This is a genomic window from Pedobacter heparinus, from assembly GCF_032678725.1.
In the GTDB taxonomy this organism is placed as follows: domain Bacteria; phylum Bacteroidota; class Bacteroidia; order Sphingobacteriales; family Sphingobacteriaceae; genus Pedobacter; species Pedobacter heparinus_A.
Map to the genome: position 1 here is coordinate 1 of NZ_JAVTSC010000006.1, position 57,671 is coordinate 57,671.

The window sequence follows — 57,671 nt, forward strand, 5'->3', positions numbered from 1 at the left end:
AGCCGCTTTCCGGCTTAGTTCAAATCAATAGTCAATAATACGTTGAAATAGTTATCCCTATCCTTACTGGTTTGCAGGAAAGCTTTATCTCCATAAACCATAGTTAGCCTTTTTTTAATGTTGTCTAAACCAATATTATGACTAAGCACAGAACCATTTACATTAATTAAATTCCTGGTTTCTATAATTAAAATGTTTTGTGCCATATTGATGCTAACTAAAGCAGGCTGCGTTTCCTGAAATAGATCTCCATGCTTAAATACGTTCTCTACAAGCGTAATCAAAATTAAAGGTATGATCTGAGTCTCCGACAAATCCGGATCATATTCTAAAATTATATTGGGTTCGCGCTCTGATTTGATCTGGTGAAGTTTAATCAGATTCTCTACCTGTTCAATTTCCAGTATGAGATCGGTAAAAATCTGTTCCTCATCATCCTGAATGGAATACCGCATCATATCTGATAAGGTAATAATTGCCTCGGCAGCTTCCGGCGCAGTTTTACGGGCACTTGCATAAATAAAGCTGAGGGTATTGAACAGAAAATGTGGATTGATCTGTGCTTTTAAACGTGCATATTGCGATTTGATCAGTTCTGCCTGTACATTTTGATTTTCAATGATCATCAATAATTTTTCTTTCTCTGCCTCTTGCGTAATCTTACGTTCCCTCAGGTAATTCACCAGGTAATAGTAGCCAGACGAAAAAAGAATAAAGTAAATGGTTCTCCAGACAGAAGTTACAATCGAAGTTTTGTTCAAAGTAGCAGGCGATACCAGTATCAAACCAATATATTTATGGAAAAGGCCCGCAGCAACTATGGAAAAAGGTACAAAGACGATAACTTCAAGTACAATTAACAGCGGCAACAACCAAATTCCATGTTTGGTATTTGATTTCGCGGCAGGCATGATCACATAAGCATGAAAATAGAAAAGGCAAATATTAAAAGCATAAAATAAAACATAGTTGCCAACTGTTGCAAAATACCCCCTAAGTATTCCACTTATAATTACTTCGTAAAATATAAAGAAGAACCAGGCAATAAAATGAATGCGGTACTTGTTTAAAAAATTAAAATAGCCTGCCAAAACCGTCTTCATTTCATGTATTTATATATATCGGTATACTAATTTTTAATACCTTATAGTTAGCTATAATTCCATCAAAAATAGCAAATTATAAAAAAGAATAAGGTAAAGGTAAATCTATATCAAACAATAAAATGCGGATCATCCGTCAGCTCGATGTTTAATCAGATATCCCCCGGTTGGATCTAAGTGTTTTCCTTTCCAGAAAAGTTAAAAATTGTTTTTTATAAGTGGTTCCAAGTGGGACCTCCAATTTATTATTTAAAGTAATGCTTGCACCTTCAACTTTATTTATGAAATCCATAGAGATGATAAAAGAGCGCTGAACACGTATAAATGAACTGTTTCCCTCTAATTTGGCTTCCAGCTCTTTTATAGTTAAATAGGCAATGTGCATCCCGTTAACTGTATGGATTTTAACGTAATTGTTCAAGCCCTCAATTGCTACCAGATCTCTCATGTTAATCTTAACATACTTCTGAACCTGATCTGTCTTAATAAAAAAGAAATCCTCCTCCCTCATTTCTCTCCTAAGGTCCGTTTCTGATTTAAGCAGCCGATTGATCATCAGCGCAAATTTGCTCATAGAGATTGGTTTTAAAAGATATTCATTTGCCTGTACCCCAAAAGCATCAATAGCATATTTGGAATGCGCAGTAGTAAAAACAAGATACTTCGTTTTATACCTGATGGCCAGCGATAAATCGAGTCCTGTCATTCCAGGCATATCCACATCCATAAAAAGAATGTCAATGTTATCTTCCAGCGTAATGTCCATTAAAGCCTTAAGCGGATCAGTAAAATACTTTAACAATTGCAGGTTTGGCATGGTCTCAATATAATCCGCCAGCAAATCCACAGCATGTTTCTCATCATCAATTATAACGCAGTTTAGTTTGCTGTCCATGGAAATTACTTTTTAATTGTGTAATATACTTTTTTATCCCGATAATTTTATCCACTATATTCATTTTCGTTCACCACGAAAAACATACAATTCACCACGGTAAACCTGGTGTTGGTGTAATATAATTGCAGGTGAAATCTTTCTTTTATACTTTTAATTAATCATCAACCTATGATGAACAAAAGTCCTGGTGCACAAGTTGTATCAGGGTTTTTTAAAGTTGATCAAACAGATTTCTGCGTTCTCTATATATTTAGTTCTAAAGGGAGCTCATCCTCCCTTTAGGTGCTAAATAATCCATTAAAAGCAGTCCATTAATTTCCGTCTTCATCTTTCGTAGCGCCAGTAAATAATTACGCTATCTATTTTTTTTTCTCACATAGGGGTAGAGACCAAAATCGTTGTCATAATTCAAATCATCAAAAAATGATGATTAATTATTCAAACAAAAAATTATGAAAACGAACAAGTTTTATTTAATGACTGCAGTAGTCCTGGTTTCTATAGGCACTGCTAAAGCACAGGAACCTGAACTAATTTTTGGTTTAAAAGCAGGTCTCAACTATGCCACACTACCAACGAGTTTAAATACTGTAACTGACAAGAAAGAAAAAATGGGTTATAACCTCGGTGCCTTTGCAAGATTGGGTAAAACACTATATTTCCAACCCGAGTTCAACTATGTCACTTTTAAAAGTACCTACAACTACGTTGCAAACACTTATAAGCCAAAGTTTAACCAATTAAACCTTCCGCTTATGGTAGGATATAAACTGATCAATACTTCAGCCTTAAATTTCAGGATCTCCGCGGGACCAGACCTGAGTTACACACTTAACAAAGCAGCTGGACCGGCCCAGTTTGAGTATGAAAAATTCAACGCAGGCGGGGTAATCAATGCAGGGGTTGACCTGGGTAACATCACCATCGATGCACGCTACAGCAGGGGATTAACCAAGGTCAACAAAGATCTGGAACAAAAAACAGGGTTATTTAATCTTTCAGTCGGCTTCAAGGTATTTTAAAACACCAGAAGAACCGCGGCCATGCTGCTCCCAAATAAGACAGGCGATAAATGATTTACCGCCTGTCTTATATTTTAGCCATAGACTTTCCTAAATACCAGCAAAGCCAGGTAAAAACCGGTGCTGCAAGAATATCAGCAGTATAATGAACATGCTGGATCAGCAACAAACCTGCAATTACTACTGTCGCTATAAAAGCTATGATTTTATCATTTTTTTTCTCCAGGCACAGTGCGCCCAGGAACATCGTAGCGGTGTGCCCGGAGAAAAACAAGTCTTTAGTGATCACATTGGAACGGTAAAAGAAAATAGAACAGGGGTCCGCCAGGTCAATGATATCCGCAGGTGGATTGAGCGGGACCAATGTGATCGTTAAGATCCTGGCTGCACATAGAAATATAAAAGCCCATAATGCAGTAAGGCACATCAGTGTATTTTTAGACATCCTGTATAAAAACAACCCAATCATTGCATACAATATGATAAAAATGTATACAGAAACGTCAATTGCAGGCAATTGCGCCAGCACCCAGTCATTCAGCGTTTTTCCTTCCCGTGCTTCTATACGTAAAAAAAAATGGGGGATAAAAATCAAAATGGCAATAAGAATGAGCATCCCCAGAATAAATTTAATTCTGAAGGCTTGGTAATCCCAGGCGATCTGCCAGGTAAACTGTTTAAATTGCATTAAATCGGTTAGTTGTTTTGTCTGGTAAAATTATACAAATAAAGCAATTTAAATTAAAATTTTCCGGTAATTTAATTTTAGCCGGATAGACCATCCGGCTATATTCAGCTCCTATAGTCCCGCAAATTTATTTTCGCCAATTTGTTTAAATGCTGTGATAAAAAGCTATAAATTACAGCAACCAAATACTTCAGATCAGCATGAATGAATTTCAAATAAAAAAATCACCCGTTACTTATGATGTTATTGTTGTTGGATCGGGCGCGGGTGGGGGCATGGCCGGATACGTACTGGCAAATGCCGGGCAAAAGGTATTGATGCTTGAAGCGGGGGCTTATTTCGATCCCCGTACTGATGCCCAGCAACTCAAATGGCCCTGGGAATCGCCGCGTCGCGGAGCAGGAACCATACGTCCTTTTGGAGACTTTGATGCCGCTTATGGGGGCTGGGAGCTCGATGGAGAACCTTATACCCAGAAGGACAAAACTGAGTTTTCCTGGTTCCGTTCCAGAATGCTGGGCGGAAGAACCAACCATTGGGGCCGCATCTCTTTAAGAATGGGGCCAGATGATTTTAAGTGTAAAGATGGTTTAACAGACGACTGGCCGATCACCTATGAAGAAGTAAAACCCTTCTATGACAAAGTTGACCGTATGATCGGCATCTATGGTACAGTGGAAGGTATAGAAAGTGAACCGGACGGAATCTTTCTACCCCCTCCAAAGCCGAGGCTCAACGAGCTGTTTATCAAAAAAGCCGGGCAAAAAACAGGCGTAAAGGTTATCCCGGGCCGGGGCTCCGTATTAACAGCAGCACTGCCAGGAAACAAAGACCGGGCACCCTGCTTTTATTGCGGGCAGTGTGGCCGGAGCTGTAAAGTCTATGGAGACTTCTCGGCATCTTCCTGCCTGGTTATACCAGCAGTAAAAACAGGAAATTTAACAGTAATTACCAACGCAATGGTCAGAGAAGTACTCACCGATCAAAGTGGTTTGGCCATCGGGGTTTCCTATGTAGATACGAAAGATCTTCAGGAACACCAGGTGAACGCGAAAATTGTCATATTGGGTGCCAGTGCATGCGAATCTGCCCGCCTGTTGCTGAACTCAAAATCAGCTGCACATCCCAATGGCCTCGCCAACAGCAGCGGTGTGATCGGAAAGTACCTGCACGACTCTACAGGTGCCAGCTTAAGTGGTTTTTTACCACAGTTAATGGATCGTAAACGTTACAATGAAGATGGGGTAGGCAGCGTGCACATTTATTCCCCATGGTGGCTCGACAATAAGAAACTGGATTTCCCGAGAGGCTATCATATAGAATATGGCGGTGGCATGAGGATGCCGGGCTATGGTTTCGGGAGCGGTGTACCCGATTGGAATGGAATGGTCCCTGGTAAAAATGGCAAAATGAAAGAAGCCGGCGGTTATGGTGCAGGTTTAAAAGATGACTACCGGCGATTCTTCGGTACAGGTGTAGGTATGGCAGGCCGGGGTACAGCCATCGCAAAAGCAAGCAATTATTGTGAAATAGACCCAAAAGTAGTGGATAAATACGGCATTCCCGTATTGAGTTTCCACTATAAATGGGCAGATGAAGAAATTAAACAGGCCAGGCACATGCAGGAAACCTTCCAGGCCATGATGCATGCCATGGGGGCAATCATTACCTCAGATATTCCAGGACCCGATACCAATTACGGACTGGAAGCCCCCGGTAAAATCATCCATGAAGTAGGCACCGTAAGAATGGGTGATGACCCAGAAAAATCAGCGCTGAATAAATGGTGCCAGGCACATGAATGCAAAAACCTCTTTGTCGTAGATGCTGCACCATTTGTACAACAGGGCGACAAAAATGCCACCTGGACCATACTTGCGTTGTCCATGCGCACAGCAGAATACATTTTAGATCAGAAGAAAAAGCAAAACATCTAAACAGAAAAACATGAACAGACGTGAATCCTTAAAAATACTTGGTTTAACCACCTTAAGTACAGCCGTACTGCTGGATGCCTGCAAACCGGGGACAGATCGAACAACAACAGCCGAAACTGCCGCGGCAGAACCGGGCAGACAGGAGTTTGAACTGGAAAGAGACAAAAAACTACAGGCCGAAAAATTCTTCAGTGCACATGAGATGGGTACCATTACGGTGCTGGCGAACATTATCATTCCGAAAGATGAACACTCAGGAAGTGCATCCGATGCCAAGGTACCTGAGTTTATTGAATTTATGGTCAAAGACATTCCATCACACCAAATCCCCATGCGTGGTGGATTAAGATGGCTGGACATGCAATGCCTGAAACGTTTTCAAAAGCCATTTAAAGATACCTCAGCCGAACAGCAGCTCCAGATGGTAGATTTAATTGCCTATCCAAAAAAAGCAAAACCAGGAATGGAACAAGGCGTTGCCTTTTTTAACCTCATGCGCAGCCTTACTGCTTCCGGTTTCTTCACCAGTGAAATGGGCGTAAAAGACCTGGGCTATGCAGGCAATGTACCCAATAAGTGGCAAGGCGTTCCTGCTGATGTTTTAAAACAGTATGAAACAGAGATAGGAGGGATCTCCTAACCATACCATCATTTCCGCTTTTCTTTTTAATAAAAATTTAATACTTATTTAATACATTAAAAGAAAATATAATATTTTTTAATGTTTATTTTTGGATAAATTAAACATTATGAAAGATAAATGCTAGATTTATGGTACCTAACCAAATAATCAATTAAACCATGAAATTAATTGATGAAGATCTGTTACTGGCCATAAGCAAGGGCGATGAAGAAGCATTCAAATGTCTGTTCAGGATGCATCGTGACCAATTATTTGCCTATATTTTTAAGATTACAAAATCGAGAGAAACAGCGGAAGAAATCGTGATGGATGTATTCCTGAAAATATGGGAAAGCGCAGCGGTACTTACAGAAATAAAGAATTTTCAGGCATTTCTTTTTCATATCGCCAAAAATAAAGCGCTCGATTTCCTGCGCATGGCCGCAAAAGACCGTGTACTGGTCGAATTGCTCTCGGATCAGATCAATACACCAGCCAGCGATCAGCCAGACGACAGGCTCCTGTTAAATGAACTGAAATCAGACATTGACAAGGTCGTAGCCCGTCTTTCCCCTCAAAGAAAATCTGTCTTCCGCCTCAGCAGGGAGCAGCACATGACCTATGATCAGATCGCAAGTCACCTGCAGCTCTCAAAAAGCACCGTAAAAAACCACATGCTCGATTCACTCCATTTTATTCGTCATCATTTAACACGAATTTTGAGCTGATCATCCTCATTTTACTGTTTATTAAAAAATAAATAGACGGCCATTAGGCCTGTCGTCTTTTTTTTTCGTCTTACCTGTATAAAGCATAACCAAATAAAACCAATGTATGCATAAGCAGGAAAGAATATCCTTTTTATTAGACCGCTACATCCACAACACCTGTTCAGCAAAAGAACTCCATGAGCTGTTCCAGCTATTGGAAGATCAGGACAACAATGAATTGTTGCAGCAGGATCTCAGGGAACTCTGGCAAAATACCAGCCCCGGCCAACACCATACAGATGCACAATGGGATCAACTGTACGAATCCATGATGAAGAAAAGGCCAAAAGAATCAAAACTATCATCCAAAAAGCGCTTTACCATATTGACGGCAGCCGCTTCTTTGCTCTTACTGCTTTTTGCCGGAACATTTTTTTACTACCAGCAAAAAAGCAATCTGAATACAATAGCACAACATACAACTATAGACAATGAACTGACACCAGGTGGTAACAAAGCCATACTTACACTATCCAATGGAACCAAAGTTACACTGGATGAAGTACTTAACGGAAAAGTATCCGGTCAGGCCGGTGTTCAAATCACAAAAACGGCTTCCGGGCAACTTATTTACCGCATTCAAAACAGTTCAGTCAGCTCAAAACTAAGCTTTAACACCATAGAAACGCCACGTGGAGGGCAATACCAGCTCATCCTTTCCGATGGTACCAAGGTATGGCTCAATGCAAATTCATCCCTGAAGTATCCCATTTCCTTTAGTAAGACAGAAAGGTCGATCGAACTTAAGGGAGAAGCATATTTTGAAGTTACAAAAAATAAGAAAGCACCATTTAAAGTTATCAGCAACAACCAGGAACTCGAAGTACTGGGCACACATTTCAACATCAATGGCTATGAAGACGAACCCGATATCAAAACCACCCTGATCGAAGGTGCAGTAAAAGTATCAGACAGATCGAACCGGGCCCATGTCATGCTTAAACCAGGCGAACAATCTAGTTTTCATGCTAACAAATTTGAAGTAAACAGTGTAGATACCGAATCAGCAGTAGCCTGGAAAAACGGTTATTTCACATTCGATAAAAGTACATTGGAAAGTATCATGAGGCAAGTTTCCCGCTGGTATGATGTAGAGGTGAACTACCAGGACAAAACAGTAAAAGAACAGGTATTCAGCGGAAATATTTCCCGGTTTGAAAATGCCTCCCAGGTACTGTCCATATTAGAACTCACTGGTCTGGTCCACTTTAAAGTAGAAGGAAGGAGGATTACAGCCATGTTATAAATCTTACCATGAGGATACTAAAAACCCGGAAGTGCGGCTAACACCCCCGGATTAATTTGGTCTTATCCTAACAAATTGCAGAAACACAATCATTTAATCAAAACCAACATCAAATATATGATTTTTTATAACCTATCTCGTCTTAGGCAGCTTGTCTATGCATTGGGACAATCGTTGCCCTTCATGAATCCGGCTTTTTGCCAGATCAGCGAGGCCAGTAAAAGAAGAATAATTATGCGAGTTAAGCTTACCATTATCATCATAACTGTTTGCTTTATGCATGTAAGTGCCATAGGGCACGCGCAAAGGATCACCTTATCTAAACAGGGCACTTCTTTAAACCAGATATTTAAAGAAATCAGGAAGCAAACCGGCATGAATATCGTATGGCCACCAGAAAAGTTCGATGAAGAAGCCAGAATAAGCGTAACCGTTAAAAACATGCCGCTTGAAGAAGCCCTTACACAAATCCTGGCACCCGTAAATTTAACCTATGCCATTAAAGATAAAACCATTGTCATACAGGTAAGACAGCTATCCGGCCGCATCACAGCTGATACCTTAAAAACAGTTGCCGGGAAAGTGGTCGATCTGAAGGGCATTCCTTTACCGGGCATTGGGATCAAACACAAGGAAACCAATACTGCAACCACCACTAATGCTGATGGAATATACCAGATCAAGGTACCTGATAAAGGATTATTGATCTTTACCTACGTTGGTTTCAAAACCCAGGAAATACCTGTTGCAGGCAAAACCACCATCAATATCAAATTGCTCGAAGAGCAAAAAGAACTGTCTGAAGTAGTGGTTGTGGGTTACGGCACCCAGAAAAGGATCAACCTTACGGGAGCCGTAGACCAGGTTGGACAGGAAGTATTCCAAAACCGTCCGCTAACCAGCACCACTAAGGGTTTACAGGGTGTGATCCCCAATTTAAACATCAAGATGACCGACGGTAAACCTACACGGAGCTCTGCATATAATGTCCGTGGAACCACGTCAATAGGCGCCGGAGGCTCTGCACTCGTGCTGATAGATGGCGTACCCGGCAATCCTGACCTCATCAATCCCAACGATATTGAAAGTGTTACCGTACTTAAAGACGCAGCATCGGCAGCCATTTACGGAGCCAGGGGTAGTTTTGGTGTGGTACTGATCACCACCAAAGCACCTGCAAAAGAAAAAGCCACCATCAATTATACCTCAGGTTATTCACTTAACGATCAAACCATCAGACCAGATCTGGTTACCGAAGGCTATCCGTGGGCGCAGGTATTTAATGATGCCTTCAGTTCCTGGAACGATTACAGCGCAGATCCTCAAAAAGCTAACAGCGTGTTCCCGTGGTCACAGGAATACCTTAAAGAGCTCAAAAGACGGTATGAAGCCGGAATTGGCCCCTCAGCTGAAATTGATCCGGCCACCGGAAAATACGTGTATTATGGCAGTACCGATTGGCTCAATGAATTGTATGCCGACAATACGCCCTCCATGGAGCAACAAATCAGTGTTTCGGGAAGCAGTGATAAAACAGCTTTCTACATTTCAGGAAGGTACAACAACCAGGGCGGAATTTTCCGTTACAATCCCGATAAATTTAACCAATACAACCTAAGGGCCAAAGGAAGCATACAGGCAACCAGCTGGTTAAAAATTGAAAATGACATCACTTTTAACCAGCGGGATTATTTTTTTCCGATTCTGAACCATGCCAGTAATACACCTGTCTGGCGCCGCATCTCCGATGAAGCCTTTCCGGTGGCCATGCTCAGAAACCCAGATGGTACGCTCACAGACAATGCCTCTATCGTATTCGGTAGCTTTATCTCCGGCAACAACGTCATGAATGAAGCCAACAGGCAAACCAGGAACACTTCCCGTGTTTTTACCAATTTCCTGGATAACAAACTAAAGATCAATGGAGATTTCACCTTCGATAAAACTTCATTTAACCGCCAGTTCATTTACAGCCCCGTTCCCTACAGCACGGCACCTAACCAGTTCCTGGAGCGCGGGATCAATAAAATGAACAACCTTAACCAGGAAACCACCTACCTGGCACTTAACGCCTATGGCGAATACAGCAACAGTTTTGGCAAACACAACATTACCGCCTTACTGGGTTACAATTACGAACAGTCTAAACAAGATGATCAGTTCGTAGAAAGGGATAACCTGATCAATCCTGAATTTCCTGATTTTTCTCTTGTAGATGGTCAGAATTTCATCCTGACAGGAGGGGGTAACAAATGGATCACCCTTGGTGGTTTCTTCCGTTTCAATTACAATTACGCAGGCAAGTACCTGTTTGAAGTAAATGGCAGGTACGATGGCTCATCCAAATTCCCCACAGGTCAGCAATATGGCTTTTTCCCATCCTTCTCCGGTGGCTGGAGAGTATCTGAAGAATCCTTCTGGAAGCCGCTAAAAAATACCATTAACGAATTTAAACTGCGCGCTTCCTACGGCAGTCTGGGTAATGGGAATATAGACCCATATCAGTTCCTGCAAACCATGGGCGTTACCCGATCGGCACTGGTGCTGGGCGGTATCAGACCGAACTACACCCAGTTACCCAATGTGATACCTGACGGCTTAACCTGGGAGAAAGCCACAACAACCAATATCGGTGCAGACATTTCTCTGTTCAGAAACCGCCTGACTACCAATTTCGACTGGTACATCAGAAGGACCACAGATATGTTTACTGTAGGCCTTCCTTTACCCGCCACTTTTGGCGCGGGTGTTCCTAAAGGAAATTATGCCGATTTGAAAACCACAGGCTGGGAGCTTTCCATTGGCTGGAGAGATAAGATCAACACCGGCAAACCGATTGGCTACGATTTCCGGTTTACATTGTCCGATAGCGAGTCGACGATCGAACGTTTCAACAATCCGCTTAACCTCATAACCACTTATTATCCGGGAATGAAAGTAGGAGAGATCTGGGGCTTCGTTAACGATGGCTATTTCATCGATCAGAACGACATCAACACCCATGCCAACCAGAGCTTAATTAAAGTTTCTGCAGCCAATAAACCATTACCTGGTGACATCAAGTTTAAAGACCTGAATGGCGATAACATCATCAATCAGGGTACCAAAACATTAAACGATCCCGGAGATCAAAGAGTGATCGGGAACAACAGCATCCGTTACCAATATGGTTTCAATGCCAATTTCGACTGGAACAATTTCTCCTTTGGCGTATTTTTTCAGGGCGTAGGCAAACGTGATTATATGCCTACAGCAGACAACTCTTTGTTCTGGGGCCCATACAACAGGCCTTACAGCTGGCATCCTAAAGATGTGGTCGAAAACATGTGGTCACCCGAAAATCCAAATGCCTATTATCCAAGATTGCGTGGATATACCGCTTTAAATGCAGGTGGTGAGTTAACCTATGCGCAAACCCAATATCTGCAAAATGCTGCTTACATCAGGCTTAAAAACCTTTCTATCGGTTATAATCTGCCTTCCAGCCTGATCAAAAGGGTCCGTTTATCTGCATTGCGCATTTATTTAACTGGACAAAACCTTTGGGTTTGGTCGCCTATGTTCAAGCATACCAAAAACATGGATCCAGAAAACATAGAACAGGCCGATCCGGAGTTGAACAAGAATGCGGGGCAAGGTATGGCCTATCCCATGTTAAAAACCTATACTATTGGTCTTAATGTTACTTTATAGGCAGGCGTATGAATTATTTAAAACTCGATTTCAATTTATTCAATTATCAGACGATCATGAAAAGAATTATTTTTATTGCCGCAATAGTTCTGCTGGCAGGCTGTAAAAAGTCGTTCGAGCTTTATCCACCAGATAAGCTTGCCCCCGCAAATGCTTTCAAAACAGAAAAAGACCTCCAGTTATATGCCAATTCGTTTTACAATGCCCTGCCTACAGGTAACGACATTGTCCGGTCTGACGGAACCAGTGATTTCCTGGCAGGCTCAACCGTTCCAGCCTATATTGCCGGAAGTTACAATGCTGTACAGGCACCAGCTTCCACCTGGACCTTCAGTTCCTTAAGGAATATCAATTACTTCCTGGAGCATTTTGGTCAGGCCAGCATTCCTGATGAAGCTAAAAACCATTTCGAAGGCCTGGCCCGCTTTTTCAGGGCCTGGTTCTATTTTGATAAAGTGAAACAATTTGGCGATGTACCCTGGTACGATAAAACAATGGATGTTTCTGATCCTGAGATTTATAAACCAAGAGACCCAAGAGATTTTGTAATGAAAAAGATTCTGGCTGATCTTGATTTTGCCGCGGCCAATATCAGGCCAAGCAAAGATGCTTCCTCATCTCAGGTGAACAAATGGATTGCACTAGCCTTTAAATCTAGGGTGTGCCTTTACGAAGGCACTTTCAGGAAATACCATATAGAGTACAATTTACCCGACGCCAGTTTCTGGCTGGAACAAAGTGCCGACGCCGCTTCAAAAGTAATGGTTGGCAACCAATACCAGATCAACAAAGAGGCCAGCCTGAACATGAGCTACCGCAATCTGTTCATCAACGAGCAGCCCAAAACTAATGAAGTAATGCTGGCCGCAGTGAACAGCCTGACGTTAAGGGTACTGAACGATGCCAACTGGTATTGGACAAGCGCTACTTATGGCAGGAGATTAAGTTTTACCAAATCATTTATCAATACCTTTCTAAAGGCCGATGGCAGCCGCTTTACTGACCAGGCTGGCTACAACACCATTCCATTCTGGAACGAGGTAAAAGGCAGGGATCTAAGGTTACAGCAAACCATCCGGATGGGCGATTACAAAAGGGAAGGCGCTGCAGCACCTCCTGATTTCACCTATACCTACACCGGTTATATGCCTTATAAATTCACCTTGGATGCCAAAACTACCGATGGCAAAGCCGAAAACAGCAATTCACTACCCATTATGCGTTATGCAGAAGTATTGCTCAATTTTGCCGAGGCCAAAGCCGAACTCGGTACTTTCAACATTACCGACTGGAATGCTACCATTAAAGTATTGAGGGAAAGGGCAGGCATTACCAATATAGCGATGCCGCTTATAGCCGACAATTACCTGAAAACCAATTATTTTCCAAACCTATCAGATGCAAACCTTCTCGAAATACGCAGGGAACGCGGTATAGAACTTGCCATGGAAGGTTTCAGATATGATGACCTGATGCGCTGGAAACTCGGTTCCTTACTGTTAAAACCTTATGATGGTTTGTATGTACCAGCATTGAATACCTTGTACGATTTAAACGAAGATGGGGTAAGTGATGTCTCATTTGTAAAAACAGCTCCAGCGAATCCTGTAAAAGGTGTGGTATACTTTGTCGTGAACGGTACACAGCATTACCTGACTAATGATACCTTTGGTGTCATTATTGTTCAGAACAATTTAAAACGGGTATTTGAAGATTATATGTATTTACAACCTATACCGTATGATCAGATTGTTTTAAATCCAAAACTGATTCAGAATCCTATATGGGAAACTAAATAATATATACATTCATTCATCATGCAAATAAAAGGAGGTCTGATTCTAGTAACAGGATTGGGCCTCCTTTTATTTGAAGAGCAGGAAAGGCCATATTTAAGTTACAGCAAGTCCACAGAACAAACCATTAACTCAAACGAGAATCTACATCTCTATTTCTGGTTCAATTTTGCCTTTCTGCATTGTGCTGTTCCTGAGATTTTTCATTTCTCCGGGTAGGATGTACGTCGCCTAACAGGGCATCTGTGTTTTCTACGTGTTTTTTTTCTGGGGGATTGTTGGTTTCAGCTGTTGCCGAGTCACTTTTATAAGATTCAGGAGGAATATCCCTTTGGTGTCCTGGTTTTCCTGCAACAGCTGTTCCGGTAAGATTAGAGCCGATTTCCCTTGGAACCGAGTTTTCTTTTTGAGTTTCCATGAGCTTCTGATTTAAGTATATAAAAAGAACAGCAGGAGAAGTACTTTGTTTTTAAAAATACAGAATAGGTAGAGCGGGAGGGTGGTATTAAAAAGAAACGGGGATAGGCCCTAAGACTTACCCCCGTTAAATTAACGCTCTCAGGACAAATGTACGTATTAATTTGAATAATGCAAATTAATCTTGTTTTTTATACAAAAAGCCGGAGTAATCCGGCTTTTTGTACTGATGATATTCATAGGGATGTAAGTACTTGCAGGTTATTGAACAATCTTACCGTCTTTATCCACTTTGATAGAACCAGTTTCTGCTTCTTTTTTAACGTTGATCAGATAGTAGGTAGTCTTATCTGCATTAGTTACAAGAAAGGCTTCGGTTGCTGTCCATGCTTTAACCGGCTCTGATTGTAATGTTTTTTGAACTGCCTCAGGTAGATCTTTCAATTCAACAGGAGTTTTGGTGGTGCTGTCCTGAAAGGAAACAACTTGCACCTGGTTTTTCACTTCTGTTGCTTTTACTGTTGTTAATCCTGCTAATGCAAAAAAGGCTGCTGATAAAATGATCTTTTTCATAAAAATATTTTTCAATTAATAATTCTTGTTAATTATGTCTTGTATAGTTTTCAAAATAGTGCCACAAGTACAGATATAAACATAAAGTATTAATAAACAGCATATTAAATATAAAGCATGGATTTAATTTTTGTGGATTTTCTCTACACTTTGCTGAAGATGACCGCTATGGGTTCATATCCCTTTCTACTTTTCTGGCCGTGCTTTTTCCAGGTAAATAAATCTGGAAACCAACACCTATACCCAGGTTATGCGCATAAGCACTTGAACCAAATCCAACTACACCATTGTATTTCAAAAGCGCTTCCAAACCAATAGACGGGGTTACAAAATAGGTAAAGCCAGGACCGAAACTAAAACCCAGTCCATTGGTACTACCACCACCGGAAGGATTGTAACCTTGTATACCAACGGTAGCTTCGCCGAAAAATCTGGAGCTTTTAACTACTTCATTGGCACCGGTTTCCCCATAATATCTGCCCAAAGCACTCAGGCCGTAATTAAAATCAGTACCTGATCCCTTCTGTGTAGCAAGGCCTAAATTTACTTCTCCTCCCAGCGCAAGTCCATCCTGCACAAACCAGGCAGCTTTTGGACTCAAGTTAAAGGTAAATTCATTGGGCTTATCTAAACCAAAACTGATGTTTGACAGATTTGCCCCTATCATGACATTTCCTTTTTGTATCTGTGCATTTGCTCCAAATGCAACAGCAGTTCCGAAAATAATAGTAAAAAATAGCTTTTTCATAGGATTTGGATTTAAGTTTTTAGATAAATGATCAAAAATTATCAGTTTCTGATATTTAATTTAACAAAATCCCTTCGTTTTTTGTTTATAAGAATTTATTTCGAGACATTTACGAATGTAATTTGCCTTGTTTATCAACACCTTAAATAGATGATTACACTCATTTTATGGAAAAGCGGTAGTTAGAATGGAGATGTCAATAACTGATCAAACGAACGATAAACCTAACTACTTCATGGAAAAAGTATGGAATATGTTGGGAATAAATGCAACTGACGAAATTAAATGGGGGATTATTGGTTGTGGTGACGTTACCGAAATTAAAAGCGGACCCGCATTTAACAAAGTACTCCACTCATCTTTAGTTGCAGTTATGCGACGGGATGGATCCAAAGCAAAGGACTATGCGGACAGGCACGGGGTACCAAAATGGTATGACGATGCAACAGCGCTGATCAATGATCCGGAAATAAATGCCATTTATATAGCTACTCCACCCTTGCAGCATGAAGAATATACCTTAATGGCTTTGGCTGCCGGAAAACCCGTTTATGTCGAAAAGCCAATGACATTGAATGCGGATGCTGCTTTAAGGATGAAAGCAGCGGCTGAAAAATATGGTGTTAAACTGAGTGTTGCACATTACAGACGTGAACAGCCGATGTTTTTAAAGGTTAAATCTTTAATAGATGAAAAAGTGATCGGAGAAGTAAGCCTGGTTCAGCTCAAGATGTTCCAGCCGCACCAATCTGACCTGATTGCAGATTCAGCTACCAACTGGCGGCTCGACCCCGCAGTATCAGGTGGGGGTTTGTTCCATGACCTGGCCCCGCACCAGCTGGACCTGATGGTTTATTTTTTCGGTGATGTACTGAAATCTTCCGGTATATCTTTAAATCAGGCAGGCTTATATATTGCCGATGATATTGTGAGCGGACAGATCTTATTTAAAAATGGAGTTTTGTTTAACGGCACCTGGTGTTTTACCGCCGCAGAAAAGGTAGATGTCTGTGAAATCATTGGCAATAAAGGAAAAATAAGTTTCCCGATCTTTGGTCATAAAGTTACCTTAAGTAAGCATGGCGAAGAAGAGGATTTTATATTTGATCCCTTACCCCATGTGCAACAACCGATGATAGAACAAGTGGTAAAGTATTTTTTAGGGAGAACTGAAAATCCCTGTTCTGCAGATGAAGCCTTGTTATCAATGCAATTAATTGATAGCTTTACCAGTCATGAAAAAATCTCCTGACGGATCAAAAAAACCTGGTATTTTCAGTCTGCTAAAGCCTTGTAAGGGGCTGATCGTGTTATTACTTTTTTTTGCGCTGATCAGCAATGGTGTAAATCTGCTGCTGCCAAAAATTGTAGCTAATGGAATAGATGCCTATACCAACGGTACTTTTGATTTTAATGCCATACTGATCAGGTTTTCTGCAGCTATTCTGTTTGTTTTCATTTTTACATTTCTGCAGAGCATTATCCAGACTTATGCTTCGGAAAAGGTAGCCAGAGATCTCAGGACAAAGCTTGCCGATCAGATCTCCAGACAGAGCAATATGTATGTGGAGCAGGCCAATCCTTCCAAACTACTGACCAACCTGACTGCTGACGTCGACTCCATTAAGCTGTTTATCTCGCAGGCCATTGTTTCGATCACTTCATCGATATTTATCATTATAGGGGCAAGTATTTTACTGTTGAGTATCAACTGGAAACTGGCATTGGCCATTATTGCTATCATTCCTGTTATCGGGATAACCTTTTTTTTGGTGATCAAAAAAGTGAGTGTACTTTTTAAACAAAGCAGGGAGGTGATAGACTGGCTCAACAAAGTCATCAATGAAAGTATATTGGGTGCTGCTTTAATCCGTGTGATCAATTCGCAACAGCTGGAATATGTGAAGTTTCTATCCGCAAATACCAAGGCAAGAGACCTTGGCCTGTCCATATTAAATCTTTTTGCGGGCCTGATCCCTGTAATCATATTTGTTGCCAATTTAGCCGGTCTGATCATTTTATTACTGGGGGGACACTACGTGATCAGCGACAGCATGACCCTTGGTGATTTTGCTGCTTTTAACAGTTACCTGGCCCTTCTTATTTTTCCAATTATCGTGATCGGATTTATGAGCAATGTAATTGCTCAAGCTACTGCATCCTATGGCCGTATTGCCCATGTACTGAACCAGGTTAATGCCGCAGATACCGGTAAGCTCAGGGATGCACTGAATGGCGAGGTAGAAATGAAGGACATTCATGTACTTTATGGACAGAAGCCGGTGTTAAAGGATATTTCTTTTAAATTGTCTGCCGGATCGAAAACTGCAATAATTGGCCCTACGGCGGCAGGAAAAACACAATTGCTTTATTTATTGACGGGCCTGATTAAACCGGATAGCGGGAAAATTTTATTTGATGGAGTTCCGGTGGAGCAATACCAGGCCGAGTCTTTTCACAACCAGGTTGGTTTTGTATTTCAGGACAGTATTATTTTTAACATGAGTATTCGGGAGAACATTGCATTTAATGACAAAGTGAAGGATACAGATCTGGAAAAAGCAATTGAAACGGCTGAACTCAAAGATTTTATTGATACACTGCCGGAAAAATTAAATACTATCATTTCGGAAAGGGGGAGCAATCTTTCAGGCGGACAAAAACAAAGGATCATGCTGGCAAGGGCCCTTGCCTTAAATCCTAAAGTATTGTTACTGGATGATTTTACGGCAAGGGTAGATGTGCAGACAGAACAGCGTATTTTAGCAAATGTACAACGTAATTATCCGGGATTGACGCTGCTCTCTGTTACCCAGAAAATTTCGGCCCTGGAAAATTACGATCAGGTGATCCTGCTGATGCAGGGGGAGATCATTGCCCGTGGCAGCCACAAAACACTCCTGAAAGATAGTTCGGAATACATTCAGATTTATAACTCACAGCAAAGCACCAGCAATTATGAACTACAATCTTAACCGGATAAGTGGTAAGGAAGAAAAGAAATCAACATTTGCGGTACTAAAGAAGTTGTTTCAGCTGATTTCGGATGAGAGAAGAAACGTATTACTGGCCTTTATTGCGATAGTGATCAACTCCACACTGCTATTGTTAACGCCACTGATTATCGGGCACACCATAGATACGTATATAAGTACCAAACAATTTGATGGGGTACTTCGGTATTCGGCAATCTTATTTGCGATGTTCCTGTTAACCCTGGCCACGGGCTACCTGCAAACCAAACTGATGGGGGGAGTTGGGCAAAGAATGTTATATACACTTAGAAACGCCATATTTAGCAAACTGCAGGAACTGCCGGTATCTTTTTTCAGTCAGAACAAAGCCGGAGACCTGATATCAAGGGTAAATAACGATACAGATAAACTGAACCAGTTCTTTTCGCAATCTTTAATGCAATTCTTAAGCAGCATTTTTACCATGCTGGGCTCTGGTATTTTTCTGTTGCTCATCAATTTTAAATTGGGTGCTGCTACATTGGCCCCGGCGTTATTAATATTGATATTTACCACTATGGTATCGGCCTGGGTAAAAAGTAAAAATGCGCTGAACCTGAAAAGTGTAGGCAATCTGAGTGCGGGTATACAGGAAAGCCTGAATAATTTTAAAGTGATCATTGCCTTTAACCGCAGGGATTATTTCAGGAAGCGCTTTGAAGAGAACAACCAGCAGAATTACCAGACTGCCATTGGTGCAGGCATCGCCAACACCATTTTTGTGCCGGTCTTCGGATTGTTCTCCAGTATAGCACAGTTGGTGGTACTGGTATATGGCATCCACCTGATTGCTATAGGTGAATTTACGATCGGCTTGCTGATCAGCTATTTGTCTTATGCAGTTAATTTTTACAATCCCTTGCGGCAGCTTGCGGCATTATGGAGTACGTTCCAGGTAGCTATGGCTGGCTGGGACAGGATTTCCCAGATCTTATCGCTGGAAAGTGATCTTCAGGTAGTAACCGATACGACAGCACTGCATTCGGATGCGCTTTTGACTTTTAAAAATGTTCATTTTTCTTATGCAGGTGGTCAGGAAATATTGCACAATATCAGCTTTGAACTGCAAAAGGGTAAAACCTATGCATTTATCGGACCAACGGGTGGTGGGAAAACCACTACTGCATCGCTGATGGCGCGTTTGTATGACACGACCAAGGGAACTGTGCTGTTAAATGGAAGGGACATCCGCGCCTATAGTGCAGCTGAACGCAGCAGCAAGATTGGCTTTATTTTGCAGGAACCATTCCTGTTTACCGGTACGGTGAAAGACAACATCTTATACAGCAACAACGCGTATGCAGATTATAGTAATGCGCAACTGGAGGACGCAATTAGATCAGCTCACCTGGAAGGTTTACTGGCTTTATTCGATAAGGGACTGGAAACAGAAATTGTTGCCAATTCCGATAGCATCAGCCTTGGCCAGAAACAACTGATTGCATTTATGAGGGCTGTTTTACGAAATCCGGAATTGCTGATCCTGGATGAGGCCACTGCAAATATTGATACGGTTACTGAGCAGCTGCTGACTGAGATCTTAAAGAAACTCCCAAAAGAAACTACCCTGGTCATCATTGCCCATCGCTTAAATACCATTGAGAATGCAGATGAGCTCTATTTTGTAAATTCAGGTGAAGTGATCAAAGCCGGTACATTGGACCATGCCATGGATATGCTGCTGAAAGGAAAAAGGAGCAGCTAACAGCGGAGGTATTAGTGTCCGCTGCTTTCTTTCTTTTTTCTGAAGGTAAGGTAAAATGCGGTTACCATGATGATTACCGATAAACTGACTAAGCTGATTAAAGATGCCATATCATTGAATTTTTTTGGTTATACACTACAAATATAGGTTTACAAATCGATAAAACGTCAAAATATACCTGGTATCTGAGCAAAAAGAAGGGTTCGTAAAGACAAAATTCCTGCTGCTCAAAAATAAACAAATTGCTTAACAACTGAAAATGAAAGAGATATAGTGACAGGACAGTAAGAGTGTGGATTTGTTAATAAAATTAATAGGAATTAAAACCAGGGATTTCTTAAATTGTTATAGGTATTAGTTGCAAGACATCCTGATAAAAAAGTCCTGTGAGTGGGTGATCCGCGTAGGGCAGGCACAGCATACCATAACCAGGCAAAAGCCCACTGTTTAAGCAGGGGGCTTTTGTTTTAATTGTACCGTACCCTGATGAAACCATCAGGAGCCAGATTAAAAAAATTATATTGATGAAAACAAACATTTTTTTTACAATCATTTTAACTGCATGCATCACTTTCTCAGGCATTGCCCAGGTAAAAGTAACCGACGCTGAAACTGACCTGAAAAGTATCATGAAAAAATTTGAAGTAGTAGGACTATCGGTAGCCGTGGTTAAAAAAGGGGAGCTGATTTACAGTAATGCTTTTGGACTAAAAGACATAGGAAAGAATACATTGCTCAGCGGCGATGACATCTTCAGGATCGCATCAATCTCCAAATCTTTTTCTGCAACTGCGATTATGCAGCTGGTGGATACAGGGAAAATTGCTTTAAGTGATGACTTTAGTGACCTTGTTGGGTTTAAGGTAAGAAATCCGAAATTCCCGAATACCGTGATCACGCTTAAAATGGTGATGTCTCATACGTCCAGTATCAACGACAGTGAAGGTTATTTTAACCTCGATGTAATCAATCCGGAAAAAAATGTGAACTCGGCTAAGTGTTACAATGATTATGAGCCTGGAAAAGGATACCGGTATTGTAACCTGAATTACAACATGGTGGGTGCGGTGATAGAAAAGATTTCGGGGGAGCGTTTTGACCAATACGTTAAACATCATATTTTAGACAAGCTGGGCTTATATGGTGGATACTGTGTAGACTCGCTGGATGCCAGTCGTTTTGCCACATTGTATGAATATGATGCGGTGTCAAAGAAATTCAATACGGCAGCATCGGCTTATGTTCCAAGGAGCGAAGAGATCAGAAATTATGTAATGGGTTATAGTACACCTGTATTTTCCCCTACGGGCGGAATGAAAATTTCTGCAGTGGACCTGGCAAAATACATGCGCATGCACATGTATTTTGGGAAATACAAAGGTGGCAGGATCATGTCAAAGAAGAGGGCTAAGCTAATGCAGACCAAGGTATCTGATGAGGAAGGTTATGGCTTAGCCATACTGACCACCGAAGATATGATCGCTGGAAAAATAATGAAAGGCCATACAGGGTCTGCATATGGGCTTTATAGTGCCATGTTTTTCCAGCCCGATGAAAAATTTGGCATTGTAATCATTACAAATGGCTGTAATCCTACTTATACCCGTGGTTTTCCGGATCTGACAAGGGCTGCTGTAAATAGTTTATACCAGCATTTCATTAAATAATTGCTCATCATCATTTAATATTTGGAAAGGTAAATTCAAATTATTACGCAACAAATTACTATTATTCCTGTTGTTATTAGATAACAATAGCTATAATTTATGAGGGAGAGACACACCTACCAGACCGGAATTGTTGGAAACTGCGCTTATCTTGCACACATTAACAAAAATACGAATGTAGACTGGCTTTGCTGGCCAAGGTTTGACAGCAGCTTTGTATTTGGCGGATTACTGGACAAGGAAAAAGGAGGAGAATTTTCCATATTGCCAGTTGGTGAGTACCTGTCAAGGCAGTATTACCTGGAAAACACCAATGTCATTTGTACGGAAATCAGCAATCCAGAAGGAAAATACCGGGTCATAGACTTTGCCCCACGCTTTTATCAGTTTGAGCGGTATTATAAACCCCTGATGCTGATCAGGAAGATAGAACCCCTGGAAGGTAATCCGAGGATAAGGGTGACCTGCAAACCTGTGTATGAATACGGACGCAAAAAACAAAGGAGCAGCAGGGGCAGTAACCACATCGGGTTTACCGGAGATGAGGAAGACATGCAGCTGAGCACCAATATTTCATTAAGTTATATTGAGGATGAGAAATACTTTGCATTAAACGAACCCAAATACCTGATCTTAACTTATGGTCACGAGCTGGACGCGCCGATCATCAGCACTGCGGAGCGCTTTTTAAGGGAAACCGTGAAATACTGGCGCACCTGGATCAAACACTCAACGATTGCAGGCTTTTATCAATCCTATGTGATCCGCTCGGCCCTGACTTTAAAGATCCACCAGTATGAAGATACGGGGGCAATTGTGGCGGCCAGTACCACCAGTTTACCGGAATCAGATGGAAGCGGCAGAAACTGGGATTACAGGTATTGCTGGATGCGGGATACCTATTATGTCATTACTTCTTTAAATCATATTGGCCATTTTGAAGAAATGGAACGGTATTTCAATTACATCACTGACATCTCTTTCAGGGACGATGAAAGGTATCAGCCCTTGTTTGGCATTGCGGGGGAAAGGGTACTTACTGAGCGCAAGCTGGGACATTTGAAGGGTTACCTGGGCAACAAGCCGATCCGTATAGGTAATCAGGCCTATGAACACATCCAGAACGATATTTATGGACAGGTATTGGTATCTATGCTGCCTTTATATACAGACCACCGTTTTATCTATTCGGAAAGAAAAGACTCTGAAAAATGGCTGGATTACCTGCTGAAGAAGATAGAACGAACCATTGACGAGAAAGATGCAGGAATATGGGAGTTCAGAAATATTGCCAATACCCATTGTTATACCAACTTGTTTCAGTGGGCAGGTGCCAGTGCAGCCTTAAAAATGGCCAAAACGATAGGCAATAAATTGTATGAAGACCGGGCGCAGCTGTTGATTGACAAAGCCGCCAGACACATAGAGGATTGTTACGATCCGGTGCGTAAAGTATACAACCATGCTGTTGGCAGCGAACACCTGGATGCGAGTACGTTACAGCTGATCCTGATGAACTACTTAGATCCTTCCTCTCAAAGGGCAAAAGATCATTTAATAGCCTTGGAACAGGAATTGAAGGCTGAAAATGGATTGTTCTACAGGTACTTGCATAAGGATGATTTTGGCAAACCTAAAACAACCTTTCTGATCTGTGCTTTCTGGTACGTGGAAGCTCTGGCTTGTGTTGGAAGACTGGATGATGCGATCAGGGAATTTGAATCTATCATTAAATATGCCAATCACCTGTTGTTGTTTAGTGAAGATGTAGACGAGAACGACGGCGGCCAGTGGGGTAATTTTCCGCAGGCTTACAGTCATGTAGGCCTGATGAATGCCGCACATAGAATTGCGATAAAACTGGACAGACCTGTGTTTCTTTAACACAGGTCTTTTAAAAGTTCTCTTACTTCCTTATAATCTTTAAGGTAATACCGGGCAGCTGAGATGTTGCTGCCTACTTTTATGGTGTAAGCCTCCGGGGATAAGGCCTTAAATATATCCTCATCTGTGTGATCATCGCCAAGTGCAAGGATAAAATCCGGATTGTTTTCATACAGCCAGTTTTGTGCAGCTTTACCCTTATTTACTTCAATATTTTTAAATTCAATCACTTTATTGCCAGGCATCATCTGCAGTCCTTTATCGGCGATCAGCATCCGGAGATGATTGATGATCTCATTGGCCCTTAACTCACCAAGACCTTCTTCAGCCTTGCGGTAATGCCATACCAGGGAATAGCTTTTTTCTTCAATAAAAGAGCCGGGCGTACGATCCGTATAGGTCTCTAAAATACCGCTGATCTCCTGTTTCCATTTGTCTGTAAGTAGTGGCAGGGCTTTCCAGTCGGAGTCCTTATATTTCTGCCATGCACCATGTTCAGCAATCATATCCAGGTTTAAATGCCCGAACCATTGCTGCAGGGTCTGGTAACGGCGTCCGCTGATCAGAATTACTTTATTGGCCGGATCGAGGGTTAATCTCTTTAAGATGGCATACAATTCCTCATCCGGAGCGGCCTGGTCAATGTCACCTTTAAAACCCACCAGGGTACCGTCGTAATCCAAAAAGATATACCTGTCTTTTGCCTTTCTATAGGCTGTTGCTATTTGTGCCCTTATGGCTGCAACTGCATGTCTGGTATGTAAAGATTCCTGCATGATTTTTACTTCATTGAGTTTATCCATAAAATTTTTAACCCATAAGTGGATGTTAAATTTCTGCACAATGGCACGCATACTTTTCATTCGCGTACGCTGTTCTTCAGGAGACATGCCAATGGCTTTTACAATGGCCTCCATAACGTCCCCTATATTGTTTGGGTTCACAATGAGGGCATCATTCAGCTCTTTTGAGGCACCAGCCATTTCACTCAAAATCAACACACCATCTTCGCTGCTTCTGGAAGCCACATACTCTTTGCTGACCAGGTTCATGCCGTCCCGCATGGGCGTAACCAGACAAATATCGGCAGTACTGTAAATGGCGGATAGAAATTCGATAGAAAATGACCGGTAAAAATAATGGACCGGTACCCAGTTGATGGTTCTGAAACGGGCATTGATGTTACCGACCAGCTGGTCTATCTGATCTTTCAGTTCCTTATATTTAGGCACAGTATCTCTGGATGGCACGACGATCATGTAAAGTGCCAGCTGGCCAATATACTCGGGATGCAGTTGCAAGAGCAATTCAAAAGCCTGTAAGCGCTGCAGTATACCCTTGCTGTAATCCAGTCTGTCTATGGTAAGGATGGTCTTCACATTTTTCAGGCTGGCTTTAAATGATGCAGTGTATTTGGCTACTTTTTCCGTTCTGGTTAACTCATCAAATTTTCTGGCATCTATCCCCATGGGGAAAGCCTCTACTACGACCTGTCGGTTTTTATAGGATAATATGTTGTCAGACAGGTTACTCGAAGAAAGCCTGGATGCTGCGCTTAAAAAGTGCCTGGCATCATCAAAAGTATGAAAGCCCAGCAAATCTGAGCCAAGCATTCCCGCAATCAGCTGTTCCCTCCAGGGAATAAGCCTGAAGATTTCAAATGAGGGAAATGGGATGTGCTGAAAAAAACCGATGGTCACCGCTGCCTGTGCTGACCTGATGAGGCAGGGCAGGAGCAGCAACTGGTAATCATGTATCCAAATGGTATCCCCAACGCCAAGATGACTTAAAGTTGCAGTTTTAAATTTCTCATTTACAACTTTATAGGAATCCCAATAGTTTTGTTCAAAATTGGCGTAGGTGACCAGGTAATGAAATACCGGCCAGAGTACTTCATTAGAAAAACCTTCATAATAAAGACTGATTTCTTCGTTGGTTAAAAAAACCGGGATCAGATTTAAACCAGCTAGTTTTTCGCTGACTTCAGCCTGCCGGTTTTCCGGAATTTCTATACCCGGCCAGCCAATCCAGACGTTGTTGTTTTGCTTATATACAGATCCTAAACCCGTGGCTAATCCACCTTCGCTAGGGCTGAGCAGGTATTCACCATTTTCTTCTGTAATTTTAACCGGTAAGCGATTCGATACAATTATTGTTTTACTATTTGTTATCATTATTACTTAAAACAACGATCAAATGCGTAAATTGTTTGGATTTTGTTGGTTATTCAGTTAAAACAGCTGATTATTAAGGGGCTTTCTGAGATGGAGCGCTTATAATATTTTTTTTATATTGTAGTACATATTAACAAAAAATATCTCATTTTTGACGCAAGATTAAATTATGGCAATAAATAACTTAAGTAAAGACCTGGCTCCGATTACATCAAGTACGATGGCAGATATTGTTGAGGTCAGGCTAAGAGAATACCTGAAAAAAAAATCTTTTCGTCCGGGTGATGCCTTACCTAAAGAACTGGAACTGGCTGAAGCTTTAGATGTAAGCAGAAATGTTTTGCGCGAGGCATTAAGCCGGTTAAGGATGCTGGGCATGATAGAAACCAAGAAAAAACGGGGGATGATTCTGGCGAGGCCGGACATACTGGGTACATTTGAACGTGTGCTTGACCCGCTGATCATTGATACAGAAACACTTCAGGATATTTTTGAGCTGAGACTGGTACTGGAAATGGGCCTGGCTGACCTGATCTATATCAGAAAAACGGATAAGGACATTGCAGAACTGGAGAATATTGCAAAAAAAGAAATCAACCATGACAACTCATTCCGGATAAAAAATGAAATTGCTTTTCATGGTAAGTTGTATGAAATGTCGGGTAACGATACGCTTAAAAGGTTCCAGATCATGCTGCTCCCGATATTCGATTATGTAGTTACGCTGGAAAAGAAACCGACAAGAGGTAAAGTAAACCACCTGGACCTGGTGCAAATCTTAAAGACCGGCACAAAGGAAGATTTTAAGAAAGGCATGGAAGCACATTTAAAGCCTCACTTTGATCGTTTAAAATAAATTATAATCTTTTAGTGGCATTTAAAAAAGCCTGTAGCTATCAACTACAGGCTTTTTTATTGCATTTTCTTTTTTAATGCGTCTGATATGATATAAAAATATTTGGATATATAGAAAATACTTCACACATTTGATATGTACTACATAACTACTATTTAGTAACCAAATATAATCCTAATTAAACCTGTTATGAAGAAAAAAACATTTATTTTTCTGTCCATGTTATGTTGCTTTTTTGTTGCAACAAAGGTTCTGGGGCAAAATTCTGGCCCGTTGATTTCGGGTAAGGTAAGTTCTGGTGCTGATCGGGAAACCCTGCCTGGTGTAAGTGTCAAGCTAAAAGGTACCAGCATCGGTACGTCTACCGATGCAAACGGAAAATATGCTATAAAACTATCTTCAAATGACGGAATATTGATATTTTCTTACATCGGTCATAAGACCAGGGAAATATCAGTTAATGGCAACACGAAGATCGATGTGGTGCTTGAACCAGATGTGAATACAATGGATGAAGTGCTGATTGTTGGATATACGCAGCAATCCAGGAGTAAAACTACGGCCGCCATTTCCAAACTTTCAGCAGATGAACTTAAAAACACTGCAAATCCCAATCCAGTGCAGGCCTTGCAGGGTAAGATTGCGGGTGTCTCTGTGCCGGTTACTACCGGACAGCCTGGTGTTGGTGCAACAAATATCATCATCAGGGGTGGAACAAAGCCAAATGCATATGGATCAGGTCTGGGCAATAATAATGGAAGTTCGACTGGAGCATCAGATGCCAATAGCCCATTGGTGATAGTGGATGGCGTATTCAGATCTATGAACGACGTGAATCCTGATAATATCGAGTCTATGCAGGTCATGAAAGATGCGGCTTCTACCGCTATCTATGGGGCCAGGGGCGCAAACGGTGTAATTGTGATCAAAACAAAAGGAGGGATGGCAAACAGCAAGATGAGCATTACGCTTAATCACCGTACTACATGGGAAACCCAGGCACGTGATTACGATTATCTGGGGGCGGAAGAATATTTACGCCTGGCGCGTACCACGGTTAAAAATACAGCCGATGCACTGGATAAAAATAATCTGCTGAATAACGGAGGGTTTTCTGCAGGTACAAGGGTATATACCGCTAAAGGGCAATATGGAAAAAACATCAATCTTACTGCCCTTTATGACAATATAGTATCGATAGAAGGTCAGGCTTATGTTGATGGCCTGCTTAGCAAGGGCTGGAAAGTGATGGACGACCCGATCAACCCGGGCACAAGACTATTATATGCCGATAACCACTACCAGGATATGCTGTGGAACACCGGGTTGAGTAACAATGAAAACCTGGGGATCAGCGGAGGAAGTGAAAAATCTGATTATAACTTATCGATGGGGTATACCAACCAGGCTGGTGTGTTTGTAGGTACAAAATACAAGCGTTATGATGCCCTGGGAAATTTCGGTTTCAAAGCAGCAGATAATTTTCGGCTGGACGTGATGCTCAACTACCAGAATGTAATGCCCAATTATGTAGATGCTTATCAAAATGACCTGGTACGGGCAGTGCGGATTACCCCGCTGATCCGTACGTTTAAAGATGATGGGAACCCCATGCCGGGAGAGCTGTATACGGTTCGTAACCGCTTCCATACTTTAAAATACGATGACATGCGAACGTCAACGGAAAGATTGGTGTCAAGGGTTGCCGGTGATCTGACCATTATCAAAGGACTACATTTTAAACCTTCGTTTTCTTATCTGAAGGATGATTACCAGGAATTGTTTATGAGAAAAGGAACACCGGCTGATGAGATCCAACCGTCCACCCAACGTCAAAAAACGGATTACACCAGAAACTCCAGACAGTTGATGATTGATCAGGTGTTACAATATGATTTCAGCCTGAAAAATGAACATAACTTCATGGCGCTGGCTGGGGTTAACTATACCAGAAATACCAATCATATTGCCAGTCTTGGTTCTCAAAGAGGCTCTAATGATTATATTTATACGATAGACGAGCCATCTACAACGATAATTAATGGGGTAGTGGTTACCAATGTGACCAATTTTGCTACCTCGTTAGCCGAGACTAGATCTGCCAGTGCATTCGGGCAGTTTAACTATGACTATAAAGCCAAATATTTACTTACCGGTTCTTTAAGATATGATGGCTTCTCCAATTTTACCCCTGACAACAAATATGCATTTTTCCCTTCTGCATCAATAGGGTGGAACATCCATAAAGAGGACTTCTGGAAAGTAAAAGTGATCAATGCACTTAAGCTGAGAGCCAGCTGGGGTGCTGCAGGGCTTAGCGACCTGAATCTTACCGATACCTATGGTGGTTATGCCTCAGTAATCTCAAATGTAACCGCCAATTACGGTCAGAGTTCAGGTATTTTACGCGCTAATCTCGCTAATCCAAATCTAAAATGGGAATCTACAGAAACTACGGATCTGGCTTTTGATGCTTCGTTCTTTAACAGTCGCATTAACCTGACTGTGGATTACTACAACAAGCTGACTAAGGACAGGCTGGATTCTAAACCATTGCCTGCTGAATCTCCTTTTGCTTCAATTACCTTCAACAATGGTGAATTGCGCAACAGGGGGGTAGAAATAGAGTTGGGCGCTTCCATTATTAAAATAAGGGATTTTAACTGGAATGCCAATTTCTCCTTCTCTTATAACCAGAGTATGATCACCAAACTTCCGGCCAACGGACGTTTAAAAAACAGACAGGGTGGAGACCTGGTATTTGATCCTGCGTCGAACGCGCTGGTAGAAAGAGGTGGATTCGCGGAGGGTGAACGTCCTTTTCCAATCTATGCTTATCAGGTTAAAGGAGTTTTTGCTACCGATGCCGAGGCAGCCGCCTGGAATGCCAAAATAAAAGACAATCTAGCCTCCCCACAGGGGATAGCTGTAGGGAAACGCGGGGGTGATTTCATTTTTGATGATGTGAATGGGGACGGGGTTATTGATACCAAAGACCAGGTATTTATGGGTTACAGAAATCCCAACAAAATGGGAGGCATGCAAAACACCTTTAATTACAAGAACCTCACTTTAAGGTTTACCATGGATTATGCATTGGGCCATCTGATCAGCAATGGTGCACTGGCACGCTCACTGGGACAGGGAAGGGCCTTTAATGAAGGAGCACCTTCCATTGCGCTTGGTCCGGACATCTGGCAAAATCAGGGAGATACAGACAAAAAATATGCCCGCTTTTCTTTTGCTGATTTCGATTTCGGACAACGCAATTACCTGCGCAATGGAACAATTGGAAATAACAATGGCTACAATTCTGATGTATCTACGATGTTTTCAAAAGGTGATTTCCTTGCTTTTCGGGAAATTTCAATTGCCTACGACATTCCTAAAAAAGTACTTCAGAAAATCCATGCTTCCGGGCTGAATATTTTTGCTACAGTTTATAACGTTGGTTATTTAACCGCCTATGAAGGATTGAACCCTGAAGTATATACTGGTTTTGATCCGGGTGGTTATCCGAGACCAAGGCAATTTTTACTGGGCGCAACATTAAAGTTCTGATCCAGGTAACAAATCAGTTTTCTTAAAAAAATCAATTATGAAAAAGACAGCAATAACCATCATATCCGCCATTTTTTTATCTGCCTTAAGTCCGGGCTGTAAAAAATTGCTGGAGGTAACACCTCAATCCAGCATTACTGATGCCGTTTTCTTTAAAAACGAGAATGATTTTGAGCCCTACGTTACGGGAATATACACTGCCATGCGTACGCTTTCCAATGATATTGTGTATGGTACAGAAAGAAGTGAAGAACTTGTGGCCGCATTAAATTCCAGATTTGGCGTTTCCTGGACACAAATCATTACACCTACATCCGGAGCGATCAATTACAACAACTGGTATAAAGGCATAGGGAATTGTAACCTGCTGCTTGCAAAGATTGAGAGCTTTCCGTTTTCCTCCAATCCCGATCTTAAAAAGCGTATTTTAGCAGAAACTTATTGTTTAAGGGCTTATTTCTACTTCCATTTAACCCGGATTATAGGTGATGCACCTATTATGCTCGATGCCATAGTAGATGAAAATGTGCCTTTATTGTCCAGATCAAAAGCCACCGATGTAATGAAGCAAATCCAGGGGGATCTTGATCTGGCCATTCAGAATTTCAGTAGTATTGCTACTTTCTCCAAAAGCGCCTACCCTTCAAAATACCGTTTCGCTTATGGATCAGCAATGGCGCTAAAAGCTGATGCTTACCTGTGGAGTGCAAAAGTACTAAACGGTGGAGATGCTGATTTTAACAGTGCAATTACAGCCATAACAGAAATAGAAGCTTCGGGATTGATCCTGAACCAGGATTATAAAAATGTCACTGGACTCCGGGCATCAGCCAATACGGAAATAGCACTTGCCGCCTATTTTCAAAGAGATGAGATCTCCAATAATTATGGCCTGAATGCATTACCTTATTTAACCGGTGTACAGGGTGCATTAAATCTGAACCAGATTCCTTATGCGCAAACCACGGTAAACGGGCAGGGTGCTTACCAGATCAGTCCGAAATCAAGAGCATTATTTACCAATATCAATGACAAACGCATCCCTTATACCTGGATCACGGAAATGCAGCCTTCCGGTCCAAAGATTTCCTGGATCACCAAATATCCGGGCAATGTATATCCGGACAGCCGTGTTTCAGATAATGACATCATTATTTACAGGTTATCGGATATTTTCCTGATGAAAGCAGAAGCCTATGCAGCACTGAACAACATTCCAAAAGCCTTGGAATACCTGAATAAAGTAAGATTCAGGGCAGGTACAGGTGATTATACCACTTCTACATTAAAAGCCGATGTGGAACGCGAAATTTTGGATGAACGGGGCAGAGAACTGTTTTTTGAAAACAAACGCTGGTATGATCTGGTCAGGTTCCATAAAGGCGGAACCATCAATGTCTATACCTATGTACCAAATCTTGTTGGCAAAACCACACCATTGTTCTGGCCATTAAATACTACTGTATTTGCAAATAACCCGAACATTAAACAAACTGAAGGTTATCCGTTAAATTAACATACACCTATAAATGACCCCGTTAAATGCAACAGAAATATATGGCAACTGGGCAACACTATTGTTGCCCCTTAATGCCGACGACAGCATCAATTATAATCAGCTGGAAGCAGAAATTGACACCCTCATTTCTTTTAAAGTAGATGGCATTTACTCCAATGGAACTGCCGGTGAATTTTACAATCAGACGGAAGAAGAATTTGACTGGGTAAATCGTATCCTGGCATCAAAATGCAATGCTGCTGGTATGCCATTCCAGATTGGCTGTTCGCACATGAGTCCGGAAATATCCAGACAAAGACTACAAAGGGCCAAATTATTGGAACCATCGGCCATCCAGGTGATCCTGCCAGATTGGTTTGTGCCAACTATGCCGGAGATCATTGATTTTTTACAGGTAATGGCCAAAATTGCTGATCCGATAGGACTGATTTTGTACAATCCGCCACATGCCAAAAAGAAGTTGTTGCCTAAAGATTTCAGGGAGATACTGGAAGCCGGGATTCCTTTAGCAGGCTGCAAAGTTGCCGGAGGTGACGAACAATGGTACCAGGAAATGAAAAATCTGCCCGTATCTTTTTCCGTATTTATTCCGGGTCATCACTTGGCGACAGGCATTTCAAGAGGTGCACATGGGGCCTATTCCAACGTGGCCTGTCTAAATCCTCAGTTTGCACAGCAATGGTACAATAGCATCATCAGCGGAGACCAATCGGCATTTGAGCTCGAAACCCGAATTCAACGGTTTATGAACGAGTGCATTGTGCCTTATATCACCGATCAGGGGTATGCCAATCAGGCGGTAGATAAATTTATGGCTGCCGTTGGCAACTGGACACCTATCAGCACCCGGCTGCGCTGGCCTTACCGCTGGATACCACAGGATCAGGTATTGACTGTCCGGAAAAAATGCGAAGAAATCCTACCCGAAATTTATAATATGTATTAGTTCCAAACTTAAACCAAAACTATGTCCTTTTTTACCAGACTAAACCACAGATTATTCGCGCTTAAAACCTGTTCGCTGGCCATTGTTGCTTGTATTATCATGATATGGATGAACTACGGCTGCAAAACACCAAAGCATGCCGGTTCAAAAATATTGTTTGACAGCAGCAGCGTTTTTGCTCCTGGCGGAGCCTATGCCTCTATGCGTATACCAGCCCTGATAATGAGCAAAAAGGGTACACTGCTTGCATTTTGCGAAGGTAGGGTAGGAACGGCAAGTGACTGGGCCGATATGGACCTGCTGATGCGCAGAAGTACGGATGGCGGAAAAACTTGGGAACCGAACGTCATTATTGCTGCCAGAAAAAATGGCGAGCCTACCAGTAATGCCACCCCGATAGTAGACCAAGACGGAACCGTCCATTTGTTATACCAGCGCGACTACGCCCGGGCTTACTATACTTCTTCAAAAGATGACGGAAAAACCTGGAGCCAGGCGACAGATATCACTTATGCCTTTGATGCTTTTAAACCCGAATACGACTGGAAAGTACTCGCCCCAGGACCAGGACATAGTATCCAGTTAAAAAATGGCCGTTTGTTGGTGCCGGTATGGCTCAGTAACCCAGCTAAAATGCTGCCAAGAAGGAGTCATGCACCATCCTGCATTGCAACCATTTATAGCGATGATCTGGGCAAGACCTGGAAAAGAGGTGAAATCATAGCTGATAACAATCCCGATTTTAAAAACCCCAGTGAAACCATGGCCATCGAGCTAAAAGATGGGAGGGTAATGGTGAACATCAGGAACGTAACAGAAAAACACCGCAGAGGTATCAGCTATAGTAAAGACGGAATTAGCGGCTGGAGCAAACCGGTTTTTGACGAAGCATTATTTGAACCGGTATGTATGGCGACCATTGCACGCCTGCCCAAAAACATGGGCGGTGGTATCCTGTTCATCAATCCGGATAGCCGGAACATCATTAAGTACCCCCGTAAAAATCTGACCCTGAAGATCAGCAATGATGAAGGCCAAAGCTGGCCTGTAACAAAAATTATTGATCCTGGCACTTCAGGATATTCGGATGTGGCCATTGGTACAGACGGAACCATATATTGTCTATATGAAACCAATGCAGACCCAGGCAGGAACTTCAATTACAGCCTTGTTCTTAAACGCTTTAATCTAAACTGGGTTAAGGAAAAATCGTATTAAATAATGTTCAATTATTTGGAAAATCCGATTTAATATTCCATATTTGATCTTGTAAATATGTTCTACATAACAACTAATTAGAACTATTTACAACCAAACCAAAATAAACTGTATAACCATATAATCAATGCTGTTTGATTTAGTAATAGACTAGACCTACACCAGTAGGTGATGGTGTGTTAGTAAACGACGAGCGAAATTAATGAGCTGGGATGAAAAAAACCAAACCAAATTTCCTTATCCTATACGTCATATTGACCGTATTTGGAATGTCCTGTTCAAAGGAGTTTGAAGAGCATTACAATCCTTCTAAACGAATAGACAAAAACATCGTTGAGATGCTGAGCGAGGATCCGGATTTTACAGAATTCGTTAAGATGATTGATAAGCTCGGCTTACGGAAAACGCTGGGTGAGGGTGCTATATATACTTGTCTGGCGCCAAAAAATGAACATGTTGAGGAATATTTCAGAAGTAAAGGGTACGCATCGATTGACATTGTGCCTGAAGTTGAACTTCGGGAGTTCGTGAATGGCCATTTTATTAACGGCATGTACTATAAGTATGACATAGAAAAAAGGTATAAAGATGCAGTCGGGGGATTAAATCCTACAAGAGCTACCTATTACACCACCCGTGCAGAAGCGGCGATACCGGCCAAATCTATACGGATTTTTACGCCATCGTTTTTTAGTGTACAGCAAGATGATTATAAAACACTGTTTGGGACAACCGGAAATGGGTTTATGGTTGAAACAGCAAGGATTTCTGATATGAAATTTGATATAGACGCGAACAATGGGGTAATACACGTACTTGAATCTACTTTGCCGATCCAGCCTCGGATAGACAAGGCTATTGCTGCCGATCCGCAGGTTTCAATCTTTAACTCCTGGCTGAACGCTCATGTCAAGTATGTCCTGGGGCCGAAAGATGAATTCGGCTGGGTGGATACCACGCTGATCAAATCGTATGAGCTGAGCAGGAACCTGGCAAATGAAGCTACACGCTCTACCTTATTCGTACCAACAGACCAGGCCGTAATGGAATATTTCGAACCTTATTTGCCTGACCTGTATAACACCATCGATTCTATTCCTAAAGTTATTAAAACGGAGATCATTGCAGGTGCAGCACTAGTTGCGGATATCTGGTTTAAGAGCGACGTTGCCCGGAACAATCCGGAACTTCGTACAACCACTTATCCACAGGTTATCACTGCTCTAGCACCGAAAATTATAGGTTCCGTGCCTTCCAGCAATGGGGTAATTTTCAAGCTAAACAAGTTTATTGAACCCCCAAAGCTGCACAGCGTGGAGGGCGGGGTATACATGAGGAAGCGCTATTATGGACAGTGGAGCTGGATGTTTGAAAAAACCGACATGGAGGAGGGTTTGACACATGGACTGGCCTATCAGCACAGTGACAAAACCATCTTGTTGCAGCCGGATGCGGTATGGGGTTTTCCGCTGGCGGAAGATATGGACGCAGACACCCGCTTGATCAAAATTCGTGAATGCCGGGCAGGTATTCTGAATATAAATGTGATGAAGGACGGCGGGCTTAGAAGAAGGTATTATCCAACCGAGTTTGGATTTATTTATTATGAAAACGGCAAATTTACGGATTATACCGGAAAGTCTGTGTCATTACTGACACCGAAGCCGACATGGGAGCGTAGTAATGGGGCCATATTTGAAATCGATGGATTTTTGACACCGATGGATAAGCTCGACCTGACGAAAACGGTGTATGCAATGGTGGAAAAAGATGCGCAACTTTCCCTGTTCAAAGATGCCATCATCAAAGCCGGATTAAATGGAGAATTGAATTTAACCGGGTTCTTTACTTACACCGTACTTGCGCCTACAAATACTGCGCTGCAAACCGGGGGGATATCTGTTCCAGCGATGAACGCAGACCAGGCCCGGGCATTTGTCAACAAATACATCATTCCTAACAGGTATGTGTTTACGGATGGTGTATTTCAGGGGGATGTGCCGGATAAGGCAGGGAATTTTTTGACCGTTACAGGTTTATGGGGAAGTTTCTCGGTAAGCAATGCTGCAGGAAAGTCAGTGAAACCCGTAACCGCCAATCTACAGGGATCCAATGGTGTTATCCATAAAATTAACCAGGTTTTTTAAAGTTGTACTGATTTACAAATGAATAAAATGTTACGAAAGATTTTCATTCTTACCGGTTTGCTGTACAGTCTGTGTATTGGAGTTTATGCGCAGCAGACGGATGTCATTAGCGGGATTGTTTACGACGAATCCAAAAAATCTCCTTTTCCAGGTGTAACGGTTATGCTTGTGAACCGGAATAATCTGGTTCTCACCGGAATTACCACCAATGGCGATGGTAAGTTCCGCTTGAAGAAGACAGCCGAAGCCGATAAAATTGTCTTCTCCTATGTAGGCTATAAGACACAGGAATTTTCTATAGGAGGAAAAACAAGTTTTGAGGTTATACTTATGGGGGGTTATGGTGAAATGGACGAGGTAAAAATTGTAAGCCAGCGTAGCGAGAAGGCTGATCTGGGCTTTATGACGATTGATAAGAAAGAATCAAGCAGCGCGATAGCCTCTGTAAACCTAGCTGAATTAAGAAATTTGCCTGTCACTTCTGTTGAGCAGCTCATACAGGGCGCCGCGCCCGGACTTCAGGTTGTGGCGGCCAGTGGAGATCCCGGTGCTGCTGCTTCCATACGGATCAGGGGTATTTCCAGTATTTCCGGCATCAATGATCCTTTGTGGGTGATAGACGGCAGAGAGGTAATAGGGAATGATTACAAGGTAGAGAGTATTACCGATTTTGGTTTTAGTCCGATTGGTGATATTGATCCAACTGATATTGAATCTATCGATGTATTGAAAGATGCTTCTGCTACTGCCCTTTATGGTTCCAAGGGCGCAAATGGGGTGATTGTGATCCGTACCAAGCGCGGTAAAAAAGGCAAGCCGGAGTTTTCATTTACCTCTAAACTTACAATGACCGAGGTACCAAAGACGATTCCTATGATGTCTGGCGACGAGCAGCGTATTTTCTCTATAGAAAGTTACCGGTCTGGAGTGGACGACGGTAGCTTCCTGCAACAACTGCGCGGCGATCTGACCAGACGAGATGCGTGGCAGTACAATAACAATACTGACTGGATTGATGTCATCACCAGAAATGGGTATTACCAGCAATACAACACTTCGCTAAGTGGCGGTGGTGAGCGGGTGAGTTATTACTGGGGTGTGGGCTATACTACTCAATATGGCACAACTAAAGGGACCGGCTATGACAGGTTTAACAACAGGTTTAATCTCGACTATAAGGTTTCGGACAGGCTCAAGGTATCGGCAGAACTTTCTTACATCAACTCAATGACTGACAAACGGGGACAACAACATCCGATTAATGAACAGGGGGCGATCGATTTTACAACCAATGAAATATCGCCAATGTTGTATGCCCGTGAAATAGGGGCATTCTATCCGGTGTATTCAGAAAATGGATTGGATTATTTTGTGCAACGCACGGATCCTGTAACTTATACCTCGCGCTACAATCCTCTGGCCGTAATCGACTATTCAACTTATTTAACAAAGTCGAACCGATTTATGGCTTCGACAGTAGTAGACTACAAAATATTAAAGAACCTTGACTTTCGCACTCAGATTGGGGTTGATTTTCGGGAATCCGGGGATGAGTACTTTCTTCCTGGTTATGCCACGGCATCAATTCCGGGAGAGGCATTGTTTAATGCCGGACTTCAGGCCGAAGGCCATCAGCTGATGATCAACAATAACAGCAGGTTGATCTGGTCGGCGATAAATAAGACCAACCACCGGCTAACGGTAGTTGGGGTGATGAACCTGACTTCCGACAGTGACAATTCGACAACGATAGCCTACAGCAATGGGGCTTCGCCGAAGCTACGTTCTTCCGATGCATCTGCGGTCATATCAAGGGCTTCCGGAGGTTTTGGTGACCGAAGAAATATCGGAGCTTTCATCCAGGGGCATTATGCGCTTAAAGACCGTTATTTCCTTACGGCGACCGGAAAAATGGAAGGAGATTCCAGGTATGGTAAAGACAATTTATATACAGTTTTCCCCGCTATAGGGGCATCCTGGGAAATGACTAAAGAAGGTTTCCTTAAAAATACCAAATGGATCAGTTCATTGAAGCCGCGTTTTGCTTTTGGAATAACAGGTAACCTGCCGAATGTAACGAATTTATATGACGTAGCCTATTCGACCGGTACTGGCTATTTGGGAGAGACCTATACTTATCCTTCTAAGTTTGCGTACGATAATATCAAGCCGGAGAACACTACAGAATACAATTACGGATTGGACATTGAATTGTTTGACGCCCGTATCCGCGGACAAATTGATTATTATACCAGAACAACAACCGATCTTTTGTTAAAAGAAACGCTATCATCCACATTAGGGTATGAAACACAGTTTGTTAACTTCGGAACTTTACGCAACAGCGGATTTGAATTTGGTCTCAACGCGGTTATCCTGAAAGGCGGTGCAAAAGCATTGCGATGGAGTTCGTTTTTTAACATTGCAACCAATAAAAACAGGCTGCTCACTTTGCCTGACAACCTGGATGAAGGAGCATTTACAACTACCAAAGAAGGTTTTACCTCTAAATTGAAAGCAGGAGATGTGGTCGGCGGATTTTATGGGTATAGGGCAAAAGGTGTTTATCCCACTGATGCCGATGCCATATTGAGAGAGAAAGGGGGAGATATTATTTATGAAGCCGATGGATTGACACCCAAATATATGCGATATGGTTCAAATACCGGTCATCAGTTTAGAGGTGGGGACATGGTTTATGAAGACATCAATGGCGACGGCATCATCAATGAACTGGATAAAGTTCAGATTGGTGATGGCAACCCTGTTGCTTTTGGCGGCTGGAACAACAGTTTCACTTTAAAAAACTGGATGCTTCAGGTCAACTTTCAATATCAATACGGCAATGATGTCATTAATCTGAGCAGGAAGAACCTGGAAAAAATGCATGATTCACGAAATCAAGCCCAGTCCGTAACCGCCCGCTGGAGAAAGCAGGGAGACATTACAGACATGCCACGGGCAGAGCGGCTAGCTACCTGGAACCAGGAGGCCTCCACCAGATGGGTAGAAGATGCTTCTTATCTGCGTTTGAAAACAGTATCCCTTACCTACAATTTTAGTAATGAGCTAACCAAAAAACTAGGAGTAGGTATAAGAAACATGAGCGTATTTCTTACCGCTTATAATCTATATACCTGGACCAATTATCTGGGTATCGATCCTGAAGTACCGATCACAGGCAGCGTGAATATGTTTGGGATCGATAATAACATCACCGCACCTGCAAGACAGTATACCTTCGGACTTAGGCTCTCACTTTAATTTGAAAGACGATGAAAATATTAAATACGATAAAATATGCAGCTCTGGGCACTTTACTTATCCTGTCCGGATGTACTAAGTTTCTGGACGTAGATGTTCCGGACAACCTGGTCAAGGACAAATTCTGGCAAAACAGGGAGCAGGTGTATTCCTCCCTGATGGGTCTGTATACATCACTCCATACCTGTCTGGGAAATTTTCAGGCATGGGGAGATATCAGATCAAGTTTATATGCGCCTGGTCCGAGTACCAATTTCTCAATCAGCCACAGCCAGTTTATGGAGCACGATATTTATACCAATAACGGTTTGTTGTCCTGGACAAACCAATATAAGGCCATAGGATGGATCAATGCTTTTATTAAAAATGCACCAACCGCTCTTAAAAACGATGTAAATTTTAGTGAGGCAGAATTAAAAACAATGCTTGGGGAAGCTCACGGACTCCGGGCACTGGTTTATTTCTATCTGGTGAGGTCGTTTAAAGAGGTGCCTCTAGTAAAAGAACCTTATGAATCTGACACGCAGAACTTAAATACCGCCCCCTCATCTGAAAGTGACGTGCTTGATTTCATTGAAGAAGATCTGGAGCTGGCTATAAAAGATGCACCCGCGACATTTTCTGATACCAGGGAGCGATATGGACGTATAACGAAGAATGCTGCCCGTGCGATCATGGCCGATGTGAAGCTTTGGAGGAACGATTATGCCGCCTGTATCGATTTGTGTAAAACCCTTGATGGCACCTATGCCAATACCCTGGTCAGGCCTCAGGATTGGTACAATATATTTTATCCTGGAAATTCTTCCGAGTCAATTTTTGAATTCCAATACGGTTTACAAGGTCCTTCTTCACCGTTATATAACTGGTTTGCCATAACGGAGGGTGCTACAGCAACCTATTCTGCCAATTTTACCAATATCAGGATAAATTCGGGCGATTTGTTGTATCCGAGTACCATGCCGGACAAGCATTTCTCAGCAGATACCATCAGACTGAAGAACTATAGCGCCTTTACCATACCATCAGCCGGATCAACAGCTGAAGTATATAAGTTTTTAGGGCAGTCGCCTTATCAGCGCGCTTATCGCCGGCAAAATGACCGTGTCTCCAATTATATTTTCTATCGCTACCGGGAGGTTTTATTTATGAAAGCTGAAGCTTATGGCATGCTAGGACAATATGATGAAGCAGAAAAAGTAATCAACATCATCCGTGAACATTGCGACCTCCCGGCGCTTACACCTGGTGAAAGTGGAATAGGCACAGAATTTTTCAACCGGCTACTGATGGAACGTGAGTTTGAACTCGGCTTTGAAGGAAAAGAATGGTTTGCCGCAGTACGCATTTCCAGGAGACCCGGTTATACAGATGTTTTGGTAGAGAAAGCTGCAACCAACAACGCGCTGGGGCGCCCTTATCAGGTAATCCGGGCCAGGCTGCTCAATATGGAAAGCTGGTTTTTACCCTATAGCCGGATTGAAGTAGACAACAATCCCCTTTTGCCACAGAAGGATTTTTATAAAAGCAAATAAATTAATGTCAACTAAAGCATAAAGACATGAAACAGTATATAAATTGCCTTTTTCAGAACAGATGGACGGCATGTAGCCACCTGATCATTGCCGCCGTCATGTTGTTTGTATTTCAGGGGTGTAAGCCAGAGTTTTCTGATGCCAGATACGATGACAATGATGAGCTTCAGATTATGGACTATATAGACAACAGGCCAGATCTGAGCACCTACAAAGAGATGGTAGATTATGTGAAGAAGCGTAGCTTACTGAAAACCGCAGGAACATATACGGTGTTTGTGCCCACAAATGCCGCATTCGAAAAGCTTTTTACCAGGCTGTCATCCGGTGGCAGCAAAGTCAGCTCAATTAAGGATAAATCGCCAGAGTTCTGGTCAAATTATTTCGGTTACCATTTACTGAATGCAAAGATCAATACCAACACATTTGAGCCCGGACCTATTGTTACGCCCACAGAGTTTAATAAAAAATTTTTGATTGCAGATATCAGAGATTCCTATAACGCTATTAAACTGAATAACTTTTCGACCATCAGTGAATCGAATATAGAAATGAGCAATGGTTATATCGACATTGTTGACGAAGTGCTTAGTCCGCCGGTAGAAACCATTTATGAAACACTCACAAAAACTGGGCAGTACAACATTATGCTCGGGATCTTTGAAGAAACAGGGCTTACCCGGTATTTGAAGGACAGTACAATTACGCTGATCGTTGAACGGGATGAGGTATTACAGAGAAATAATTTTGACAAAAACGCCATTGCCAACCTAAGTAACTGGGCGGCTTATCACATTATCCCTGATTCGGGATATTTTTTAAATCAGCTGACCACAGAGCGCATGTATCCAGTGTATAAAAAAGAAGCATTGACCTTTACCGTCGATAGCAAGGGTCAGTATTTTATGAACACGAGCTTTAAGTTTGACCAGTCGTTAGCATTTGGCATAGACCGGATAAGCCTTAATGGAGTTTATCATTCCATCGACAAAGTTGTGGAAATAGTAGCAGCCGTACCGGCTCCCATCCGGTTCAACCTTTTTCCTCCAAACAGTAATTATGGTGTGCAAAATGTGTTTGCCCAGACCCCTGCTAAAATCGTGCTCAATAACGGAACCCAAAGCTACCACCAAAATAAAGAGCTGAAGATCGTGGCCTTTGACGCCCAGCAGGTTGGAGATTCTTTTTACCTCACCATTCCGGAAGTACCGGCCGGGCGGTACAACATCCGCATTGTGCACCGTACGGGCACCAGGGGAAAATTTATTACCATTTATAACGGAGCTATCGTAAAAGACAATATAGACCTTGCCAAAGGCGATGGCACCTGGCCAGTATACAATTATTACATCTATAACAATTGCGGGTTGATCAACGTAGAGAGCCGGTCAGATGTCAAACTCACCTTTGCACTTACCGCTTTTGCTACTGGAAAGAAAGGCGATTATTGCTGTGATATATTAATGGACGCAATTGAACTGATACCTGAATAGGAAGAATATTTTAATGAAAAAGGAATTTAGAATTATGTTAAAGAAAGGATTGCTTTTAGTGCTGAATGCGGTGTGCCTTACGGCACTGGGACAAGAGGGGGTATCCGATTCCCTTCAGCGCAAAGTAAACACAAAAACAAGCGCCATAACCTTCAGTGAGTTGCTGGCCGATAAATCTGGAATCCAGGTTATACAATCCGGCTCCATAGGCTTTGCTACCCAGCTGATGATCCGCGGGGCCGGTTCCATCAACCTGAATTCATCTCCGTATATTTATATCGATGGCATCCCGGTGAGGTATTCCAGGGCATTACCTTCTTTTCTTTCTATACACCAGCCCAATCGCTTTAGCTTTGTTAATCCAAATGACATTGACGAGGTAAAAGTTATAAAAGGAGGTGCTGACCTCTCCGAAATCGGGGGGAGAGGTGCCAACGGGGCCATCTTTATTGAAACCGAGCGAGGCGAGCTAGGCGGTACAAAAATAGATTTTTCTGCGAAATTTGGTGTGCAGCAGTCAGCTATCAAACTGGAGCGGATGAACGCAGGACAGTTTAAAGATTATCTGCGTAACTATTACCTCGAAAACGGAAGTACAGCGGCTCAAGTAAACCAGAACCCTGTCTTTGACCCAAATCAGCCTATGTACAACAAAAATACAGACTGGATAGACCGGATATCCAGAAATGCGCTGTACCAGGATTATCATTTAAAACTAAAAGGGGGGGATGGCGATGCGCATTATATGTTTAGTGTAGGATATGCCGATAAGGAAGGGACGATCACTGGCTCAGACATGAACCAGGTCAATTTAAGGTTTAACCTTGACTACAAGTTGTCACCTAAAATAGAAATCTCCAACAACCTTGCCTATACCCATGCCAACGGACGCTATGCTGAGCAGGGTTTCAACTACGGCATACACCCTTTGTTTGTAGCCGCTACCAAAGCACCTTTCATGAGTCCGTTCCGGTATTCGGAGTTGGGGCAGGTTACGGAACAATATCAGGGGGTGGATGTGCTTGGTAAGAGTAATCCGCTGGCCCTGGTAAACAATATGTACAATAGCAATGAGGATAACCGGGTAGACGGAAAAATCAGTGCCAAATGGTCTTTGTCGCCCAAAACCTCGATCAATTCTTCGTTTGTATTTAATTACATGAGTCTCACGGAAAAGCAATATCGCCCCGCTTTGGGAATTGTTGCTGACCTGAACAGGATCAGACAAAATTTAAAAAGGAACTCCAGTGAATCAATGATCTTATGGACCAGCTGGCTGGATAGGAAGGGGGCTTTTGGATCGAACAATACCTATTATGGACAAGTCGGCTTTTCCGTTGAATCATATGAGGAGAAATCTATATACGTACGCAAGATCAATGCTGGTACGGACGATTATGAAACCCTTGCACAGGGTATAGTAGATACAGCTTCCAATATTAATTATAAATCGAGGCTACTCTCTGTTTATGCGAGAGGGCATGTCGATCTGTTTAAAAGATTAATAGTTTCCGCAAATCTGAATGTAGAAGGCTCCAGCAATTTTGGTGCTGATGGTCGCTGGGGTATCTATCCAGGTGTGAAAGCAGTAGCAGATCTATTGGAAAGAAAAAGCGGTACACAACTGGCAGCGAGGGCTGGCTGGGGCAGGACCGGCAACAATGACCTGCGCGGTTTCTATCATTATAACCTGTATTATCCGGCCAATTATTTTGGTTACGGAGGTGTATATCTGGGTAATATTTCAAACAGGTCCATCAGGCCCGAGACCACGAATACCTATGATGCAGGACTGACGCTGAACTTGCTTCACAGCCGTTTAAAATTAGATGGAGGTTACTATTATAAAGCCACGTCAAATCTCATCACACAGCGTGCCGTACCCATCGAACTTGGTTTAGACCCGCAGTTTGAGAACAACGGAGAAATGGTTTCAAAGGGGTTTGAAGTCAGCATAGCCGCAGAATTGGTTCGCAAGGCAGATCTGAACTGGTCAATCCACGCAAGCCTGTCAACCTTAAACAGCGAGATAAAAAGCCTGAACAACGGCAATATTATGAAGTCTTTAGGCGGGATTTACACTGTCGCGAAGGTAGGCGAACCTTTAGGCTCCTTTTATGGATACAAAGTACTGGGGGTCTTTGCCTCAGATAGTGATGTAAACCTGAAAAAGGCGGACGGCACCAGTTTCAAGGCAGGAGATTACATCATTGACGATGTAAACAAGGACTCCAGGATCAATGACCTGGACCGTCAGCTAATAGGATCACCACTTCCTGCAGCTTTTGGCAATTTCGGAACCCTGTTAAGCTACAAAAAATTATCTCTTAATGTCCTGTTCACTTATGCTGCAGGCAATGAAATCTACAACAGCTTCAATCAGCAAATGCATGTGATGAAAGACTATTCGAACCAGTCGCCGAACGTACAGAACAGATGGATTTCTCCTTCAAACCCTGGATCAGGATTAAGCCGTGCTGCTTTTGATGATCCATCTATGAATGGGGCGGCCTCAGACTTATGGGTTGAAAACGGCAGTTATCTGCGTTTTAAAAATGTAACTCTTAGCTACCAGATCGGCATACCAGGCCGCATGAAACTCATTCGCGGACTCCATGTATTTGTTACCGCGGAGAACCTGCTGACCTTCAGTAAATACAGCGGATTTGATCCCGAAGTGGTCAGCTCTCCGGATGCGATGCTCCGTGGAATTGATTTCGGAGCATCGCCGCTGCCTAAATCTTATATCCTTGGTGTAAGGATGTCATTTTAATGTATTTGAAGATGAAGAAAATGAATGCTATAAAAAAAATAATCCTGGCTTCTGCAATGACTACAAGCCTTTGCCTGTCCTCTTGTTCTGATTTCTTTGAGGTTACACCGAGTAATCATATTCGGGAAGAAGAATTTTATAAGAACAGGGAAGATCTGAATGCATCGGCAATTGGTATGTATGAGTCTCTCACCAAAGAAGTACACAAATTCTTATTATGGGGAGATGCCAGGGCCGACATGGTGACAACCGGGCAGCTTGACCCTGATCCATATATCAATGAGTTTGTGGTCAACAATGTAAGTACAGACAATCCGTACACCAACTATGCGGGGATTTATCGGACAATAGCACGCTGCAACCGGCAGATGGAAAAAGTATATCAGGTTAAAGCGCTGGATACTAAAATTGCGGACCGCGACGCAAGTGCATTCTATGCAGAAGCTTTATTATTGCGCGCCGTTTGCTATTATCAGTTATTGCGTACCTATGCCACATTTCCAATTATCACCACCGACTTTGCAGAACACATCACTTATATCAATGCTGCCGGCGAAACAGTAAAGGAACCTACACTTAGCCTCAGCTCTGAGCAGATCCGTAGCATTTACAACATGCCTGCCAATCAGCAGGAAGTGTGGACATTGGTTTACAATGATATACTGACTGCACTCGGGATGCTTCCCATAAATTATCAGTGGAATGGAACAACGCTATCCGGAGAGGAGCGGTATGGAAGAGTTTCGCAAGTACTGGCAGCCACCTATGCTGCAGAAATAGCGCTATGGCTTGGAGAATACCAGACCGCATCTTCATTCTGCGACCTTCCGATCCGGAATGCGAACCATACCTTAGGCAACTCAGGAAACTGGTTTAATCAGTTTTCTTCGTCGTATGCCCCACTGCATTCTATGTTTCTGCTGGGTTTTAAGTACACCAATAGTTTTGAAACCAATAGGTTGCAGGAATTTACATCTTCAGTAAGAGCTGATGGCGGGAAATATTATTTAAAGCCAGTACCATCGGTAGTGGATCCGCTGTTTAAGGATGACGTATCACTAACGGATGCCGACATCCGGGCCCAGGCCAGTTATAAAGTAGTAGCTGGTGATACTGTCATCTGGAAATACATAGGTCTGGACAACGTACTGGCCATGCGCAAGAGTTATGAAAGCAGCGCCAGCTGGCACATCATGCGCAGTGCAGATGCTTTCTTATTGAAGGCGCTTGCAGATTTGATGCTGAACAACTATTCATCTGCCTTTAATTTTATCAATATGGTCAGAGAAGCACGTGGATTGGTTATTCTCGATAAACTTACATTCCCATATACCAACAAGGAGGTCATGGAAGATATGATCTTTAAAGAAAGGGCCAGGGAATTTGCTTTTGAAGGAAAACGCTGGTACGATTTGATGCTACGGTCAAAACTGGACAGAAGAAACGTGCTCGCTGATGCGGTATCGGCCAAATATCCGCAAAACTTGAGGGCGGCCATTCGGGCAAAGCTTCAAAATGAAGCAAACTGGTATATTCCTGTCGACCCAAAAAAATGGGAGTAATAGTTTAAAATTGATGATAAGAAATATTTAAGTATATAGAGATGAAGACTAAACAACTGACTGCATATCTCTTTGTAATGGCATTTACAAGCCTCTTCCTGGCCTCATGCTATAAAGAAGAACATTTTGATTTTCCTGGGCCATTCAAGATAGACCGACCTATCGGACTCGATTCACTGCCATTCCCGTTTGATTCGACCAGACAAGCCGGGAAATGGCTGATGAAAGACGGCGTACCGGATTATGAAAGAATCCTGTTCAAAGGATATACAGATTATTTTCCAAAAGGCGACACCCTCTCCTGGGTACAAAAAGCAGCGGGGGCTTATATGACACCGCATTACAATTATTATCCTTTGTCAAACGCGGATCATTTCGCAGGCGATCCCAACAGCTACAAATTCAATTGGGTATACTCCAAGTATTTCGTGCCTGTTGGCGGAGGAAAGAGCTTCTATATGTATGCGAAGGTTACCTTTGGTACTTTTAATGCTACAGCGGCTGGTCTGGTTTTAGGGAAGAACTGGGATACCGGGGGCAGTTTGGTATTTGGAATGGACGGCGGCAGTGGTGAACCCACATTTTTTGTCGACGTATATGGCCAGCTAGGTGCTACTGTAAATCCTGCATTGGGTTGGCCTACAGTTACGCAGGTAATGACTCCCGGAGTGCCGGCCGATTTAGAAGTTATCGTTACCGCCGGTATATTTTATGTAAAAATAAATGGCACGCTGGTCTTTTCATTTAAACTTGGTGCCGAACGCATGTATTATTTTACACCGCAGATCCGTCCGTGGAGAAATTTTGTGAATGTCCACGATGTGTATATCGAAAGCACAGACATGTATACGCCCAACTATGCCATGCATGAATATGAAGGCAGTTATAATAAAATCCAGGCACCAGCCCTGGCCAAAACTACAGGCGGCGACCTGTTGCTTTTTGCTGAAGGCCGTGGGACACCCACTTCGGCTAAAGAGCGGGTGGCACAAAATACCATACCGGTAGGAAATACCGATATCATTATGAAAAGATCTACCGACGGAGGAAATACCTGGAGTAACCAGCTCACGGTACTTGCTGGTAATAGCAGTAATATGACTTATTGTTTCCCTCAGGTGGTTACTGCGGATAATGGAAAGATCATCCTTCAATACAGTACCATTGGCGGAACATTTCCGGCTAACAGCAATACCTTTACTTACGATGCCAGCTCACAGCGTATTTACCAGATCGAATCCAGCGACAATGGCACATCCTGGTCGGCACCGATAGAAATAACTGCATTTAAAAATACTGCTGCAGGATATATTCAGGGCGGTGCCGGGCATGGTATCGTACTTACATCAGCTACCTATAACAAACGCCTGGTTATGCCGCTTACCTACAGCACCAACGTAGTAAGGATGGCGCTATCTGACGACGGTGGAGGTACCTGGCGCTTAGGCAAAACCGTTAGCGGCAGTCGCCTGAAACAAGGTACAGTAGTTGAACTTTCAGATGGCAGGTTAATGATGATAGCCGGACATACCAATACCAGTCCCAAAAACAGACTGGTTTCCTACAGCTCCGACGGTGGAGACAACTGGACCGCAGCCAGTAACATCTCATCAGACGTAAAAACTGCTGATTACGGACATCTGTTTGGCGGGACTATACTCAAAGGTAAAAACGGTGAAATATTGTATATAAGTCCCATAAACAGAGAAACCGATCCAGAAGTTAAAAACAGTCCTGCTTATGCAGTTGCACCTATGCTCTTTAAAAGCATCAATAATGGGCAAGTCTACACTACAGTTGGCCCGCTTTTCACCAGAGAAGCCTATTTCGGCTATAATGCCCCCATAGGAAATATGGATGCAGCGGTTTTAAACGATGGTACAGTTGTTATTGCCGGAGAAGGTGGGGTAGAGAGCCCGGCTGAAGGAATTGTCATTTATAAAAAATAAGATCCAGACATGCGGAGTTAAATACCCATTTAATGAGTACGAGTTGGTTAAAGAATGAAGATATCGAGAAGAAATTTTGTCAGGATTGGTGCCTTAACACCATTAGTTTATGGATTTCCTTTCTCCACAGAACCAGGGAATGCTGCTGAAATGAATTCAGCATCTGCAGCCAGCTTATATCAAAATTTCCAAAATCCGCCTGCCTCAGCGAGGCCCTTTATGCGCTGGTGGTGGAATGGGGGAAGAGTTGTGGAAAAAGAATTGCTACGTGAATTGGACCTACTTAAAGAAAAGGGAATTTCCGGGGTAGAAATTAATCCGGTAGCATTCCCTAAAGGTGGCAACCCATTGAACTATAAAGTGCTTAACTGGCTGAGCGAAGAATGGTTAGCTGTACTAAAGACAACCTTAATTGCCGCTAAAGAGCGAGGGATAACCTGTGATCTTATTGTAGGTTCCGGTTGGCCCTTCGGCGGTGAGTTCCTCAAAAAAGAGGAGCAGATACAATTACTGGCACTCGGTACAAAAAATTTGAAAGGTCCACAACAATTCAGCATAAAAAAACAGGATTTATTAGCGGAAACAGATTTTCTGATGAAACGCGAGTCCGGGTCAATGGAACTATTCGGATTAAGGCTTTCATCGGCACGTCTTGACGCTTTCCATCCTGGGGTTGACCTCAATTCGCAAATAAAAAATGCGGAGGTCACTATTGACGTGCCTCCCGGTGAACATATACTTTATATTATGGTAAAGTTAACCGGCTATGCATCTGTGACGCTTGGGGCACCCGGAGCTTCGGGGCCAGTTCTCGATCATTATAATAAAGCTGCAGTTCTACGGTATCTGGATAGAATGTCCGATGCGATTTCTGGTAAAATTGGCCATATGGCTGAGTACTTCAGGTCCATATTTGTTGACAGTCTGGAACTGCGTGGCTCCAACTGGTGTGATGATATGCTGGAACAGTTTAAGCAGAGAAGAGGCTATTCGCTGGAACCTTATTTGCCTTTTATTCTCTTTAAATTAAGTAAAAGACTCAGTCATACCGGCTCGCAGTCCATTGAAAGGATCATCACGCTTTCGTCCCAGACACAGGACGAGATTAACCAGGTAAGATATGATTTTGAAACAACCCGGCTTGAATTATTCAACGAGAGGTTTTTATATACATTTATTGATTGGTGCAAGAAAAACAAGGTTAAATCAAGAGTGCAGGCTTATGGTCGCGAATACTATACCTTGGAATCAGCTATGCTGCCCGATATTCCGGAATGTGAAACCTGGATCCGTGATGATGTGGGCGGTGATCTGCCGGAAAATACCTTTAAAACCGGCAGGGCATACCGGCCTGTGAATAAGTTTGTTTCATCGGCGGCAAGACTAACCGGAAAACGTATGATCAGTTGCGAAGAAATGACCAACACAGATCTCGTTTTTAATGAGAGCTTAGAAAGAATAAAGATTGTAGGAGATCAAAGTAATCTTTCTGGTGTTACCCATTCCATTTTGCATGGATTCAATTATAGCCCTCCCGATGTTCCCTTTCCGGGATGGGTACGCTATGGCACTTTTTTTAGTGAAAGAAATCCCTGGTGGCCCTATTTAAAAACATGGATCGATTATAAAGCCCGACTGTCTGCAGTTTTTCAGGATTCGGAAATGCAATCGGATATAGCCATTATGTTCCCCCTGGCAGATATGTGGTCGGAGGTGGGCCTTCAATATCAACAAGTTCCACAAATCGTGTATCCTGCATATGCCAACAACATATGGGAGGCTATCCATCAGAATGGAGGTGGCTGTGATTATATCAACGAAAACATCCTGCAAAAGTGCAGTTTTTCTAAAGGCAGGTTTCATTATAATACAAGGAGTTATAAAGTGCTGTTCATGACAGAAATGGAATCGGTAGCGCCCGAAACTCCTGAGTTGCTTAGAAAATTTGCAGCTGCAGGCGGATTGCTGATCTTTATCGGCAAAGAACCTGTTAAATCGTTCGGGAAGCAGAATGCTGCAGCGAGAGATCAAAAGGTCTATACCGAAATTCAATCATTAAAAAAGGATTTTCCCCGCAATATCAGTTTCTTTCCTGCTCCCAAAGGGAAAATCATAGACTGGTATACGCAGCTACAATTAAAATATAATCTGACACCATTTGTTAAGTTCGATAAACCTGTTTCGCATGTGAGTCAGGTGCATTACAAAACCGGCGAAGCAGCTATTTTCTTTATCAGCAATTATCATCTGGAAAAAACTCATGAATTCACAGCTACCTTTAATGTCAGAAACAGAACGGCATGGCTATGGGATCCTGAGACGGGCAAAAAGTACCTGTATCCATATCAGGATGTAAAGAACAAGCTCAGGATCAGTCTTAATCCTGCCCAATCCATGTTAATCGTGTTTACAAATGACAGCGAAGGTGAGCTGTATAAACTTCCAAAAGTTGCTGCTAAACAACCCTACACCATTAACGGCCCATGGGATGTAACCCTGGAAAAGGGAAATGAACAGCCCCGTAAAACAGAATTTAAAAAACTTATAGATTTTAAAGATGATCCGGAGCTCCAGTCCTTCGGCGGAGTTATTTTTTATGAGCAGACATTTCTTATCGAAAGTCCGGAGCATTACCATTCGCTAGACCTTGGAAAGGTATCTGGCATATCAGAACTGGAAGTAAACGGCCAGCCACTGGGATTCAGGTGGTATGGAAAACATAGCTATGATTTAAAGGGAACGCTAAAGCCCGGTGAGAATAGCATAAAAATAAAAGTTACTACGGTATTGGGAAATTATATGAAGTCTCTGAAAAATAATCCCGTTGCTCAGCAATGGACCCATACCAAAGCACAACCATTCTACAGTGCAGGGTTAATGGGGCCTGTAAGTTTAGTATAATTTAAATATTTTAGTGCACATAAATATGAAAAATCAAAAACAAGTTAACAGGATATTTTACATCAATAAATACATTCCGCTAGCCATTTCTGTGGCAATACTTACAATTACAGGTTGCGGGGTAAAAAAGGAATTGAAAAACAGTAAGCAGCAACCTAATGTCCTCTTTATTGCGGTAGATGACCTACGCCCCGAATTAGGTTGCTACGGGAATAGAACAGTGAAAAGCCCCAATATTGATAAACTGGCAGCATCAGGCGTTTTATTTAGCCAGGCTTATTGCCAGCAAGCTGTATGTTCACCTTCACGGACTTCTTTAATGACCGGAAGAAGACCAAACACAACAAAGGTTTGGGACCTGAAGACACACTTCCGCAGCACTATTCCGGACGTGGTTACCTTACCTCAATATTTTAAAAATAACGGGTATCATACACAAAGTATTGGTAAAATTTACCATGATCCCGCATCCGCACAAGACTCACTTTCCTGGTCTGTGCCGGAGATACTTGCAGTTACCAAAAGAGAAGGCAAATATGTGTTGCCTGCTAATCTCCAAAAAAATTCAGCTAAGGCTGCCGCTACAGAAATGGCCGACGTGTCTGATAACGCGTATATAGACGGACAGGTAGCAGACCAGGCAGTGGATGTGCTAAAAAAAAATAAGGACAAGCCGTTCTTTCTCGCTGTAGGATTTCGCAGGCCACATTTGCCTTTCAGTGCACCTAAAAAATATTGGGACATGTACGACCGGGAAAATATTTCATTACCAGTTCAGAAAACCCTTCCTAAAAACATACCACCCTATGCAGCACATAAGAGCGAAGAACTTAGGGGATACACCGACATTGGGTTTAATCAATTAATCACGGATGACAAAACGCGGGAATTATTACATGGCTATTATGCCGCGGTTAGTTATACTGATGCCCAGATTGGAAAAGTACTGGCCGAATTAGAGCGTTTAAACTTAACAAAAAATACCATTATTGTATTGTGGAGTGACCATGGGTTTCATTTAGGAGAAAAAGGCTTATGGGCAAAATCAACCAATTATGAACTGGATACCAGAGTACCTTTGATTATTGCAGCTCCAGGGAAAAAGCAGCGTGTCAAATCCAATGGATTAGTTGAACTGGTAGATTTATACCCAACTTTAGCCGATCTGGGTGGCTTCCAAATTCCAGATGGTCTGGAAGGAACTAGTTTGGTGCCACTATTAGATAAGCCCAATCAACCCTGGAAGAGTGCGGTATTTAGTCAGTTTCCCCGGCCCTGGATATACAAAAGCGCACCTGATTTAATGGGTTATACGATGAGAACAGATCGCTACCGCTATGTAGAGTGGCGTGATTTTAAGACAGCTGAAGTTAAAGCAATAGAACTTTATGACCATCAGGCCGATCCTGCTGAAATAAATAACATAGCTGATGTCCCTGCTAATGTGACTTTGGTTAAAGAACTGAAACAAAAGTTTAACGATGGATGGCAGCAAGCTCGCCCAAACAAGTAAATTAATAATGACTGATCTGGATGCCACGAACGAGAGATTTTAAAGCCCTTGAAAACGAAGCGGAATTGCTGGCGAGAGTCGCGATAGGGGATCAGCGTGCTTTTTCTGAATTATTTGAAGCCTACTACAATCTGTTGGGTACCTATGTGCTCAAAATGACGAAATCGATGGAGATCAGCGAAGAAATTGTTCAGGATATTTTTATAAAGATCTGGCTCCGAAGGGCAGATCTCCCGGAAATCAAAAGCTTTAGCAATTATACTTTTATTATGTGCCGAAACCGGGTACTGGATCATTTAAGGAAACAGGCCAGGGAAAAGCTGCAGGCTGTAGCGCTTGAAAAATTTTTAATAGATGAGGCCGAAAACACCGATGCGCAGCATTCTTCTGAAGTTTATCGTGCCCTGATCGATCGGGTGGTCAGTAAGCTCCCTGAACAAAGCAAACGGGTCTATATGCTCAGCAGGTACGATCGCCTGAAGCATCATCAGATTGCGCAGCAATTGGGAATTTCGCAGGAAACCGTAAAGAAGCACATCCAGTATGCAGTTTCCTTTATAAAAACTGAGCTGAAGTCCAATATAGAACTGAGCATTCTGGCGGTTATGACAATTTTCTTGATCTTTTTTTAATTTCACTACCCCTTTTTTAAGATCATTTCGTCTTTAGTTTAAAACAAGCTTAAAAGCTGTTGTATAAGTTATGGAAGAAACAAGGTTGGCATGGCTATTCAGACAATACTTCGATGATCAAATCAGTTCGGAGCTGGAGCTGGAACTTTTCGAAATGCTGGAATCTGGCAGATATACTGCAGAGCTGGAACAGCTTATGAAAGATTGCTGGGAGAAACTTGACGCCGAACAGCCTTTTGATCGGCTGGCCAGAACCAGGATGCTGAATGCAATTTACGCTGCTGAAAGTGATACAGTTCCTGTACAGGCAAAGATGATCAGATGGAACGGCTTTGCAGGCCTGGCTTCGTTTGCCGCAGCAATAGCAATATGTACTTTAGGCATATGGTTGTATTATGCTTCTGGTCTGTTTGGCGGCCATCATCCTGGATCCCCGCTTGCCAACGACATAGCGCCAGGTAAAAATGGGGCAACCCTTAGGCTTGCCAATGGTAAAGTGATAACCCTTAGTGATGCGAAAACAGGGCTGATTATAGCTGTAGATGGCTTGAAGTATAACGACGGCAAAGCTGTGGATAACGACGGCAATGCTGTGGAGCGCTGGGATGATGGCAAGGGTATAAACGGTGAGGAGGCTCTGCGGAAAGCTCAGATGCTCAATTTAACGACCAGCCGTGGCCAAACCTACCAGGTAACTTTACCGGATGGCACTAAAGTGTGGCTCAACGCCGACTCAAAAATAGATTTCCCAAGTCAATTTACTGATATGGAGCGTAGAATTTCAATAATTGGTGAGGCATATTTTGAGGTTGCTAAAAATAAAGATAAGCCGTTTATTGTGGAAACCGATGGACAGGAAGTAACAGTATTAGGTACACACTTTAACGTCAGTGCATATAAGGGAGAAGGAATTAAAACTACCTTGCTCGAGGGCTTGGTCCGGGTACAAAGCGCTAAAGCAAATCACTCAGGAAGTGTTATCCTCCATCCAAATCAACAATCTACTTTAACTACCGGTAATGAAATAAACGTAAGAGCGGTAGATGCTACAAATATCATAGCCTGGAAAAATGGAAGATTTGCTTTTAACAGCGCCAATCTGGAAGCCGTATTGAAGGAAATGGGCAGATGGTATAATGTTGACATCAGATATCCGGACGGCATTCCCGATGAGCGGTTTACAGGCAATATAGATAGAAATAACACACTGACCCAAACGGTGGATATTTTGAAGTTTATGAAGGTAAATTTTGAAATAGATGGCCGGACAATTATTGTAAAAAAATAAAACGGACTTCGTCCTTAACTAAACCAAATAAATAAACACTAAAATGAAAAGACAACAACGGGCCTAGAAAAGAAATGATTAAGGTTTTTGCAATAAGAAGCCGGATAGTAGTTCGACGCACTATCCGGCAGGAGATTGAGCTAACCTTTCCCTGAGGGCAAAGCCATAAGGGATAAAATAAATGCTGGTACAACATTACATCAACTCAACCAAACCAAATATATGAATAATAATGCATCTAACCGTGGTATGCCGTTATTGCAGATACCGCCTAAACTATTATTAATAATGAGGCTAACTACTTTCCTATTAATTGTTGCCTTAGCACAGGTAAGTGCAAGAGGACTTGGACAGAAAATCACCTTAAATGAAATTAATGCACCTGTTAAAAAGATTCTGCAATCTATCCAAAGCCAGTCTGGATATGGCTTCATTTATAATGTTAAAGACCTCGATAACCGTAAAGTCAACATTAAAGTAAATGATGTTTCAATTGATGAAGCGGTAAAAAGTCTCATCAAAGACCTATCTCTGAATTATAAAATTGTAAGGAAGGACATCGTACTGACTAAAATTGAACCTTCATTAATAGATAAAGCCATATCCCTTTTTCAGAAACCGCCCATCGTGGTAACAGGACGGGTAACAGATGACAAGGGCCAGGCAATGGCGGGCGTAGGCATCAGATTTAAAAATGGAACGGCCGCAACCAGCACCGATGCGAAAGGCAATTTTAGAATTGGTGTTCCGGATTCCAATGGCATTCTTATTTTTACATATCTGGGTTTCAAGACCATCGAAGAACCGATCAGGGGACGAATATCCTTCACTGTTGCACTTTTGCCCGATGCAACCAGTCTGGATGAACTGGTGATCGTAGGTTATGGAAGCACCAAAAGAAGGGATCTTCCAGGTTCCGTTTCAGAGGTTAATGTTGAGGAACTTCAGAAAGCTCCCGTCTTTTCTGTTGAGCAGGCCTTGGCCGGACGAGTAGCAGGGGTTAATGTCACTTCCAACGATGGGCAGCCCGGTCAGGAAGGAATCAATATCATTATCCGTGGTGCCAACTCACTTACGCAGGATAATTCACCGCTCTATGTGATCGACGGGTTTCCCATGGAAGATCCCGAGAATATCTCACTTATTCCTGATGATATCAAAACCTTTAATATTCTGAAAGATGCAGCTGCAACAGCCATCTATGGTGCACGTGGTGCAAATGGCGTTGTTGTAATAGAAACAAAGCGTGGCAAGGTCGGTACCCCTGTTATTACGGCAACAGCAACTGTGGGCTTCCAGAATGTTACTAAAAGGATGGATGTGATGTCACCTTTTGATTTCGTCAATTATCATTATGAACGCGACGCACAAATAACTACAGACCGTTACCTTACCAATGGCCTGACGCTTGAAGATTACAAGAGAACTTCCGGGATAAACTGGCAGGACAAGTTATTCCGACAGTCACTCATGCAAGTATACAACATCTCCCTTCGTGGAGGCACCGAAAAAACGAAGTATTCTGTTTCGGGATCCGTGTCTGATCAGGGAGGTGTAATGATCAATACTGCACAAAATCGTTACCAGGGCCGCTTCGTTCTGGATCAGAATATCAGTAAGAAAATCGATGTTGGGCTAAACCTAAATTACAGCAGGTTCGGCAACAATGGGCAGATCGCTTCCAGCGCAAATGCGGGAACTGGCGCGAGCAGTTATTTGATGTATTCTGTTTGGGGATACCGACCCATATCGGGAAGAAGCCTGAACCCTGATGATTTCGATGAAGAGTTCGATGATGGCCTTGAAGATGACTTTATGGATGAAGATATTGATGAAACTATGGATTACCGCGTGAACCCGATCTTAACTGCTGAGAATGAACTCAGAAAATCGGTTTCGAGCAATATCATAGCCAATGCTTTCCTTACATACAATATAGTTCCCGGCCTGAAACTGCGCATGAGCGGTGGCTTCGAAAGCCGGATTCGTAAAAATATGAGTTTTTACAATTCCCTTACGTCAAAGGGAACCCCCTTGTTCCCGAACAATACCCGTGGTCAGTTCGGTAGCGTCGATTACAGAGAAAAAAGTAGCTGGCTTAACGAAAATATCCTGACATGGACAAAAAAAATCGGCGAGAGAAACCGTATGGAAGTATTAGGAGGGTTTACCATGCAGGGTGCAAATGCAGAGGGTTATGGTTTTCTATCGCAGAACGTTCCGAACGAATCGCTTGGTATACCTGGCCTCGAACAGGGGATTCCGGGGTCTACCAATTCATCCGCTACTGAAAATACCCTCGCTTCGTTTCTTGGCCGTGTGAATTACCACTATCAGTCAAAGTATATTCTTTCAGTAAGTTTCCGTGCCGACGGTTCTTCAAAATTTGCGCCGAAGAACCGCTGGGGCTATTTTCCTTCTGCCGGGCTGACCTGGCGGATAAAGGATGAAAACTTTATGAAGCCGCTTAAATTCATTTCGGAAGCGAAGCTTCGAACAAGTTATGGCGTTACCGGAAACAATCGGGTGAGCGACTTTGACCGCTTGCCTCAACTCA

At 42.5% G+C, this 57,671-nt stretch carries 36 protein-coding genes (1 of these 36 running past the window's edge); 29 read left to right on the forward strand and 7 right to left on the reverse strand.

The window, feature by feature from the left end; all coding sequences use genetic code 11:
- Nucleotides 1–14: 14 nt before the first annotated feature.
- A complete protein-coding gene (locus tag R2Q85_RS10855; RefSeq protein ID WP_316811804.1) occupies nt 15–1,103 on the reverse strand; it encodes a sensor histidine kinase in 1,089 nt (362 codons plus the stop codon).
- 148 nt (nt 1,104–1,251) lie between these two features.
- On the reverse strand, nt 1,252–1,998 hold the full coding sequence (locus R2Q85_RS10860) for a LytTR family DNA-binding domain-containing protein (protein ID WP_316811805.1): 747 nt from the start codon (nt 1,996–1,998) through the stop codon (nt 1,252–1,254).
- A gap of 455 nt (nt 1,999–2,453) precedes the next feature.
- Here R2Q85_RS10860 and R2Q85_RS10865 point away from each other — a divergent pair, with 455 nt between their 5' ends.
- Complete coding sequence (locus tag R2Q85_RS10865) at nt 2,454–3,023, forward strand: porin family protein (protein ID WP_316811806.1); 570 nt, start codon at nt 2,454–2,456, stop codon at nt 3,021–3,023.
- A 67-nt stretch (nt 3,024–3,090) separates the two neighbouring features.
- On the opposite strand, the gene R2Q85_RS10870 is transcribed toward R2Q85_RS10865, so the two are convergent.
- Nucleotides 3,091–3,711, reverse strand: a complete 621-nt coding sequence (locus tag R2Q85_RS10870) for a phosphatase PAP2-related protein (RefSeq protein ID WP_316811807.1) — start codon at nt 3,709–3,711, stop codon at nt 3,091–3,093.
- Nucleotides 3,712–3,911: 200 nt separating this feature from the next.
- Here R2Q85_RS10870 and R2Q85_RS10875 point away from each other — a divergent pair, with 200 nt between their 5' ends.
- The 6 genes from R2Q85_RS10875 to R2Q85_RS10900 all read left to right on the forward strand — a co-directional run bounded on the left by R2Q85_RS10875 (nt 3,912) and on the right by R2Q85_RS10900 (nt 13,778).
- Nucleotides 3,912–5,648 (forward strand): GMC family oxidoreductase, encoded by a 1,737-nt coding sequence (locus tag R2Q85_RS10875; protein WP_316811808.1) that lies wholly within the window; start codon nt 3,912–3,914, stop codon nt 5,646–5,648.
- 10 nt (nt 5,649–5,658) lie between these two features.
- Nucleotides 5,659–6,288, forward strand: a complete 630-nt coding sequence (locus tag R2Q85_RS10880; RefSeq protein WP_316811809.1) for a gluconate 2-dehydrogenase subunit 3 family protein — start codon at nt 5,659–5,661, stop codon at nt 6,286–6,288.
- A gap of 161 nt (nt 6,289–6,449) precedes the next feature.
- Complete coding sequence (locus R2Q85_RS10885) at nt 6,450–6,998, forward strand: RNA polymerase sigma-70 factor (RefSeq protein ID WP_316811810.1); 549 nt, start codon at nt 6,450–6,452, stop codon at nt 6,996–6,998.
- Between the two features lie 106 nt (nt 6,999–7,104).
- The gene (locus R2Q85_RS10890) at nt 7,105–8,286 is read left to right on the forward strand and encodes a FecR family protein (protein ID WP_316811811.1); all 1,182 of its coding nucleotides are present in this window, start codon (nt 7,105–7,107) and stop codon (nt 8,284–8,286) included.
- Nucleotides 8,287–8,403: 117 nt separating this feature from the next.
- A complete protein-coding gene (locus R2Q85_RS10895) occupies nt 8,404–11,979 on the forward strand; it encodes a TonB-dependent receptor (RefSeq protein ID WP_316811812.1) in 3,576 nt (1,191 codons plus the stop codon).
- 56 nt (nt 11,980–12,035) lie between these two features.
- Nucleotides 12,036–13,778 carry a RagB/SusD family nutrient uptake outer membrane protein gene (locus R2Q85_RS10900; protein ID WP_316811813.1) on the forward strand — a complete coding sequence of 581 codons (1,743 nt, stop codon included), beginning with the start codon at nt 12,036–12,038 and terminating at the stop codon, nt 13,776–13,778.
- 160 nt (nt 13,779–13,938) lie between these two features.
- Here R2Q85_RS10900 and R2Q85_RS10905 read toward each other — a convergent pair whose 3' ends face one another.
- The 3 genes from R2Q85_RS10905 to R2Q85_RS10915 all read right to left on the reverse strand — a co-directional run bounded on the left by R2Q85_RS10905 (nt 13,939) and on the right by R2Q85_RS10915 (nt 15,513).
- Nucleotides 13,939–14,193: a hypothetical protein gene (locus R2Q85_RS10905; RefSeq protein ID WP_316811814.1), complete on the reverse strand. Its 255-nt coding sequence runs from the start codon at nt 14,191–14,193 to the stop codon at nt 13,939–13,941.
- 260 nt (nt 14,194–14,453) lie between these two features.
- Nucleotides 14,454–14,765 carry a hypothetical protein gene (locus tag R2Q85_RS10910; protein WP_316811815.1) on the reverse strand — a complete coding sequence of 104 codons (312 nt, stop codon included), beginning with the start codon at nt 14,763–14,765 and terminating at the stop codon, nt 14,454–14,456.
- Between the two features lie 166 nt (nt 14,766–14,931).
- Complete coding sequence (locus R2Q85_RS10915) at nt 14,932–15,513, reverse strand: hypothetical protein (protein WP_316811816.1); 582 nt, start codon at nt 15,511–15,513, stop codon at nt 14,932–14,934.
- Nucleotides 15,514–15,748: 235 nt separating this feature from the next.
- Between R2Q85_RS10915 and R2Q85_RS10920 the strand changes: the two genes are divergently transcribed.
- The 5 genes from R2Q85_RS10920 to R2Q85_RS10940 all read left to right on the forward strand — a co-directional run bounded on the left by R2Q85_RS10920 (nt 15,749) and on the right by R2Q85_RS10940 (nt 23,783).
- On the forward strand, nt 15,749–16,765 hold the full coding sequence (locus tag R2Q85_RS10920) for a Gfo/Idh/MocA family oxidoreductase (protein ID WP_316811817.1): 1,017 nt from the start codon (nt 15,749–15,751) through the stop codon (nt 16,763–16,765).
- Nucleotides 16,749–18,488: an ABC transporter ATP-binding protein gene (locus R2Q85_RS10925; protein WP_316811818.1), complete on the forward strand. Its 1,740-nt coding sequence runs from the start codon at nt 16,749–16,751 to the stop codon at nt 18,486–18,488. The genes R2Q85_RS10920 and R2Q85_RS10925 overlap by 17 nt, the downstream gene beginning before the upstream one ends.
- Nucleotides 18,472–20,232 (forward strand): ABC transporter ATP-binding protein, encoded by a 1,761-nt coding sequence (locus tag R2Q85_RS10930; RefSeq protein WP_316811819.1) that lies wholly within the window; start codon nt 18,472–18,474, stop codon nt 20,230–20,232. Before R2Q85_RS10925 ends, R2Q85_RS10930 begins: the two co-directional genes overlap by 17 nt.
- A gap of 524 nt (nt 20,233–20,756) precedes the next feature.
- Complete coding sequence (locus R2Q85_RS10935) at nt 20,757–21,899, forward strand: serine hydrolase domain-containing protein (protein WP_316811820.1); 1,143 nt, start codon at nt 20,757–20,759, stop codon at nt 21,897–21,899.
- A 99-nt stretch (nt 21,900–21,998) separates the two neighbouring features.
- The gene (locus tag R2Q85_RS10940; RefSeq protein WP_316811821.1) at nt 21,999–23,783 is read left to right on the forward strand and encodes a glycoside hydrolase family 15 protein; all 1,785 of its coding nucleotides are present in this window, start codon (nt 21,999–22,001) and stop codon (nt 23,781–23,783) included.
- Here R2Q85_RS10940 and R2Q85_RS10945 read toward each other — a convergent pair.
- Complete coding sequence (locus R2Q85_RS10945) at nt 23,780–25,957, reverse strand: bifunctional alpha,alpha-trehalose-phosphate synthase (UDP-forming)/trehalose-phosphatase (protein ID WP_316811822.1); 2,178 nt, start codon at nt 25,955–25,957, stop codon at nt 23,780–23,782. The two genes, R2Q85_RS10940 and R2Q85_RS10945, sit on opposite strands and share 4 nt — an antisense overlap.
- 169 nt (nt 25,958–26,126) lie before the next feature.
- Here R2Q85_RS10945 and R2Q85_RS10950 point away from each other — a divergent pair, with 169 nt between their 5' ends.
- The 17 genes from R2Q85_RS10950 to R2Q85_RS11030 form a co-directional block, all read left to right on the forward strand.
- Nucleotides 26,127–26,813: a FadR/GntR family transcriptional regulator gene (locus tag R2Q85_RS10950; protein ID WP_316811823.1), complete on the forward strand. Its 687-nt coding sequence runs from the start codon at nt 26,127–26,129 to the stop codon at nt 26,811–26,813.
- 189 nt (nt 26,814–27,002) lie between these two features.
- The gene (locus R2Q85_RS10955; protein ID WP_316811824.1) at nt 27,003–30,374 is read left to right on the forward strand and encodes a SusC/RagA family TonB-linked outer membrane protein; all 3,372 of its coding nucleotides are present in this window, start codon (nt 27,003–27,005) and stop codon (nt 30,372–30,374) included.
- Between the two features lie 37 nt (nt 30,375–30,411).
- On the forward strand, nt 30,412–31,890 hold the full coding sequence (locus R2Q85_RS10960; RefSeq protein ID WP_316811825.1) for a RagB/SusD family nutrient uptake outer membrane protein: 1,479 nt from the start codon (nt 30,412–30,414) through the stop codon (nt 31,888–31,890).
- A gap of 13 nt (nt 31,891–31,903) precedes the next feature.
- Nucleotides 31,904–32,839 carry a dihydrodipicolinate synthase family protein gene (locus R2Q85_RS10965; RefSeq protein ID WP_316811826.1) on the forward strand — a complete coding sequence of 312 codons (936 nt, stop codon included), beginning with the start codon at nt 31,904–31,906 and terminating at the stop codon, nt 32,837–32,839.
- Between the two features lie 21 nt (nt 32,840–32,860).
- A complete protein-coding gene (locus R2Q85_RS10970; protein WP_316811827.1) occupies nt 32,861–34,057 on the forward strand; it encodes a sialidase family protein in 1,197 nt (398 codons plus the stop codon).
- A gap of 212 nt (nt 34,058–34,269) precedes the next feature.
- Complete coding sequence (locus tag R2Q85_RS10975) at nt 34,270–36,204, forward strand: fasciclin domain-containing protein (protein ID WP_316811828.1); 1,935 nt, start codon at nt 34,270–34,272, stop codon at nt 36,202–36,204.
- Between the two features lie 27 nt (nt 36,205–36,231).
- Nucleotides 36,232–39,468 carry a SusC/RagA family TonB-linked outer membrane protein gene (locus tag R2Q85_RS10980; RefSeq protein WP_316811829.1) on the forward strand — a complete coding sequence of 1,079 codons (3,237 nt, stop codon included), beginning with the start codon at nt 36,232–36,234 and terminating at the stop codon, nt 39,466–39,468.
- A gap of 11 nt (nt 39,469–39,479) precedes the next feature.
- Entirely contained in the window at nt 39,480–41,003 is a 1,524-nt protein-coding gene (locus tag R2Q85_RS10985) for a RagB/SusD family nutrient uptake outer membrane protein (RefSeq protein ID WP_316811830.1), read from the forward strand.
- A gap of 26 nt (nt 41,004–41,029) precedes the next feature.
- Nucleotides 41,030–42,496 (forward strand): fasciclin domain-containing protein, encoded by a 1,467-nt coding sequence (locus R2Q85_RS10990; protein ID WP_316811831.1) that lies wholly within the window; start codon nt 41,030–41,032, stop codon nt 42,494–42,496.
- Between the two features lie 34 nt (nt 42,497–42,530).
- Nucleotides 42,531–45,269 (forward strand): SusC/RagA family TonB-linked outer membrane protein, encoded by a 2,739-nt coding sequence (locus R2Q85_RS10995; protein ID WP_316811832.1) that lies wholly within the window; start codon nt 42,531–42,533, stop codon nt 45,267–45,269.
- Nucleotides 45,270–45,280: 11 nt separating this feature from the next.
- Complete coding sequence (locus tag R2Q85_RS11000; protein ID WP_316811833.1) at nt 45,281–46,831, forward strand: RagB/SusD family nutrient uptake outer membrane protein; 1,551 nt, start codon at nt 45,281–45,283, stop codon at nt 46,829–46,831.
- 41 nt (nt 46,832–46,872) lie between these two features.
- Entirely contained in the window at nt 46,873–48,780 is a 1,908-nt protein-coding gene (locus R2Q85_RS11005; RefSeq protein WP_316811834.1) for a sialidase family protein, read from the forward strand.
- A gap of 54 nt (nt 48,781–48,834) precedes the next feature.
- Nucleotides 48,835–51,681, forward strand: coding sequence for a glycosyl hydrolase (locus R2Q85_RS11010; protein WP_316811835.1), 2,847 nt, complete (start codon nt 48,835–48,837; stop codon nt 51,679–51,681).
- 25 nt (nt 51,682–51,706) lie between these two features.
- On the forward strand, nt 51,707–53,194 hold the full coding sequence (locus R2Q85_RS11015; protein ID WP_316811836.1) for a sulfatase: 1,488 nt from the start codon (nt 51,707–51,709) through the stop codon (nt 53,192–53,194).
- A 20-nt stretch (nt 53,195–53,214) separates the two neighbouring features.
- Nucleotides 53,215–53,826, forward strand: coding sequence for an RNA polymerase sigma-70 factor (locus R2Q85_RS11020; RefSeq protein ID WP_316811837.1), 612 nt, complete (start codon nt 53,215–53,217; stop codon nt 53,824–53,826).
- A 70-nt stretch (nt 53,827–53,896) separates the two neighbouring features.
- Entirely contained in the window at nt 53,897–55,114 is a 1,218-nt protein-coding gene (locus R2Q85_RS11025; protein ID WP_316811838.1) for a FecR family protein, read from the forward strand.
- A 288-nt stretch (nt 55,115–55,402) separates the two neighbouring features.
- Nucleotides 55,403–57,671, forward strand: the 5' portion of a protein-coding gene (locus tag R2Q85_RS11030) for a TonB-dependent receptor (RefSeq protein ID WP_316811839.1). Its footprint extends 1,169 nt past the window's final position; only the first 2,269 of its 3,438 coding nucleotides appear in the window; the start codon lies at nt 55,403–55,405; its stop codon lies beyond the right edge, outside the window.

Excerpts from the sequence above, each read along its gene's own strand:
- R2Q85_RS10885 (WP_316811810.1), top strand. The coding sequence starts at position 6,450 with ATGAAATTAATTGATGAAGATCTGTTACTGGCCATAAGCAAGGGCGAT.
- R2Q85_RS10935 (WP_316811820.1), top strand. The coding sequence starts at position 20,757 with ATGAAAACAAACATTTTTTTTACAATCATTTTAACTGCATGCATCACT.
- R2Q85_RS10995 (WP_316811832.1), top strand. The coding sequence starts at position 42,531 with ATGTTAAAGAAAGGATTGCTTTTAGTGCTGAATGCGGTGTGCCTTACG.
- R2Q85_RS11020 (WP_316811837.1), top strand. The coding sequence starts at position 53,215 with ATGCCACGAACGAGAGATTTTAAAGCCCTTGAAAACGAAGCGGAATTG.
- R2Q85_RS10945 (WP_316811822.1), bottom strand. The coding sequence starts at position 25,957 with ATGATAACAAATAGTAAAACAATAATTGTATCGAATCGCTTACCGGTT.
- R2Q85_RS10855 (WP_316811804.1), bottom strand. The coding sequence starts at position 1,103 with ATGAAGACGGTTTTGGCAGGCTATTTTAATTTTTTAAACAAGTACCGC.
- R2Q85_RS10960 (WP_316811825.1), top strand. The coding sequence starts at position 30,412 with ATGAAAAAGACAGCAATAACCATCATATCCGCCATTTTTTTATCTGCC.
- R2Q85_RS10910 (WP_316811815.1), bottom strand. The coding sequence starts at position 14,765 with ATGAAAAAGATCATTTTATCAGCAGCCTTTTTTGCATTAGCAGGATTA.
- R2Q85_RS10905 (WP_316811814.1), bottom strand. The coding sequence starts at position 14,193 with ATGGAAACTCAAAAAGAAAACTCGGTTCCAAGGGAAATCGGCTCTAAT.
- R2Q85_RS10915 (WP_316811816.1), bottom strand. The coding sequence starts at position 15,513 with ATGAAAAAGCTATTTTTTACTATTATTTTCGGAACTGCTGTTGCATTT.
- R2Q85_RS10925 (WP_316811818.1), top strand. The coding sequence starts at position 16,749 with ATGAAAAAATCTCCTGACGGATCAAAAAAACCTGGTATTTTCAGTCTG.
- R2Q85_RS10970 (WP_316811827.1), top strand. The coding sequence starts at position 32,861 with ATGTCCTTTTTTACCAGACTAAACCACAGATTATTCGCGCTTAAAACC.
- R2Q85_RS10890 (WP_316811811.1), top strand. The coding sequence starts at position 7,105 with ATGCATAAGCAGGAAAGAATATCCTTTTTATTAGACCGCTACATCCAC.
- R2Q85_RS10860 (WP_316811805.1), bottom strand. The coding sequence starts at position 1,998 with ATGGACAGCAAACTAAACTGCGTTATAATTGATGATGAGAAACATGCT.
- R2Q85_RS10980 (WP_316811829.1), top strand. The coding sequence starts at position 36,232 with ATGTTACGAAAGATTTTCATTCTTACCGGTTTGCTGTACAGTCTGTGT.
- R2Q85_RS10870 (WP_316811807.1), bottom strand. The coding sequence starts at position 3,711 with ATGCAATTTAAACAGTTTACCTGGCAGATCGCCTGGGATTACCAAGCC.
- R2Q85_RS10985 (WP_316811830.1), top strand. The coding sequence starts at position 39,480 with ATGAAAATATTAAATACGATAAAATATGCAGCTCTGGGCACTTTACTT.
- R2Q85_RS10965 (WP_316811826.1), top strand. The coding sequence starts at position 31,904 with ATGACCCCGTTAAATGCAACAGAAATATATGGCAACTGGGCAACACTA.
- R2Q85_RS10880 (WP_316811809.1), top strand. The coding sequence starts at position 5,659 with ATGAACAGACGTGAATCCTTAAAAATACTTGGTTTAACCACCTTAAGT.
- R2Q85_RS10930 (WP_316811819.1), top strand. The coding sequence starts at position 18,472 with ATGAACTACAATCTTAACCGGATAAGTGGTAAGGAAGAAAAGAAATCA.
- R2Q85_RS10875 (WP_316811808.1), top strand. The coding sequence starts at position 3,912 with ATGAATGAATTTCAAATAAAAAAATCACCCGTTACTTATGATGTTATT.
- R2Q85_RS10900 (WP_316811813.1), top strand. The coding sequence starts at position 12,036 with ATGAAAAGAATTATTTTTATTGCCGCAATAGTTCTGCTGGCAGGCTGT.
- R2Q85_RS10955 (WP_316811824.1), top strand. The coding sequence starts at position 27,003 with ATGAAGAAAAAAACATTTATTTTTCTGTCCATGTTATGTTGCTTTTTT.
- R2Q85_RS10950 (WP_316811823.1), top strand. The coding sequence starts at position 26,127 with ATGGCAATAAATAACTTAAGTAAAGACCTGGCTCCGATTACATCAAGT.
- R2Q85_RS10920 (WP_316811817.1), top strand. The coding sequence starts at position 15,749 with ATGGAAAAAGTATGGAATATGTTGGGAATAAATGCAACTGACGAAATT.
- R2Q85_RS10895 (WP_316811812.1), top strand. The coding sequence starts at position 8,404 with ATGATTTTTTATAACCTATCTCGTCTTAGGCAGCTTGTCTATGCATTG.
- R2Q85_RS10975 (WP_316811828.1), top strand. The coding sequence starts at position 34,270 with ATGAAAAAAACCAAACCAAATTTCCTTATCCTATACGTCATATTGACC.
- R2Q85_RS11010 (WP_316811835.1), top strand. The coding sequence starts at position 48,835 with ATGAAGATATCGAGAAGAAATTTTGTCAGGATTGGTGCCTTAACACCA.
- R2Q85_RS11025 (WP_316811838.1), top strand. The coding sequence starts at position 53,897 with ATGGAAGAAACAAGGTTGGCATGGCTATTCAGACAATACTTCGATGAT.
- R2Q85_RS11000 (WP_316811833.1), top strand. The coding sequence starts at position 45,281 with ATGAAGAAAATGAATGCTATAAAAAAAATAATCCTGGCTTCTGCAATG.
- R2Q85_RS11005 (WP_316811834.1), top strand. The coding sequence starts at position 46,873 with ATGAAGACTAAACAACTGACTGCATATCTCTTTGTAATGGCATTTACA.
- R2Q85_RS11015 (WP_316811836.1), top strand. The coding sequence starts at position 51,707 with ATGAAAAATCAAAAACAAGTTAACAGGATATTTTACATCAATAAATAC.
- R2Q85_RS10865 (WP_316811806.1), top strand. The coding sequence starts at position 2,454 with ATGAAAACGAACAAGTTTTATTTAATGACTGCAGTAGTCCTGGTTTCT.
- R2Q85_RS10940 (WP_316811821.1), top strand. The coding sequence starts at position 21,999 with ATGAGGGAGAGACACACCTACCAGACCGGAATTGTTGGAAACTGCGCT.
- R2Q85_RS10990 (WP_316811831.1), top strand. The coding sequence starts at position 41,030 with ATGAAACAGTATATAAATTGCCTTTTTCAGAACAGATGGACGGCATGT.